The following is a 57671-nucleotide window of genomic DNA, read 5'->3' on the forward strand; positions in this document are numbered from 1 at the left end:
TTACACCATGATAATAGTAAGTAATACTAGAGGGTAGCGTCATACTTTTTTCTTTGCCACTTTCCTCATAATAAACAATATTACCAACTATGCTGTTTACAGTTACGGTCACTGGTTGTCTTACCTTACCATAAACCTTTGTAATTTCTGCATCTTCTATTTTAAGTCTATAGGTTGCTCCCACCTGAAGTAATGCTTTATTATCTCCCACAGAGAGAACCCCTTTATTTGTTAACACTTCATCTTTTGCTAGATTGTCATAGGATTCCGAATTGTCTTGTATAATGCAATCCGAATATAAATTTACTGAATCAGAAAAGATTACTCCAGAGGTAGCAGTAGCTGTAGCACTCTTTACGTTAGTGTCAAGAAGTCTATCAAACATTACCGCTGCGGCCCTTATCGTCGCCTTATCACTTTTTTTAAAGACTAATTTATCTGTGATTTTTAAATTTTGCGCCTTACCCAAATAATTTAATGGCCAAGTTCCTGTTAAATCACTGTCTGCATACCCTAATAATTTTACAAGCACAGTACAAATTTCTGAATAAGTTATGGAAGCTTCAGGGTGAAATTTTCCATCTGCCATCCCGCTGATTAGTTGTTTATTTAGCAATATATTTACATAACCGCTTAGATCACTATAAGATGCAATATCAGCAAACACAGTGGAACCCTCCATACCAGCGGCTTCATCTAGTAAATTATCCGCTATTACTACAGCTTTAGCAAATTGACCTCTTGTCATATCCTTAGTAACATTAGTTACTGAACTTTCCATTATTCCAAGTTGCTTCATCCTTGAAACTGCTGCTGCGTAGTCAATAGTATCTGCCGCAAAGGCAAAACTTGAGCTTATTGTACTTATTAATATGGTTAGTATTAAAAAAATACTCAATGTAGATTTTCTGATTTTCATTTTTACACCTTCCTTTTTATTAATATATAAATTAGATTCTGTCCTGGAGTCTGACCTCTTAACCCATATTTTTCTAACGTTCTCATATTTACCCAAGGGTCTGACCCCTAACAGGTTTTCCAGGGGTCAGGCCCCTCCTAATAAATAACCTTGTCGCCTTCGTTTAATCCACTCTTAATTTCTACATATTTAACATTATTCTCGCCCAGTTCTACTGCTTTGCGCTGTCCACCTTCTTTGTCTCCACTCACAAATACATAATTGACACCCTCAGCCTTTGTTATGGCTTCTATGGGAAGGTATAACACATTTTGTTTATTAGTTACTTGAATTTCAGCATTTGCACTCATTCCACCCTTAAGTATATTAGCTCCACCCAAAACCTTAATTGTTACTGGATATGATGTTACTCCGCTTACAGCTACGCCTTTAACCGCAATGGATTCAATCTTACCTATAACTGGAGTGACTAAAGTACTAGGAAGAAAACTCACCCTAATATTTACCTTCTGACCAGGCACTATCTTAGCTATATCAATTTCGTCCACAGGTACATCAAATTTCATTTGAGTTGTATCTAAGACCTCTGAAACTTGTATGCTAGGATTTACAATATCTCCAACTTGAAAATTAACAGTTGATAGTACTCCGCTAATAGGAGATACTATTTTAAAATATTCAAGCTGTGAACCAGTTAAACTTATTTGATTTTGAGAAGTTACAGTTCCTATATTTGCCGCTTCTTGAGCTCTTATAACTGTATTGTTTTCCATTTGAATAAGCATATTTCCGGAACTAACCTTTTGACTTTCTTTAACTGCAATACTTTGAACCGTTCCTCCTGTCTTGCTGATAACTGCTTGCTTTTTTAAATAATTTAGACTAGCAGTATTTGTGCTAGCTACGTTACCCTTAGCGGTTTTAACCTCTCCACTAGCAATCATACCCCCTAGTAGAGCACCTGGGTTATTAAATTGTATTTCTACTGTATATAACTGACCACCAGAAATTGTTGCTGAGGGTTGGTTACTTATGTAGGTTACAGTCCCATTAACGGGTTGCATTAATGAAGCTACATTTACATTAGCTACTTGTCCCACTGCTATCTGCCCTACGTCTGCAGCATTAAAGGTAAGTAATACTTTAAGTTTTGAAGTATCTGTAATTGTAAGAAGTGTCCCTCCTGGTTGAACAGTATCACCTACATTTACAGCTATATTGCTTACTTGTCCTGTAAATGGAGCACTAATTGATAAATTACCAACAGCTTCATTAGATGCATCTACAGTCACCTTATTTTGCTGAAGTCCTTGTTTCGAAACATTTAAAGCAGTCTGAGCGTCTTTATCATCGAGTTCATATATTACATCTCCAGATTTCACCTTATCCCCAGTTTTAAAGTTAACCTTTTTTATGGTAGCCGTAACTCTTGAATATAGTTTATTACTTTTAGTAAAATATATAGGCCCTGCTCCTTGAACCACAATGTCTATATTACCTTTTTTCACGGTTGCAATTTTCTTATTAACATCAATTTTTGAACCAGCTACTTTGTTACTCATCACTGTATTATTCAATATTACCCCAGTAACAACAATAATCACTATTACCACTAGACCCACTATTTTAAAAAGACTTTTTTTAGGCACCTTATTAGGTTTCTCATTTAACTCTAGTTTCAATATTAGTCACCTTCCATTCATATTTATTAAATCAGCACATGCACTATTTCTTTGTTTGTATTTTCACAATAGCATTTGTGCCTGGTAATAATTTAGTATCAACACTATCAAACTCAATTTTTACTTGTACTCTTTTTTCAACCTTTGTAAAAGTACCACTAGTTTGAGCTGGAAGAAAAGAAAAAGCATCAGCCGAGGCCTGTCCCATTGATTTTACTTTACCAGTAAACTTTTTACCCTTAAATTGATCTATAGTTATGTTAACTGGTTGACCTACCTTTATTTTATTCAATTCTGTTTCATCGATATTAGCAGTGACATAAATCTGCTGAGGATTCATTATAAGAGCAAGTGTTGGTACCTGCAAGCTAGATATGTATTCTCCAATGTGTGTATTATTTTGAACAATTGTCCCGCTAATTGGTGCTCTTATATTTGATGCTGCACCACCAGAAGGCCCCGCGTCTAAGCGTCCAATAAGCTGATCCTTAACTACAGAATCCCCTTCTTTTACATTGAACTCCAAAAGCTTTCCAGAAGCAAATGGTGTTACTTTTATAAAATCAGCGGATAGTACCGCGTTATCCGTTGACACATAATGGGTATCCTCATACCAGTAATATACCACCGTAGCCCCTCCTATCAATAGGACTAAGACTAAAATACTTGTTAACAATAATTTAAATTTACCCTTCATTTTGTACACCTACCTTTAATTTTTAATTATCTAAATTTGCACCAGTGAATTGACTGTTATAAAGATCTGCATAAAAACCTTTTTGTGAAAGGAGTTCGTAGTGACTACCCATTTCAATAATACTTCCCTTATCCATAACTAGTATTAACTCTGCATCTCTAATTGTAGAAAGTCTATGTGCAATAACAAAACTTGTTCTATTTTGCATAAGCTCGGCCATTGCCTTTTGTATATAAACTTCTGTTCTTGAGTCAACGCTACTTGTGGCTTCATCAAGTATCATTATTGCTGGATTTGCAATTATTGCACGAGCAATTGTTAAAAGTTGCTTCTGCCCCTGAGATATGTTAGATGCTTCCTCATTTAAAAGCGTGTCATAACCATCTGGAAGGGTCTTAATAAAGTGATGAGCATGAGCAGCTCTTGCCGCTTGCATAACATCTTCCTCTGATACTCCCTCTTTACCGTAAGCTATATTTTCCATTATTGTTCCATTAAATAGCCATGTATCCTGAAGTACCATACCAAACATATTTCTAAGCTCCCCACGTTTTATATCATTAATGTTTACTCCATCAATGGAAATTGTTCCAGCGTCTATTTCATAAAAACGCATCAATAGGTTAACAAGAGTAGATTTACCGGCACCAGTTGGTCCAACAATGGCTATGGTGTGACCTTGTTTAACATCAATATTCATATTACTTATAAGTGGTTCTCCTGCTTTATAGCTGAAATCTACATTCTCAAACTTTACTTCACCTCTAGGTGACTGCAACACTTTAGCATTAGGCGCGTCTGCTACTTCTTCCACCTCGTCTAAAAGTTCAAAAACACGTTCAGCAGAGGCTACCGTTGATTGAATTACATTTGCAATATTTGCAGTTTGAACTATTGGTTGAGTAAACTGACTTGAATATTGAATAAATGCTTGAATATCACCTATACTAATTTTTCCTTTAGCGGCAAGAATCCCACCTACCATGGATACTATAACGTAACCTAAATTACTTATAAACCTCATTAGTGGCATTATCATACCCGATATGAACTGAGCCTTCCAACCTGAATTATATAATCTTCTATTAATTGCATTAAACTCTTCTATGGAATCCTGCTCATGTCCAAAAGCTTTAACGATTTTATGCCCTGTATACATTTCTTCAACATGTCCATTAAGCGCTCCAATTTCTTTCTGTTGAGCTGCAAAATATCTTTGTGATTTTTTTGCAATAAAGGTTGTTACTATTACATACATTGGTAGGGTTAAGATAACTACCAGTGTTAATAATGGGCTTATTGATAACATCATAACTACAACCCCAATAATTGTAGCTATGGAAGTAATAAGTTGTGTAAGACTTTGTTGCAAGGTAGTGGCAATATTATCTACATCATTTGTAACACGACTTAGTATCTCACCATGAGTTCTTGAATCAAAAAATTTAAGTGGCAATCTAGATAATTTATCTTCCACCTCTGTACGTAAACCATAAACAGTTTTCTGAGCAACTCCAGCCATAATAAACTGTTGAATGTAACTAAAAAGCGCACTAATCAAATATAATATTATTAATAGTAAAATTATACGTTCTATGTATGGATAATCTATGTTACCGCCATTAAAATTTATTATTTGAGAGATGGCAGCCTTAACTTTGGCCAGGCTTCCTACAACTGTACCTGTTGCAGTATATGGATTTGTAGCCAAAGGAGTAAGCATGGCCTCTTGTGGTATTAATGCTCTCAGTTGCGTCTTAGCCATTATACCTTCAAACAATTTAGTTGTTGCTTTTCCTAAAATCTTCGGACCCACTATACTAAAAACCGTGCTAAGAATTGCAAATATAAATACTAAAATAAATTTAAATTTCTCTGGCCTTAAATAAGCAAGTAGTCTCATTAAGGTGCCCTTAAAATCCTTTGCTTTCTGTACAGGTTTTCCCAAATTCCCTCCAAAGCCTCCACCATCACCTCCACGTTGATTATCTTTTTTTGTATTTTCACTCATGCTAATTCCTCCTCTGAAAGCTGTGAGGATACAATCTCATGATATACTTTGCAACTGGTTAAAAGCTCTTTATGAATTCCCATTCCCGCAATTTTACCATCGTCTAAGACAATTATTCTATCTGCATCCATAACTGTTGCAACCCTTTGAGCTATAATAAGAACAGTAGCTGCAGCGGTTTCATCTTTTAGCGCCGCGCGAAGTCTTGCATCTGTCTTAAAATCAAGTGCTGAAAAGCTATCATCAAATATATATATTTCAGGTTTTCTAACTAAAGCACGAGCGATAGAAAGACGCTGTTTTTGCCCACCTGAAACATTAGTTCCCCCTTGTGCAATGAAATGATCAAATCCCATATCCATTCCATTTATAAAATCTGTGGCTTGAGCTACCTGTGCTGCATGCTTAATTTCGGCAAAAGTAGCATTATTGTTACCATATTTAATATTATCAGCAATAGTACCAGAAAAGAGAACATTCTTTTGAGGAACAAACCCTATTTTTACCCTTAAGTCTTCCTGGCTGATTTCCCGTACATCTACACCATTAACCAAAACGCAGCCAGAAGTAGCATCATAAAACCTAGGTATCAAATTTATTAAAGTTGATTTACCTGAACCAGTACCGCCTATAATGGCTGTTACTTCACCAGGCCCGGCACTAAAGGTTATATTACTAATTGCAGGTTGTTCTGCACCTGGATAGCTAAAGGTTACTTCCTTAAACTCAACATATCCGCTTTTCTTGTTTGCCAAACTAGTCTTTTCTAAATCTACTATTTCAGGTTCCATCTCCAGTACTTCATTTATCCGTTCAGCAGAAGCTTGAGCCCTGGGTATCATTATAAACATCATGGCAATCATTAAGAAAGAAAATAAAATTTGCATCCCATATTGAATAAATGCCATAAGTGATCCAACCTGCATGCTACCAGCATCTATTCGCATGCTTCCAAACCAAAAAATTGCAACGGTTGTAAGGTTCATAATTAACATCATAATTGGCATAAGCACTGCCATTATTTTATTTACTTTTATTGAGTTATTCATAAGACCTAAATTAGCTGCATCAAATCTTTCTTTTTCATTTTCTATACGGTTAAAAGCACGTATTACCCTGATGCCTGTAAGACCTTCACGTAAAACAAGATTTAGTTTATCTAATTTTACCTGCATTAATTTAAACAGTGGAATTCCCTTTTGAAGAACCATTCCAATAATAATAGTAAGTAAGGGAATTACAACTGCAAAAATCCAAGTTAGAGGCTTGTCTTCTCTTAATGCCATAATAATTCCACCTATGCCTGTAAGTGGTGCGAATAACATTATAGAAAACATCATTACAGTTACTTGCTGAATTTGAGTAACGTCATTTGTTGTTCTTGTTATTAATGTGGCCGTACCTATTTTATCAAATTCATGTAATGAGAAACCTTCAACTTTCGCAAAAATTTTACTACGGATGATCATTCCTAGCTCTACTGCAGTTCTTGAGGATAAGAATCCAGCTACCACTGAACATATAACTCCACCTGCTGAAACAAGAATCATAAGGCCACCAATTTTAAAAATGTAATTCAAATCATTATTAGCAATTCCCTTATCAATAATATCTGAACTCAAAGTAGGTAAATAAAGGTTTGCAATCACTTGAAGGAAAATAAGTATAACTATTGCTGTTATTTGCATCCTGAATTTATCTAAAAACCTGTACAATTTAATCACGAATTAATCATCTCCGATCAAAAAACTAACTTTAATCATTTATCTTGTTCTCCCAAAAGCCTTTTAAGAGTGGTCAAACTATCAACTATTCCATTAATCTCTTCTGGGGTTCCCTTTTTCATTATGTTTACAGTATTTTCTTGAATTAATTTATGAATATCTTCATGAGTTTCATTAAATTTAGGAGATATTTTTACATACACAACTCTTCTGTCCTCACAACTTCTTTCTCTTTCCACTATACCTTGCTTTTCAAGCCTGTCCACAATACCAGATACCGTACTATTAGATAATGTAAGCTTTCTGCTAAGTTCTGTCATTTTCATTCTTTTTTCTTTATGAATGATACCCATAGTCATAGCTTGAAGCCCAGTAACACCTGTATCTTCAAATATTTTAATTACTTTATGTTTAAATAGTCCAAGGACCTGGAGAAATAGTCTTGCCACTTCAACGTTATCTTTTAACTGGTTATCTTTATTTAACTCTTCCATATTTCTTTCCCACCTTAAATATATTTTTGACTAAATGCCTTTTTTATAAGTATTACGTATGAAAATATTTCGTATACGTAATATATTATATATTTGAATTTTTTACATGTCAAGGTCCTTTATGAATATAATAGAAAATGAAGAAAGATTACCCTGTCAAATACTCTCTCTTCCTTTTTTTTCTGTGTATTCTTTGACTTTCTAAGATATACATTTGCGTATAAAGGTGCTAAGATATATTAATAATCAAAGCTTCTAATAGAATTGTAATTAGTTGTAAAAATGTTGAGAGGTGTTGCTGTTAATTATGAGATGTACAAGTAGTATGCCTAATTCCTAATAAAACTGCATAGATTTATTAATGGGCTATTAGAATGTAGAATTTAGGATTGAGGTATAACAGAGTCTGTAAAAAATACATAGGTAAGGTTGTGAATGTTTATGAAGAATATTTGGAGAAATTATAAAACATATATAAAAAATGTTTTGACAAGCTCTAAAATATATATAAAAAATGTTTTTATAAGTGGTAAAACACATATAAAAAATGTTTTAAAAAGTTGCAAACTGCATATAAAAAATGTTTCGAAAAATTGCAAACTGCGTAGGAAAAGTGTTTTGAAAAGTTGTAGGCTGCGTAGGACTAATATTTTAAAAGGTTATAAAATAAGTGTTAAAAGTGTTTTTAAAATTTATAAAAGAGATATGAAAAATATATTAACAAGCCGTGCAACATTGTCCATGATATTATTACTACTTTTATTACCAGCACTTTATGCTTGGATTAATATTCAAGCTGGATGGGACCCATATTTAAATACTAAGGGACTTTCAGTTGCAGTTGTTAATCTAGATAGTGGTTCAGAATTAAGAAATGTTAAGGTAAATATTGGAAATGATGTGATGAAAACTTTAAAAACTAATCAATCTATTGGTTGGACTTTTGTAAGTGAAAGCGAGGCGCAAAAAGGTATAAAATACGGTAAATACTATGCCAGTTTAACTGTTCCTAAGGATTTTTCAAAGGATCTTCTTTCTGTTGCAACTAGCAGTAATCCAACGAAAGCAAAACTAATTTATACTGTTAATGAAAAAAGGAATGCTATATCTCCAAAAATCACTGGAAAAGGTGCAACTTCTCTGCAGGAAGAAATTACGAAAACTTTTATTGAAACAGCTAGTGGAAAAATTTTTTCTTTTCTTACCCAAGTTGGAGTTGAGCTAGAAAAAAATAAACCACAAGTACAAAGTGTTATTGATATAATGGTTAGCTTAGATGATAAAATGCCTAAAATTAAAAAGTCCTTAGATAATATTTATGGACAATCTGTAATGTTTCAAACATATATGCATAAGGTTCAGGGCGATGTTCCTACTATATCTGATGAATTAGACAATATTTTGGACATTACTAAGACAAGTAATAGCTATATAGAAAAATCAAGAGATTCCCTGAAAGCTGTATCTCCAATTGTAAAGGAAGATCTTTCCCTTATAAAGGATATAACAGATAATGCTGAATCTTCTTTAACTAAAGTTCAAGACTTACAGCCATCAAATGATGCTTTAATGAAAGATGTTTTAATTAAAGTTCGGGACCAGTATAGGGATGGAATGCAAACAATTGACAATGTTTCAAGTTTAAATAAATCAATGAACAATTTTTTAAACAGTGCTGTTATTGATACTTTAATTGGTAATCTTTCAAGCGTTAGAAATGAAATGGCAAATCAACAAAACGATATTAATTCTATGATTAGTACTCTTGATCGTGGAAATTCGGTTTTAACTAGTGATATAAGTGCTGCAATGCGCGGTGCGAATAAAACTTCAAAGTTAATGAATAATTTGACGGATAAGTTTGACACCACAATCGACCCAAAGATTGATGATGCACTGAAAAACATAACTAAGTTATCAAATAATGCAGTAGACATGTTACAGGACGTACAAGACAATATGCCCACGGTTAATAAACTACTTGGAGAAACTGTTAATAAAGTTGACTCAAAAGTAAATAGTTTAAAGAAAATAAAGGATAATTTCCCCAAAACTCAAGAAAATATGCATTTAAATGCGGAAAAATTAAAAAGCCTTACTAGTGATGAAAAACTTAATGACATTATCCTGATGTTAAAAAAGGATGGTAAAAAGGAAAGTGACTTTTTATCAAGCCCCATAAATTTAAAACAAAATAGCATCTATCCAATACCTAATTATGGTTCAGCTATGTCCGCATTTTATACTACGCTTGCTATTTGGGTAGGCGCACTTATAATGTTTTCATTCTTATCAGTTGAGGTTAAAGAATTTGAGGGTGGCATACCTATAAATACAAGGGAAAAATTTTTGGGAAGATATTTTACCCTTTTAAGTATTGGAATTGTGCAAGCTTTAGTAACTATAGGTGGTAACTTGTTTTTACTGAAGACCTATGCCGTCTCACCTATTATACTTACGCTGTTTGGGGTGTATGTAAGTATTGTATTTATCACTCTTATGTACGCAACCGTATGTATTTTTGGCAATATAGGTAAAGCTTTGATTGTTGTAGTGATGGTACTACAAATTTCTGCCTCAGGAGGAACATTTCCAGTAGAATTATTAGGCACGTTCTCCCAATATATACACCCTATGCTGCCCTTTACTTATGCTATAGGCGGAATGAGGGAAGCCATCGCAGGAATTATACCAGAAGTGTTAATGAATAATGTGGTAACACTGGGCAAATATTTTGTTGTTTCTTTACTTTTAGGGCTTTTATTACAAGAAAGAATGACTAAAATAACTTCACACTCCGCAAGGCAGTTTGATGAAAGTGGCCTCGCCGAGTAAATAGTATCTATATTTGATACTTTGCCCTGCGACGGATTCCTAGGGCTTAATTTATATACACACTATTAAACTAAATAAAATTAGTTATCGAAAATCTTAAAAAGCAGTACTGTTAATTTTAAAATATATAAGTAAGGTTGTGGAGGTTTATGAAGAATATTTTTAAAAGTTCTAAAATATGTATAAAAAATATTTTAAAAACTTATAAAATAGATATGAAAATTGTTTTCAAAATTTATAAAAGAGATATAAAAAATATATTTTCCAACTATATAACACTAATTATAATAGTTGGAGTATCTTGCTTACCAGCACTTTATGCATGGTTTAATATTCAAGCAGGTTGGGATCCATATTCAAAGACTAAAGGACTTTCAGTTGCAGTTGTTAATTTGGATAATGGTTCGCAGTTAAAAGATGTTAAAGTTAATATTGGACGTGATTTAGTAAAAAAATTAAAAACAAATGACTCTATTGGTTGGAAATTTGTAAATGAGAGCGATGCTAAGGAGGGTGTAAAATACGGTAAATATTATGCCAGTTTAACTATTCCTAAGGATTTTTCAAAAGATCTTCTTTCTATTGGAACTTATAATGCCCCAACGAAACCACAACTAATTTATAGTGTTAATGAAAAATTAAATGCTATAGCTCCAAAAATTACTGGAAAGGGTGCAACTTCTCTACAAGAGCAAATCTCAAGAAGCTTTATTGAAACAGCTAGTAGCGCAATTTTTTCTTACCTTAACCAAGTTGGAGGTAAGCTTGAGAAGAACAAACCAGAACTGGAAAGTCTTATTGATAGAATGCTTAGCGTAGATGATAAGATGCCTGAAATTGGAAAATCCATAGATAATGTTTATGAAGGCTCCTTAATGTTTCAAAAATTCATGAAAAATGTTCAAGGTGATATTCCTGTTATATCTGACGCCGTAGACCATACTTTAGACATTACTAAAAAAAGCAATGAAAACATGGGAAAGGCAAAAGATTCACTTAAAACTGTCTCTCCAATTGTAAAGGCTGACCTTGCTCTTATAAAGAATACAGCAGATCTTGCTGAATCCTCTTTAATTCAATTTCAAGACTCTCAGCCATCAAATAAGGCTTTACTTAAAGCCACTTTAATCAAGACCCGAGACAAATATAGGGATGGAATACAGAAAATCGACAATGTTTTAAGTTTTAATAAATCAATAAATAATTCCTTAAACAGTACTCTTATTGGAACTTTCAATAATAATCTTTCAAACGTTAAAACTGAAATGCTAAACCAGCAAAGCCATGTTAATTCTATGATTAGCACCCTAGAGACTGGTAATGAGGTTTTAACTAGTAATATAGACGCTGCAATAAAAGGCGCCAATAAAACTTCAGGGTTAATGAATAATACAATTGATAGTTTCAACAGAGATACTAACCCAATAATTGATAATGTAATGAACAATGCAAGTGGGCTATCAAATACTGTAGCGGATATGTTACAAAATATACAAGGTAATATGCCCTTGTTTAATAGCATACTTGATCAAGCCAATACTCAAATTGACTCAAGCGTAGACGATTTAAAGCAAATAAAGGATAAGTTTCCTAAGATTCAAGAAGATATGCATTCAAATGCTGAAAAATTAAGAAACCTTACTGATGATGAAAAACTTAATGAACTTATCAAGATGTTAAAAGAGGATGGTAAAAAGAAAAGTGACTTCTTAGCAAATCCTATAGAGCTAGTAGAAAGTAGGGTCTATCCAATACCTAATTATGGTTCAGCTATGACCCCATTTTATACCATACTTGCTATTTGGGTAGGTGCATATATACTGGTTTCATTATTGTCAGTTCATGTTAAAGACTTTGATGATGGTACACCTATGAATACAAATGAAAAATTTTTTGGAAGATATTTTATATTTTTAAGTGTTGCAATTATGCAAGCTTTAGTAACTATAGCTGGTAACTTATTTGTTCTTAAGACTTACACGGTATCCCCTATTCCACTTGTGCTAATTGGGATCTATGTAAGTGTTGTATTTATTACCATAATCTATACATTGGTATCTGTTTTTGGCAATGGTGGTAAAGCTCTCACCATGGTAGCAATGGTATTACAAGTTTCTGGATCTGGAGGAACATTTCCAGTAGAGTTATTGGGTTCCTTCTTTCAATATATAAATCCAATGATGCCATTTACTTATGCCATAGGCGGAATGAGGGAAGCAACAGCGGGAATTATACCGGGCGTGTTAATTAAAGATATGCTAATACTGGCTATATATTTTGTTGTTGCTTTATTTCTTGGTGTTTTCTTAAAAGAAAAAATAAATAAAGCAACTGAAGGCTTTGTAAAAGAGTTCCATGAAAGTGGATTAACAGGTAAATAGCATTTAAAATTAGTTCAAAAAGTTGATGCTGTAGATAATTTATCTACAGCATTTATTTTTATATTTGCTAGGTAACTAACGTTAAGGTACAAATACATACCCTATTACTACCTTATATTTAGTTTAGAGTGAATACCATTTACAGAAGTAATATTTGTTGTTTCGTAAGGATTATCATATTTAAATGTATCCCTTAACTGCAACGCATATCTTCTTCCCCATACAGTTAAATCAGTATCAGATAAATCATTGATTGTATTAAAGTGTATCATAGAATCAGAATTTTTTTCATCAAAAATATTCTGATTTACTTTATCATAGTTTAGTCTAACCCATCTGTTGCCTACATAAATTTCATTATAAGTAGGAGAAGAAAATCCCACCATTCCAGCTGTACCTTGTCTTACCTTACCACGAATATCTGCATCATTAATATTATTTAATAAAGCTTGTTGAACCGGGTCATTACAGTCAATAATAGGTACTGTTTGAATTATCCTACAAGGAATACCTATAGCTCTAAATACAGTTTCCATCAATATTGCTGATGATGTATCTGAACCATGTTGCTTATTCATGTACATCTGCTTACCATACAATTCATGATTAAATTGTTCCTGTGTAGACCATGATTGATTGCCCTTATCTCTTTGAAATGCTGATTGCAATTCTGGTGCTATTGTAGGTATTCCATTGGAGAAAGATGTATAAATATTAGTAGATTCTTTTAAGCTTTGTGTATTATTAAAAATGTAATTTGTTACTTTTTCTACAATTTGAGTGTCTGCAACTTTAACGCCATTATACATAGAATTTTCTATATCAATACCCTGATATTTTAAATCCGAAATTATAGTTGACCTTAATTGATTATCCCAATTGGCAGTTATTGTAGGTTTTAAATATTGTTGAAGTTCTGAACTTTTAGCATAGTCTTTCCAGTTATAATTTGAATCTACATTATTTGTATTATATGGATATAGCACTACATCAAATATACCATACTCTGAATTTTCTCCTTTTAATGTAACATCTTGATAATTATCATTTTTCATTACATTAATATTATAAGGTTTATTTATTCTCATTGTAGTCTTAATTACATAGGTATTTTCGGTTCTTTCATTTAGGTCACCATCTGGTATTCCATCACCATCAGTATCTCTATTATAAGGATTAGAGAAATATTTGTGAATTTCTTGATAGTCGGTTAACCCATCACCATCAGTATCAGTATCTGCATAGGTATTTTGATTATATACTGGATCAATTATATTAGACCTATCTTCAGTAGTAAAGCCAAAATTAAGATCAAGGCTCAAATGGTTACCATTATTTGAATTGTTTTCTTTTTTAATTGATATTCCCCATTTATCATTATGCTTTTGTAACTGAATGAATTTATACCCTCCTTGTTTTGATTTATTTAATTGTATGTCTATATCACCATCCACATCTTTAACAACAATTTTATTATTTAATGTAACTTTATCCGTTGTAATACTAGTATTATTATTTACATTTACTCCTTGTGCAAATACATTTATAGTCATAAATGTTGATATGATTATTATTGTGGAACATAGATAATTTCTTGATCTTTTCATACTTACGCAACTCCCCCGTTATTTTATAGTAAATAAACCAAATATATTCGGCTTATTTTATTGTATCATCGTATCCATTATTAGTCAATTTCCCTATTATAGAACACAACATAATTGCTTAATTTATTTTAAAAAAACAACCCTAGTACAATTAATGCACTAGGGTTGTCCTTTTATTCCACGTTTAACCATCGGTCTCATATTTACCCAGGGGCCTGACCCCTCTTAATGAACTAACTAATGTCCCATATTTTCCCAGGGGCCTGACCCCTCTTAAAAATGTCAACTATCTTACCATCAACACCCAAAACTAAGGTTTTAAAATCTTTAACATTAACATTGGTTATAAAGTTTCCAATACTACCATCATAATTATTAAGTTTAGCTTTATTGAAATATTTACTAAAGGTATAGTTTACGCTATTAATTGTTAATCCTGTTGGATTAATTATATCTGGTGTGAAGGCTGTAATTGTTCCAAGTACAACCTTATCATTTACATAAATGAAGGTGTTCTTATTCCAAATATCTGATACAAAATAAACTACATCATAAGCGTTTAACTGTGATTCTTGTATATTAGCGCCTCTGTAAATATAAGAATATCTTGTATTCTTAAGCTGATCTAGAAGTTTAGTATTATCAACTTTATAAACCTGTGGCATACCAAAATTAGCATCAACAATAACTACATAGTCATAGCCTGAATTATCACTCTTCTTTGTTAAAACAATTGAAGAATAAGCTCTTACAGCTTTGGCTGCAACTTCATAATCTACAGATATTCCATGATAATAATATAAATTAGCTTTTGGCAGTGTCATAGTTTTAGCTATATTATTCTCATCATTATAAGCTATTATTGAACCTGCTACACTGGTTACAGAATAATTTTCTACTGAATTTTCTTTTTTATCAATTTCAGTAATCACATTATTATTAATATACAATTGATACTTTCCACCAACTTCAAGAGGAGCAACATCAGTCTTGCAGGTTAGTATTCCTTTATTAGTAAGAATTTCATTATCTGCTAGATTGTCTGAAGTCTTAGAATTTCCTAGTATTATATATTCTGCAATACTACCAGTTTTCTCTTCTATACTTCTTATATCTACTACCTTGCCGTCATGCCCTAGTATTATAGATACTAAGTCGCCTTTAGAAAAAGATGAAAGCTTAGAAATATCCATATCATCGCTGTAGTTGTAGCTCACTGTATCTATTTGAATACCATTTGAACTATAAGCATCAGCAAGTAATGCTGTAATATTACCCTCTATATAATTTTCAACAACAAGTATATATCTATTGTTACTATTTATATCAGTAATACTGTAGAGTACATCCCTATCTTTAATATCATTTTTTGTTATTGGCTGACCGTTTTTTATAATCCTAGTATTAGAATCAAAGGCTATATCTCCTAGTTTATCTAACTTAGGATCAAAACCTAACGCAAATTGTGGCTTGCTATATATAGCATCCGTTATTACTGCATAACTAGATGCCACTTTATCGTTATAATCAAATACTATTGACATATTAGCTAATAAAAGACTACTTAAGCTTGCATAATCTTTCTTTACACCATGATAATAATAAGTAATACTAGATGGTAGTGTCATGCTCTTTTCTTTACCACTTTCATCATAATAAACAATATTACCCACCATGCTTTTTACAGTAACTGTTATTGGCTCTCTTACCTTACCATAAACCTTTGTAATCTCGCCATCTTCTATTTTAAGCCTATAAGTTGCTCCAACCTGAAGTAATGCAGTATTGTCTGCTAATGACAAAACGCCTTTATCTGTTAACACTTCGTCCGCCGCTAAATTCTCATAGGATTTTGAATTATCCTGCACTATACAATCTGAATATAAACTTACTGAATTAGAAAAAATCACTTCAGTGGCAGTAGTACCAGTTGTACTAGCACTTTTTATTTTAGTGTCAAGAAGCCTATCAAACATTACTGCTACATCCCTAAACGTAACCTTATCACTTTTCTTCAAGACTAACTTATCCGTAATTTTCAAATTTTGGGCCTTACCTAAATAATTTGCTGGCCAAGTTCCTGTTAAATCACTATCTGTATAACCTAATAACTTTACAAGCACAGTACAAATTTCTGAATAAGTTATGGAAGCTTCAGGGTGAAATTTTCCATCTGCCATACCGCTGATTAATTGCTTATCTATCAGCACACTTATATATCCACTTAGATCACTATAGGATACAACATCCGGAAATACAGTAGCCCCTTCCATTCCTGAGGCTTCATCTAGTAAATTATCCGCTATTACTACAGCTTTAACAAATTCACCTCTTGTCATAACCTTAGTAACAGTAGTTACTGAACTGTCTATTATTCCAAGTTGCTTCATTCTTGAAACTGCTCCTAAGTAATCAAGAGTATCTGCTGCAAATGCAAAACTTGAGCTTATTGTACTTATTAAAAGTGTCAGTATTAGTAAAATACTCAATGTAGATTTTCTAAATTTCATTTTTACACCATCCTTTTTATTAGAATATATTGTTATATTTACCCAGGGGCCTGACCCCCATTATACATATTTACCCAGGGGCCTGACCCCACTACTCATATGCTAATGCATCTATTGGATTTAAATTTGCTGCTTTGTTGGCTGGATACATTCCAAAAACCACTCCAATTAAAAGTGAAATACCAAAGGAAAGTAAAATCCAAGTAATCGAATATACTTCTGGAACGATTTTAAGACCACCTATAACAAATTTTATGGTACACACACCCACAATTATTCCCATAATACCGCCTAGTCCAGTAACCACTAAGGCCTCAATTAAAAATTGGGTTAATATGTTTCTTTTTTTTGCTCCAATGGCCTTTCTAACTCCTATTTCTCTGGTTCTTTCCGTTACTGAAACCAACATGATATTCATTATTCCTATTCCACCTACTACAAGGGATATACTTGCTATACCTGCAAGAACTACTGTAAGAGTTGATGTAATTGAATTAAGTGAAGATAGAACCGCTGCCATATTTGTAACCCTAAATGCACTATCGCTTTTATAAATCTTAGTTAAAAATGTAGTTAAAATTGTAACAGATTTATTTACACTATCAGCACTAGTTGCTTGCGCTGAAAAACTTTTAATAACAGCTGATTTACTAAGCTTCGTTGCAACACTTATTGGTATAATTACTCTATCATCTGTGGAGGAATCCACTCCATCTGCGGTTTGTGTAAGGACTCCAACAACCTTAAACTGCTGTCCCGATATTTTCATAATCTTCCCAATGGGGCTTTGACCTTTAAAGATATCATTAGCAACAGCAGTTCCAATAACTGCTATCTTTTGATTATAATCAATATCTAATTGAATCAAAAATCTACCCTCTTGTACTGTAGTACTATTAATGTCTGCATACTCAGGACTTGTACCTAGGAGTGAAGTATCTCTGCTTAAATTTTCTACTTTTACTGTAGATTTACTAGTAGCCTGAGGAGCAATATTCGCAATTATACCACTATTGTCACTTTGAAATTTTTTTAGCTCAGCATAAGTAACATTTCTATTACTACCCCTTCCCGTTATATTTATATTTATTAAATTTGAGCCAAGACCAGAAAGTGAATTTGTTATACTAGCGGTACTTCCCTGTGCAACACCTACAGCAATAATTACTGACCCTACACCAATAATAACTCCAAGCATTGTAAGGAAGGACCTTACCTTATTTGAGACTATACTCTTTATAGCCATTTTATAAGCTTGAATAAATTTCACTATACCATCTCCTTGTCCTCAGTGATTTCACCATCTGAAATTCTTATAATGCGCTTTGCCTCTGCAGCAAGATTATTATCATGAGTTATTAGAATGATTGTATTTCCATTAGAATTAAGCTCTTTCAAAATGCCCATTACTTCTATTCCTGTTTTGCTGTCAAGGGCCCCAGTAGGCTCGTCTGCAAGCAGTACTGGTGGTTTTGTTACTAATGCCCTAGCAATAGCTACCCTTTGCTGTTGACCTCCTGAAAGTTCACTAGGCCTATGGTGCATTCTTTCTTTTAGACTAACTGTGGCTAATGCTTCCATTGCTCTTTTTTTAGCCTCCTTATTGTGAACTCCCTGGTATATAAGTGGAAGCTCAACATTTTCTAAAGCTGAAAGCTTGGGAAGTAAATTAAATTTTTGAAATATAAAACCAATTTTAAAATTTCTTATTTCTGCTAGTCTGTCATCCTTTAACTTACTCACTTCTTCACCATCTAATTTATAACTTCCAAAGGTTGGCACATCTAAGCATCCCAGCATATTCATAAGAGTAGATTTTCCTGAACCGGAAGGTCCAACTATGGCAACAAATTCATGTAAACTTATATGCAAGTTTATTTTGTTTAATGCAGTTACTCTATTTTCTCCCATTGTATAAATCTTGGACATATCAGTTATTTGAATCATTAAAATCCACCCCCAGGTGCTCTGCCGCCACCCATGCCACCTGATGCAGTTGAAGTACTCTTAGTTGTAGATGCAGCCTTAGTTTCTGGCAAAATAATCACATCTCCCTCCTTTAACCCACTTGTAATTTCTATAGAGGTATCAGTATTAAGTCCTACTTGGACCTCAGTTTGTGCTGAACCATCGTAATAATTTTGCTTTTTACTTGCAGCAGTATTTGTCTTAGCTTTGGATTTACCACTAAAACTACCTGAGGTGCTACCTCCCGCTATTTTAGTACTTACCGTAGCCTCACTCTTACTATTTCCTTTATCAGTTGTAGTCGTTGTTGCTGCCTGCCTAGCTGCTCCACCCATAGTTGATCTTCCACCTGATTTAGACCCAGCTCCTTTAATGTATATAAAGCTTTTTCCACTAATTGTAGTTATAGCTTCTATAGGTACATACAAAATATTATCTTTATTAGATACTTCTATTTCACCATTGGCATTCATTCCACCCTTAAGCTTATCTAAGTTATCATTAACTTTAACAGTTACTATAAAAGTGGTTACTCCCCCTTCTGAAGTTCCAGTTACCGCAATTTTTGAAACCTCTCCCGTAACAGGAGTTTTTGAAGTGGCTGGCAGTGCATCTACAGTAATCTTTGTCTTCTGACCAACTTTAAGTTTAGCTATATCTAGTTCATCTACAGGTATATCAAACTCCATTTTTGTTGGATTTGAAACATCTGAAAGCTCATCTCCCGCTTTAATAGTATCGCCAACTTTATTACTAATTTTTGTTACTACTCCATTAATAGGAGCGATTATTTTATAATTATCAAGCTGTTTTGTGTTTAAATTCATCTCATTCTTAGCATTTTCTAATTGTAAATCTGAGTTTTGTTTAGCTCTAGTAATATCATCATTTTTCATAGTTATAAGAACTTGTCCTGTATCAACCTTTTGGTTTTGCTTAACTGAAATACTTTCCACCGTTCCACCAGTTAAACTTACAACAGTCTGTTTTTTTATATAATTAAGTGCTGCGGTGCCAGTGCTTGATACCATCCCCTTTGAAGTTTGAATATCAGCACTTGCAGTCATTCCTGAAATAACAGCACCTGGATTGTTAATTTGAACTTCCACTGTATATAACTGTCCCCCTACAGCGGTTGCAGTTTGTTGATTACTTATGTATGTGACACTTCCAGTTACAGACTGCATTAATGATGTTAAGTACACCTTAGCAGATTGTCCAAGGCTTATTTGACCAATAGCTGATGAATTATAGGTTAACAATACTTTAAGCTTTGTGGTATCAGCTATAGTAAAAACAGTACCACCCTTTGCAACTGTATCGCCTTGACTTACTACAATATCACTAACAAGGCCAGTAAAAGGAGCTTTAATGGATAGATTATTTACTGCATCATCACTAGAACCCGCAGATATTTGATTTTGCTTAAAACTATTGGATTTTGTATTACTTGAAGTCTGTGCATCAGTATCATCTAGTTCATATATAATATCCCCAGCTTTTACTGTATCCCCTTCTTTATAATTAACCTTTGTAACTGTGGCACCAATTTTGGAATAAATTTTGCTTGAGTTTGTAAAGTAAATAGGGCCTGATCCTGACACTAGTACCTTCAGATTTCCTTTTTTTGCAATAGTGGTATTTTGCTCTACTAGGGTCTTTGAAGTAAAAAATTTATTCTGCACAAAACTACTTTTAAATATTGCAACAAAGGCTACAACTACAACCACACCAATAACTACCCTTTTAATAGTTAATTTTGAAATACCATCCTTAAACTTTGCCTTAAAATCAAATTTCAATATTTTTCACCCTCCATTCATCTTCATTATATATTTAACATCAATTTATATGATATTTTTGCATCCTATAAATCAATGCAGATCTTGTAATCCCTAAAAGCCCAGCTGCCTTGCTCTGATTTTGTCCACTTAATTTCAGAGCTTTTAAAATCAACTCTTTTTCTACAGCTTCTAAATTTATACCTTCCTCTGGAAAATAAATGATTGGATCTTTAATATTTTTTCTTTGACCAATTATTTCCATAGGAAGACTGTTTAAACTAAGTATTTTTTCCTCACTTAAGATTACAATTCTTTCTACCACATTTTCAAGTTCGCGTATGTTGCCAGGCCAATGATAACTTTTAAGAAACTTAATGGCTTCAGGTGTTATTTTAGATATTTTTTCCACCGTATCATATTTTTTTATAAAATAATTTACTAAATCTATAATATCCTCTTTTCGGTGTCTTAAAGGTGGTAATTCAAGGGGTAACACATTTAATCTGTAATATAAATCTTTTCTAAAGGTTCCTTCTTCAATAGCCTCAGTTAAGCTCTTATTTGAAGTAGCAATAATTCTAACATTAATCTTAATATTGCTATTACTACCAACTCTTTGAAACTCTTTTTCCTCAATTAGTCTAAGTATCTTTGCTTGAACACTTAAGCTCATGTCTCCTACTTCCTCCAGAAAAATTGTTCCATTATCTGCCAACTCAAATTTTCCAAGAGTTCTTTCTATAGCTCCCATAGAATTGATTTTCTCGCTTCCAAACAATTCACTTTCAATTGATCTTTCATTCTCATTACTGCAGTTATAAACTACAAAAGCATAATTTTCTCTGCTACTTTTATGATGTATTCTTTTTGCAAGTAATTTTTTCCCAGTACCATTTTCACCAGTTATAAGCACTGTAGCTGAGGTTTCTGCCACCTGAGCAATAGAATTAAAAACTAAATTTACTCTTTCATTTTTACTTAAAAATCTGACGTCATCAATTTCCTTTATAACTTTACTTCTCAGATAAAACAGTTCTCCTCTAAGCCTGGCCATTTCCATAGCCTTTTCAGCTTGAAGCAATAGCTCATCCACATCAAAAGGTTTTGTAATATAATCAAAAGCTCCTCGTTTCATGCACTCTATGGCTGTATCTATGCTTCCGTGAGCTGTAATAATGATAACAGCTATGTGCTGTTGTATTTTTTTTAATTTTAATAGTAAGTCCATTCCATCTGTATCTGGAAGTCGTAAGTCTAAAAATATCAAATCATAACTTTGCCTTTGAATTTCTAAAAGTCCCGCTTTCCCAGAAAGACATAGTGAAACCTGGTTATTAGTGGGTTCAAAGGCTTTTTTAATGACCCAACCTACGTATTCTTCATCATCTATTACCAAAATCTTACCCAACAGTATCACCTTCCTTATTACTAATTGGCAATTCTACAACAAAATTTGACCCTTCTCCTTTTTTACTGGTAACTTTTATATATCCGCCATGCATTTCAATTATGCCGTTACTTATTGCAAGTCCGAGTCCTGTTCCCCTTGGCTTAGTGGTATAATAGGGATTAAATATGTTTTTGATTTCCACTTCATCCATACCTACTCCTGTATCTTCAAAATAGGTTCTTACCCATTTATCATCCTTTTCAGTTCTTATACTTAGAGTTTTTATACCTAGCGTCCCCACCTCTTCCATAGCCTCACAAGCATTTAAAATCATATTAACAAAAACCTGTTTGATTTTATCACAATCCATTAAAAGCTCAGGCATTTGTTCTTCTAATTCTAGATTAAGACTTACATGCTTTTCTCCAATATATTTATTAGTGAAGGACAAAACTCCTTTTATCAAAAAATTAACGTTAAGTTTCATCATTACCTGTTTTGATGGTCTTGCGTAATCTAGAAGTTCTTGGATAACGTTATTTTCTCTATCTGATTGTTCCTTAACTATTCTTACATACTCCTCTAAGCCCTCTACATTTTTAAAGTTCTTTTCCATAAGCTGAACAGTTCCTCTTATTATACTTAGTGGATTCCTTATTTCATGTGCTACTCCTGATATCATTTGTCCTAGGGACGCAAGCTTTTCTGACCTTTTTAGCTGTTCTTCTAACTCTTCTTTCTTTTCAAGGGAACTGGCCATAATATTAATGGATTTTGCAACCTTACCTATATCTCCATCCATGGGTTCAATCCTATAGGAGAGGTCACTTGTCATAAGCTCCAACCCTCTTCCAATTTTATAAATATTTTTATTTGAATTATTTACTATTATTATCATTAAAATCAATCCTACTATTAGCCCTATGGGACCAAAGATGCCCACGTATGCCAGTATTGGTCTCTCATAACGAAATTCAGGTGGAATAGCTGTAGCAGCCCAGGTTACAGCAGTAACTTCAGAATTATATTTTATGGCATGAAAACACATTAAAATTTCTCTGTTTTTATAGTTTATATATTGAACTTTATCCTTTTTCGTTCCTAGTACTTCATCTAAACTTTGAAAAAATTCACTTCCCGGTTGGTCCTCCGGTAATTTCATAGCATTGTTATGTATATTCCCAAATGTATATGTCTTTTTATATTTTGGTAGATAAATTCCTAGGCTTGTCTCTCTTACCGTTCTAGAAAAAGATTTAAGCTTTGAAGCTAATTCTTCTCCCTCTTTCGATGTATTGTCGCTATTTTGATTTAATTTATATAACTGCTCCTTATTCATACTTTCATCTATGTATAACAATAAATTGCTTTGCCTATCCTCTTGCATGGTCCTAAATACTTTTGAAGCTTTAGATGGAAACATAATACTCCAAGTTAATACCCCTGCCGGAACCATTAGCACTATTAATAATATTAGTATTATTTGAAACCTTAAGCCTTTATTTAAAATCCATTTCAGCATGCTTATCCCCACTTTTTATTAACATTGTGTTTAAAATTGTCTGTTTTTAAACTTTTTCTACCATTTTATGTTATTTTTTTTATTTTTATAATATGTAATACATTATATAACGAAAAAATGTACGAAAGCAAACAATGACTGTTTGTTTTCATACATTTTTTTAAATAGAATATATCACTAAGCAAAACATCTATCTATGGCGCAATAGGGGCTTTGCTAGCGTATTTTTACCATATTTACCCAGGGGCCTGACCCCTTTTATTTTGGTACTTCAATTTCTATAGTATATAAATTTCCTTTATAGAAACCTGTTACAGTTGTTTTTCCAGCTTTTACTGCTGTCACAAGACCAGAAGAACTTACTGTAGCTACTTCCTCATTTGCAGAAGTCCAGGTTGTATCAGCTTGTACTTCTTTTTCAATTCCGTACTGATCTTTGCCTATTAAAATAATCTGTTTTGTTGTTTCCATTTTTCCAATTACTAATTGTACTCCTGCTACACCTATATTTTCATCCACAGTGTCTTTAATTACTACTGTTGATTTATCAACTACTAGTGCATCATCAGAGAATGTTAAATATATTGAAGATGTTTTTCCATTAGCTGTAAGGATGCTTATTGTTACAACTGCATCAGTACCACCAATACCTGTTGTAGCATCATTTGCCTTAGCTTTAACAAATATTTCCGAACCAGATTTGGTTACAGTAACTAAATCAGAATCAGCAATTACGCTAATTGCACTTGCAGGAATGTCTATTAATCCACCATTTACTCTATAAGTTAATGCCACTGTTTGATCTTTCGTATCATCAGTTGAATTGTACACTTTATAACGATTTGCATCAAAGGCTATGGAGCTTATATTTGTGTTATCCCCAATAGTTACATTTACAGTTAGTTTTACATTAGCGTCAGCCACTGCTTTTAAAACTATTGTATCAGTTCCTGTTTTTTTACCAGTGTATGTTATATACATCTTTTTAGCTATTGCATCAAAGGAAACTGCCGCAGTAACTTTTGTATCATCTGTTGCCATTGCTGTTACCATTGTAGGATCAGTTATAACTTTTGAATATTGGTCAAGTAAAACTAATTCTTTTTTAACAGTAGCTCCAGGAATTACTGTAACAGCTGAATCTGCTAGAGTTATATTCTTTACTGAACTCTTAGCTTTTACAGTTACATTTAATGTATCTTTGATTACATCTGTTGCAGATATTGCCTTATTTCCAACTGTTACTGTTAATATTGTATCTGCAGTATAAGCATTTATAGGTGCTACATTTGGAGCAAATTTCACAGCTATTCCTTGCGCCTCTATTGAAGTAGCTTCTACAACTAGCCCTCTTGCATCTCGTTTGTAATAAACAAGGCTTGCAAAACTGGAAATAGCATTTGCACCATTTTTAGTTGAAATAGACCAATCTTTAATATCAGGAGTTATTTCATCACCTTTACTATCTTTTACACTAATCACTCTATAAACAGGCTCTGTAGCATTAGCTATTATACTATCCTGTGCAACGCTATTCCCAAATTCAATTGTTTTAATTGTTGTAAGTTCTGCTAAAGCTGCTATATCATAGGTTGCAGTTGTTCCATTAACGGTTACGCGTACCACATAGTTTCCACCAGCTATGGCATTAAATCTTAAGGTTTTAACTGCCTTTGTAGTTGCTAGTTGTCCATCTTTATCTAATTTTTCCACTATTACTTTGTCAGATACTATTCCATCTTTATAAACTACAGTGGTAACATTATTGGAAGTTACGTCTATAGCTTCACCATAAGTATTTCTTATCACTAAGTTTGCTGCTTGTTTTATATCAACTTTAAGTTTTTGTAATGTTATTGGCTCAATCTTTGTTGCGGTTGAATTTAATGTAGTTACCACATCAAATTTTGCTGATTTTATAGTACCTTCTGCATCAAATGTGGTTCCTACATATGGTGTAACTTCATAGGTCCCAACTTTTGTTGTTTTAGCATTGATTAGTATATCATTTTTGTCAGTACCATTACCACCTCTGAGTGCAGCTGAAACTGCTATATCACTTGCACCTGTATTTACAGTTTTTGGAGTTATGTTAAATTTAATCATATCCGCTGTTAATACAACACCATCATTTCTAGCTATTTTATTATATTTAATATTTTCATTATTAAACTGCGTAGTTGGATTTTCGGAAGTTAGCCTAAGTGCTGTAAGTTTAGCTGGTGCTACTATAACTGTATATGTAGCTTTAGCGCCATTAGCAATATTATATGCACTTATAGTTATTGTACCTGGTTTTGTAGCTGTGAATTCTACTTTATTTAACTGTGTATCATTATCACTTTGTGATTCATTTCCAAGTACCCCATTCTCATCTATTAAGTCCATGCCTGCATCTACTACCCATCTTACTAGTGTTTTACCTTTACCTGCATCTGACATTGGGTTGTTAAATTGATTTCTTATATCAGCTGTTAAAGTTACTTTTGCATCTCCTACTACTATACTATCTACTGATGGAGTTACTTTTGCAATTGACTTAGGAACAACTGCTCCATCTTTCTCCACTATGTACACAGAACTTATTGAAGCTAATAATTTAGCTGTTTTATCCCCTCCATCCTTATCAAATTTTTCCACTTTAATAACTACAGCGTCATTTTCAACTAATTCTTTTGCTATTGTGATTTTTGCCATATTATTCTCTGTTGCGAGTTTCACTTCTGTTGTTAAAGGCATTCCATTTACTGTGGCTGTTACTTTATAAGAAGAATCTGTTGCTATATTATAAGCTTTTCCATATTGATCTGATGCTGTTAAATATACAACATTAGATGTATTGTTGATTGCATTTGTTGCATTAGTAAATGTTGATAAATATGCTGCTTCTAGAGCACCTGATGCATCTTTATCTCCAGCATCAAATTTAATTTCTTTAGTAGCATTTTTATAAACTACTGCTGGTATAACACTTGCTTCTACTTTTAATCCACCTTCATTAGTAATCCACTTTCCGTCGAAATTTTTAATATAAACTGATCCACCTGCAACTATCGCGTTAGTTATTTCAACAATATTCGCTTGTGTATTAGCATAAGCTAAGTCAAAAGCTTTATTACCTATTACAACCGTACCACTGGACATTGAAGCAAAAGCTGAGAAGGATGTTGATCCTGCTATCATGAGTGTAGCAAGAGCGCACCCTGTAATTTTCTTATTCATATATTTATACCTCCATTGTTTTGTTTTATCTTTAATACTTTATATTAAGCTAATCAAATATTAATTGTGATTTTATGTACTATTAAATCATCACCTATGGTGCTAAATATGGTTAAAAATTATAGTTGTTAAAATTTTACCCCTTACCCTTAAATAACGATTAGTCCGACAATATAGTTGCACTTTTATAAATCTTATTATAATTAAACCATAAAAGGTCAATATATACATTAATTTTATAAACTTGTTTTCATTATTATTCTAAATATCAGATAAGAGTTTGTAGAAATAAAGGGGTAATTCTCCCTGTTGAATGGATGTTTTCTGTGAAAAACTTGACATTACCTCGAATCTTGACTAAAATTTTAATGAGGTGATTTTTTTGAAAAAATTTTTATACATTCCTATGGTATTAGGTATATCAATATTATTTGTTGCATGTGGTGCAAAAACTCCTGTTAATGCGAGTAAAGCTACCACTACTACACCTACTGCTACTACTAGTACTAAAATAATTTATACTCAAAAATTAACGTATCTTCCATCATATAATGGAGTACAACCAACTGAGTACACTCCTGCAAGCAAAAAATCAGCACTTGCTACTTCAACATATACTATAAAAAACACTACAGATATAAAGGTGTTTGAAGATTATCAAAATATTTTAAAAAAAGATGGATGGACCATTACAGATGCAAAAAAACACTATAGTATTTTTGCAAAAAAGGATAAGCATATGGCAAGTATTATAATTCAAAAATCCAGCAAAGATGTAATACTACAAGTTACGTCAAAATAGTATAGTAATTTTACTTAAATATAAGTAGGTTTGTGTAAATAATTTACACAAACCTACTTATATTTCCTACTATTTTGCATATTTAATTTTACCCAGTAAAAATTATATCCCATTTTTCCAAATTAATAGTACTTTCTTTCAGCTTTTCTTTACTTACTATAGTTTCAAATATTCCTATTTTTCCTGGATTCACTATTGCATCTATATCAACTTCTTCTTCTATTATTAATGATTTGTTTGCATCTGTCAATTTTAGTGATATTTGCGGTAAATTTAACCGTAATTTAGCTCCATTATGTATTACTAATGTAATCTTTATGTCTCCATCTTCTGTTTCACTAACGCTATATGGATATATCATACTCCATCCGGTTTCTTTGAGATCTTTCCCCTCTAAAAATCCTAGGATTTTATTTATCTGCGCCTCTGATAGCCCTTCTGGTATTTTTTCAAAGGTATCAATTAAATTTTCCTCTTTAGCTTCCTCTTTAGCAATAGTATTTACTATCTTAATACTATCTTCACTAGTTTTACAATTAATTATTATTTTTCCATCCTCATTAACCTTAAATGCACAAGCATTTTCTTTGTCTGCACTATATAATTCTGTTGAAGGAACTGTAATACTAACAATGGAGGTTGTATCGGAAATATCAATAACTACACTGTTATTAGAGCCTTTTTTGAAATTTATAACATCATTCATATATTTTTCTCCTCTCATTAAAATAGTATTTAAATTTTACATTGTACTCAAACAAGCTCAAAGATGAACTTGTCCTTCTATAACATATGTTTTAATTTTATCATTGTTTTAAGTATTATAAAAGCTTTTTATACTTTTCCATTCTTTTACAAGTGCCTGTCACCCGCCATTTTTTTACAAGTGCCTGACCCCTCTTTAAAAAGGCCCTGTGGAGAGCATCTCCACAGGGCCTTTGATTAAAATATTCATTTACTATTTCTATTTAGAAATAGCAGCGTCTTTAACAATGTTGCCATTGCCATCTGCTAAGTTTGTAGCTTTAAGTTCAACAGTAATTGTATCTGTTAATGAGTAATCGTTAGTAGTTTTAATAGCTAATTTACCATTAGCAATTGTAACAACTGCAGTAACCACAGTTCCATTGACTTTCACTATAACTCCACTTGGAGTTGTATTACCTACAAGTAATTCTGAGAAATCAACAGTGAAATTTTTGCTATCAACTACAATTATTTTAGAAGCTACTGGAGCAACATTTTCTTTTAATGGAACTTGAGCAGTTGCTTTGCCATCTTTCAAAGTGTTTCCAATTGCATCTATAACATTCTTAGCTTCAAGACCATAATTACCATTAGCAGTAATAGATCCTTCAGGTAATGTGAATCTTACTTTCTTAGTACCATCAACAAACTGAAGTTCAGTTCCTGCTTGCAATGCTTTTCCTCCAAGAGTATAATTAAATGCTGTTGTAGCTGAAGTAGTAACATTGGTAGCATACTCAACAGTAAATACTTTACTATTAGTAGGATCTACTACAACAGGTGTAGTGCTAGCAAATGCTAATGAAGCTGTAACTGTTCCAGGTGAAGTTTGGAAAATGCTAGATGAAGCATTAAATGCAATAACACTTGCATTTACATTTCCAGACAAGTCTGATACGGATCCAGCAGCTAATTCGAAAGTGTATGCGGAGTTACTATCTAAGTCCATATCAACTTTAATAGTATTTAGCTCAGCACCTTCAATTTTACCGTTAGCATCAACATCAAAACCAGCTCCAGTAACTTCATTTACATTTGTTACAGTTCCAGCAGTGTAAACAATGCCATTCTTAGTTTTAAGAGTTAATGCACCGTTAATTTTTACAGGCTCATTGAAAGTAAGATATAAAGCATCTTTATCTGTATTAACCGCTGTATCATCAGCTACTAACATTTTTGTTGAAGTAGATGAAAGAGTAGCAGGAGTTGAATCTTTAGTTAGAGTAGCATTGAATTCAAATGCATCTCCAGCATTCAATGCTAGGTCTTTTTGTCCTTCTATTTTAACTGTTGTATTTATAAATTTCTCTGAAGCCAATACAGATACTGCATCTACAGTGAATTTAGTTTTATCAGTAGTATCTTTAATTTGAGCATCAGTCAAGTAGAAAACACTAGTTCCTACAGTTACTTTTGCATACTCTTCAATAGAAGCGTTACCATCAAGGTTTTGCTTAGATAATTCCTCTGAGAAATCGAAAGTGATTTCTGTACCATTAACAGTAGAAGTTACAGTTGGCTTTGAACTATCAACTACTAGCCTGTCTACTGTGAAGTTAACAGCCATAGGGTTGGAGATATTACCTGCTGCGTCAGTTGCTCCAATAATATCTACTTTATAAGACTTATCAGCAGTTAACCCTGTGATTGTTAGCATATTATCAACTAAAGTATATTGAGTACCAGAAAGCTGAACACCATCTAAGCTTACTGTTCCTTCATTTTGCATAGGCTCATCAAAAGTGATAACCGCTGTAGTTCCTTTTGCTGCAACAGATTTAACTGATGCTGAAGTTGTATCTGCAAATGTTAGAAGTGTATTGAACTCAGCTGTTAAAACGGTAACATCTGATTTTGTTTTGATTGGTGAAACAGTTACTTTAGCATTTGAAACTTTTAACTCAGTTTTAGTTGTTAACGTAACAGTCTTACCATCTTCTGAAACTACTGCCTTCGTGATATCCATGCCTGCTACAGCATATTTTGTTATAATTGCAGCATCTATTGCGTCAACTGCTTTGTTAAATTTAACTTCAAGAGTTTTAGCATTAATTGCATTTACTGCTGTAACTGATGTTGTAGTCACTATATCTGTATCTTTAGCATCAAAATTAGTTTCTATTCCATCCGCATTTTTATAAACTACAACTGGTATAACACTTGCATTTACTAGGAGTCCTGTAGTATTGTCTATCCAATTTCCTTGGAAATCTTTAATGTAAACTGCTCCACCTGCAATTATTGCATTAGTGATTTCAGTAAGATTTTTCACATCATTAGCATAAGCTAAGTCAAAAGCTTTGTTTCCTATCACAACAGTACCATTTGCCATTGCAGCAAAAGCTGAGAAAGATGTTGTTCCTGCTATGATTACAGCAGCAAGAACTGAACTTGTAATTTTTTTATTCATATATTTCTACCTCCATTATTTTAGTTGATTTTTCTTATTAACTACCCTTAATCAGATATTAATTAAGGATTAAAGTTCTTTTAAAAGTTATTAGTTAGCAGCTACTAAAGCTACTTCGTTTGTTGCAATTACTGTTCCAGCTTCATTTATTAATTTAACATTAACTTTGTCTCCAGAAGCTTTTCCAGGGAAAACTGTTGTAGCTGTTCCAAGAACTTCTATAGCTGATAAAGCTTCTGTACCATTAAATACTTGGTATTTAACTGCGTCTTTTAGAGTTGATGTAACAGTTACTAATGACCCAAATGTAGCAGGTTTTACTGTTGCTTTAACTTCTACTGTACTCGGATCTACTGGTTCTACTGGTACAACTGCAATTGTTCCTGATTGTCCTAAAGCAGCTTCTATAACTTTAAGTTCCTTTGCACTTGCATCAAATAATTTAACACTTACTTTATCACCAGAAACTTTAGCTGGGAAAACTGTTGTAGCAGTTCCTAAGTTACTCATAGATGATATAGCGCTTGTACCATTAAATATTTGGTATTGCGTAGCTGTAGCAAAGTTCTTAATGCCATCTGCTGTCATAGTTACATTTACTAATGATCCAAATGTAGCTTCTTTAACAGTAGTATCAAATACTTTTACTGTATCTTCTGCTCTAACAGTTAGCATTATTGTTTTCCAAGCTTCATATGTTCCATATGTTGAACCTTGATTATGGTCTGTTCTGTCTTGTGCTAAGTATTTTCCCCAAGTTGTTGATTTTTCTGTATTTGCATGTATAACAACCATGTAAGTTCCTGGTTTTGTGAATGTGTATGATGGAGTTTCTTGATAAGTAGTTACTCTCTTTGTCCATACTCCAGTGGATGGATCCATTATATGCATTGCATATTTGTATGGTCCTTCGATTCCGCCTATTCCTTCTATTTTATTAAAAGTTAATTTCATTCCATTAACTGTATAATCTGCTTTTCCGTCAGCGTATACTCTATTTGCATCATCTTTAGCTACACAATTTAGTTCTGCTACATAGTAACTATCAAAGTCACCGTTTTTGTTTGATTTAACGCCTGTCTTTCCAGCTTTTTTTACCCAAACTGAAAGCTGTTGCTTTCCTAGTGTGAATTTTTTTGTTTCTGGTAACGCATATGGTGTTTTAGAATCTACTGCTGCACCATATCCACTTGTTAATTCATTCCACTGTTTACCGTCGAAAAGGAATGCTCTATATTGTACTAGGCCTTCATATTTTGATGAAGTTACTGTAAATTTTTCAGTGTCCCCTACCACTAGTGGTGAATGTTCTACTCCAACATAATTTACTACTGGAACAACTACTGCCTCGGCCTTTGCGGTAACGTTACCTAAAACTCCAACCATTACAAATAATGCTGCCATAAATATACTTAATGTTCTTTTGATTCTTTTCATATGTTTGTCCCTCCCATTAATAGATATTTTTTATTTTATATAAAAATAAAAACATAATTATAATTGTAGTCTTTTTAAAGAGTACAATTAGCTTTTCTTTAATTACGCGCCCCCTAGGTAGCCATTTTTTGTTACTATAAAAGGTCACGAGTAAGTTTTATAGTAAGATTGTAATTAAAGACTTCAATGTGCTTGTGATATTTTTTATTCCTACCGCATTTTCAATAAAATTCTTAAATCCGGAGAACAATTACAATGCTTATTTCAAATTTCTACAATTTTCATATTATTATTCTATTATATACCATATTTCGTCAAATTTCAACTATGGTTGTGGCATATTAAAATAGTATTTTAGTTTTTTACCTTATGATATTAAAGTTTGTCCTATTAATTCCATCAGAAAAAATCGTATCCTTCTTTTCCGTATTCTAAAATCTCTTTTAGCTTTGAATCCTTTAATAGGCTAGTCCTAGATAATATTTCTTAAAATACATTTGGATTTAAATAACAAACTAATTGTATTATACTAGAAATATGTCGAATTTCAACAGGTAAGTTAAACCATTATTTAATGTAAATTATTCATTATCAATAATTGCACTAATGTAATTAACTATTTTCTAGAATTGCTTTAAATTCCAGTCGTATATTGTCGAAATGATAATAAATAAAAAAAATTGCTAAAATCTTTAGTTTATATGAAACAACCCTATTTTTTAAACTTAATTATTAAAATTTTGGGCAGAAATTATTTAAGGATAAGTTTAGCTCCTGTCTTTGGGAATATATTCCTAACTTCCATTCGACATTTTTTGCAGTAAAATAATTATATATTTTTTTCATTAATTAATGATTTTGTCAATTTCACAGATAAATTATCCTGTGATATATAAAAAAAATAGTGCCCTAAAGGCACTATTTTCTTTGTAGTTTGATTGCTTTAAATTACACCATCTTTTATTTCAATTATTCTATCTGTTTTTTTTGCTATTCTTTCATCATGAGTTATTATTATAAAGGTAGTTCCAAAATTTTTATTTATATCTCTAAATATATTGTATATAACTTCAGAGCAGTGAGAATCCAAATTCCCCGTAGGCTCATCTGCCAGTATTATTTTAGGGTTATTCATAAGTGCCCTAGCAATTGCTACCCTTTGTTGCTCTCCCCCGGACAAATCATATACTTTGTTATGCTTAACCGCTGGAAGTCCCACTAGTTCAAGAAGCTCTTTTGCTTTTTCACGAGTTTTTCTTCCAGAAAATAAATTTCTTATAGAGTGTGGCATAAGCACATTTTCCAATGCATTAAACTCTGGCAATAAATAATGAAATTGAAATACAAAACCTATCTCTCTATTTCTAATAGAGGCTAAAGACCTTCTACTCATTTTGTCTATTCTTTTACCTTCCATTTCTACTTGTCCACTTGTAGGCTTGTCCAGCATTCCTATTATATTTAATAATGAAGTTTTACCACTACCAGATTCTCCTATAATAGCATTAAGAGATCCCTTATCAATAGATAAATTTATATTATTTAATACTTGTGTTTTAACTCTTCTGCCATAAATCTTATTGATATTTTTCAGTTGTATAATACTATCCATTTTTTATGACCTCCACAGGCGTTAATTTAAAGGATTTTATAGCTGGAAAAAATGCTGCTAGCGTTGAGGCAATTACATCAATAATGCATAATTTAATTATAAAGCTATAATTTATAATTATCTTAACTATAGGTGTTCCATCTGAGGAAACTATATATCTATTAAAGCCTCTTATATATATATAGGTTAAAGCCACACCAAGGCAAGTACCAACTATACCTAATATAAAAGCTTGAATTAAAAATATAGCACCAGCCGAACCATCTTTTATACCCATGGCCTTTAAAATACCTATTTGCTTGTATTTTTGAACCACACTTATACCCATTATACTTATTATACTTAAAACAGCTGCAATCATTACGCAAAGTTGAATTACTATACTACATACTTTTTCGCCCATTATAGCACTTACTAATAGTTTATTTTGATCTTTCCAATTTTCTATCTTTAAATTTTTGTCTTTTAGCCCTGTTTCTATTTTGGTTGCAATAGAATCTGCATTATAAGGATCGCTTGTAGATAATTGCATAGAGCTTGCAGCATCACCAACCCCCGCCAAATCTTGAGCAGTTTTTAAATCTGTAATAACTAAAATTTTATTAACCTTTATTGTATCTAAATCATAAAATCCTACCACTTTTATTCCCATATTCTTTCCATCAGGGGTTATTACATCAATATTATCATTTATTTTTAAGCCTAATTTTTCACTAAGTTCCTTTCCTAATATTGCTTCTTTAGGATTTTGGATGGTTCTTCCCTTATAAATTTTATTTTTTATATTATATAACGAATCCAAATCTTTAGAAATAAATCCTCTAATTTGAATTGCTTCAACCATATCCTTACGCTTAATAGATGCAGCATACTCCACTACGGGCGCCACCGATGTTATTTTACTATCCAGTTTTCTAATTTTGGCTTCCTTTTCATGATAATTTTCTATTATACTATTCTTAGGGTAGATTGTTATATGAGTGGAATTCCCAACCACTTTATCCAGCAATGTAGTTTCAAGTCCCATACTTAGCAGCCCAACGAATATTTGTACTGAAATCCCTATGGCAATACCTAAAATTATTACTAATGTTTGAATCTTACTGTTTATTAAAAATCTCCAGGCTATTTTTAAAGCTGTAAACATATTGTTTAGCCTCCACTATCCATTTTTTTAATCTTCATGCTTAATTGGCTTTTACTTTGAAATCATTATATTAATTCCAATTCTTCTATCATATCATATTTTTTTATAAATAAATAACTAATTCGCTAATTTTCGACCCATTAGCCCTAAAATTAAAAAAATAAAGCTATCAAAATACATGAGAAGTATTTTGATAGCTTTTATTTTAATGCTCTTATACTCCAAAAATATCTCTTAGCAATTGAAGATTGCTACCTTCAACATTAGAAGCTAATGCATACTTGACTTTGTTTTTGCTACCTGCATTTAATGCACTATACATAGACTTAACATAAGCTTGCTCTGAGCTAGAATTATAGGAAGGATCGGATGCCATCTTATCCATAGTTGACTGCATTGTTGATATTATCTGCTTCTCTTTTGAAGTCTCTACCTGAGAATAGGCACCGTTTAGATCCTCCGCAGCTTTAATTAATGCACCTCGCCTAACCTGGTTTTGCCTCTGAGATATCTTTTCCTTTTCAGCTGCAGCATTTTCAACCATTTTGGCCTCTGCTTTTATTTTTTCTAATTCTTTCTTTTTCGCGCCGTCTGTTGTTTTATTAATAGCCTCATTAAGCTCAGAAATAGTATCACTTATAGCTTTTTTCTTTTCTTCTATAGATTTCCCCTTAACCTCTTCTATGATGCCTTGAATTTCTTTTGCTTTTGCTTTTTCTGCAGCATTCATAAGTGCAGTGGCACTTTGTATTTTCTCCTTAACTGAAGCTAGTTGTTTATCTATTTCTTTCTCACTCATTTTATTAAGATCTGCAAATGAAGTTTTTTTACCCTGAGTCAAGGCTACAGCTAAAATTTTATTATCTTTAATTTTAAGACTATTTATCTTAAAAGGAATTATGCTTGGATTAATTTTTATTAAATTGTCCTCAACATAAATTCTCTCATTTTTAAGCTTTAATATTTGGGACATTACTAATTTTTTAGGTAGTGTAAGCTTGCCAATTTTGAAGTTATCAGCAGTATATGTAATTTCCCCATTAGAAAAATCTATTTTCCCCTTGGAGGACAATAACAAATCAAGCTTCTTGTAAGTGATAGGAGCCTTAATTAAAATCTCGTCATTATAAATTTGAATACTAACTCCTGTAAGGGTTACGTTTCCTTTGCTTATAGGCTTTGCAAAATATAAGCTACTTAACTCATCTATATTCTTTTGAGTTAATTCAAATTGCCCACCTTTTACCTGTACATTTTTAAGTTTATCTATAGCCTCTGTGGAAGTGGTTTTTTTAAGTACTACTCCACCATTATATAATATAAGGTATGAAAAAATTGCTAGCACTCCTACTAAAGTAATTACTGCCCATATTAATTTGTTTTTCCTTAACTTCTTAGTTGTATGCATATACTCCTCCCTTTACTTTTATAGTTATATAATACCACAATTACTATAATTTTTGAATTAAATATAGCATATCCTTCTCTTCACGACGAAAAAAAACCACTGAAATATATTTAAATATTTTAGTGGTCAGCGCCTTGCTAGTTTTTATTTAATAGATCTTATTTGACTAATAAAATTTTCATGTTCTTCAACTTCTCCAGTTAATTTTGTAACCTTACCTTGTATGTCAGAAAGTATATGCATCATTTTATCTTGTTCTGCTCTTGTTACTTTAGCATTTTCTTCTAACCCTCTTTGCATTATATACACTTCATCTTGTCTTTTGTCCATACTATCTTGCTTTTGTTGCATACTATCTTGCTTTCGTTCCATACTATCTTGCTTTCGTTCCATACTATCTTGCTTTCGTTCCATACTGTCTAACTTGGCCAATACCAATTCAAACATCTGTTTTGTTTCTTTATCCATTTTAACACCACCATTTATATTATCCTATGCTATTCTAATCAGATTATATCATTATAAGTTTTTTTTATCAATACACAAAACTTACATGTTTTATACAAAAGAAGAGAAAGGTCCGACTGCGTTCTTGCTGCTGCTACTTAAGTTAAACTGAATCTTTACATATATCAATCTTATCAACATACTATTGCAAAGTGATTCTTAAAGACAAAAAAACTACCGAAAATATATACTTCTATAAATTTCAGCAGTTCCACTCTCTGGCTACCGCCAAGTTTTTTTGTTTCTATGCTTTTCTCTACTTTTCTACCCAACTTCACATCTAGTTGTATTTACAGGCATTTTATACGTATCATAATAAACCTTAACCATTAAATCTGCACCTGTTTTACTTGAAGAATATGGGCCGCCTTGCTACTCAAGGGGTACTACTTGTTATTGCATCATTTTCTTTTTTATTTCTATTATTTTTTCTATTGAAAGCTCAGAACCTTTAGCAACTTGTTCAACTGACAATCCCATATTCAAGAAATTTTCTGCTACCTTTATTTTGCCTTTTTCAATTCCTTTTTCAATTCCTTCATCCTTAGCAGAACTAATCATATTAGCCCTCTCATGAAGTGATCTTTCTCTTGCTTTATAAAGTTCTAATGTCTTTGGATCACTACTTAGATATTCTATTTTTTCTTCTGCTTTTCTAATATCAATATCCATGTCCATCAACTCCTTTAATTCTTCTTTACTTATATCTTCTCTAAAGAAGGATAACCACCTTTGAAGCTTATCTTCTTTTAAATTCTTATTTTTTAATTTTCTAAATTTCTCCATTTCTATAAAGTGAATCTCTACAACGTCGGTTAGCATGTAGTCTTTGACTTCATCTTCCCATAGATGAAATGTTGTGCTGATTTGTTAACTGCACTTCTATTTCAAGCTGTGTGCCATCTTCTGTTTTAGCTCTAACATCTATTATGCCTGTCTTATCTCCGATTAATTCAGGTGTTAGCTCTTTATTTTCAACTATTTCTAGTGTTACTAATTTATCTCTATCTTTTTTACTTAGGATTGCATTAAGTAGTGCTATTAGATTATCTTTTGTTTCTTCCTCACCAAAGGTTTTCTTGAAGATGAAGTCATTTAAAGGCTTTAATCTTTCCATATAATCATTCCTTCCTATATTCTTATTTTATCAGAAGATTACATTTAATTCTACACTATTACACTATTAATAAACTAATGTCGTGAATTTAACAACGAAAAAACTACCAAAACGTGGATGGCACTATTTTATTTTAAAAAAACTCTTAGAGTTAAATCGCCTAAGAGTCACATTATATAAATTATTTTTCATACATATTATTATAATAATTTTGGTACTCACCTGACGTAATATTATCCATCCACTGTTTATTGTCTAAATTCCATTTTATTGTTTTGGCAATCCTACTTCAAAGGTAGTTTCAGGCTACCATCGGTATGCTTAAATAGTCTGCACTGCCGGCTGGGATTACAGTTTAAATATGCGCACCATCCATAGGATAACACCTATATAGGTTAGAAATTTACGCATATTATAGTTTCCTTTAATCTTAAACCATTCTCCAAGGTTTTATTTACATTCTTTTACAAGTGCCTGTCACCCTATATCTTTCTGTATTTCTAGCAGTTCCATATCTAAGGATTCTACTTCAAATGCTTCTAAAATGGACTTCCAAGCTGCATCAAAATCATGTTTTCTTACATTAAGTTCTCATAATCTCTAGCTCCGTATAAAATTCGCATTATTATTACCTGTTTTTCGGTTTCATTCACTAAATAAAATACAATATAATTATCTACTATGAATCTACGATAACCTCTTGTTTTTAATGCTTCATCTAAAACATGACTGCAAGAAAAAGGAAATTGTTTTAACCTCATTATCTCTGTTTCTATTTTTCCCATCAGATCATTTGCTGTATTTTCGGCAAATAATTTATTAACTATATACTCATAAATCTGATCTAAATCTTCCTGCGCAACTGGTGTGAATTTTATTTTATATTCATTTATCGGCATATTTTTTCCTCAATTTCTTAAAAACTTCCTCACCATCTAGTAAAGTTATCCCATCTGAAATCTGTGCTTCAGCTTCAGCAAGTTTTTTGTACACTCCTACTATGGCAAGTTGAGATTCATAGGTTTCTATACTCATTACAACCAAATCTCCATAACCATTTTTAGTAATGAAAATAGGTTCTCGTTTTTTATGGCACATCTCAGATATTTCATTTGTATTTCTCAAATCTGTTATCGGTCTTATTACTGGCATAGAACATCACCTCTTTCTAATATCTAATTATTTTCATTATTATAGCATAATTATGTACAAAATGCACTTCCTCTTTTTTACCTAAGATAATGTCATGAAACAATCTTTTAACAACGAAAAAAACCACCAAAATATATTCAGTAGTTTCCCTCCAAAGTCTTAGAGTTAAGTCCCTAAGAGCTTCATTATATAAATTATTTTTCATACATATTATTGTAATATTTTTGGTACTCACCTGATGTAATGTTATCCATCCACTCTTTATTGTCTAAATTCCATTTTATTGTCCTGGCAATTCCTACTTCAAAGGTAGTTTCAGGTTGCCATCCTAATTCTTCTTTTATCTTAGCTGGATCTATTCCGTATCTCATATCATGACCTTTTCTATCTTCAACATAAGTTATTAGTTTTTCTGTTATTTCACTATCTACACTTCCGTTTAAATAATTTATAACAGTTTTTACTATTTGCATATTAGTTCGCTCGTTGTGTCCGCCTATATTATAAACTTCCCCTACTCTGCCACTATTTATAACCATATCTATAGCTTTGCAATGGTCGACCACATATAACCAATCTCTTATGTTCATTCCATCGCCGTATACTGGTAGATTTTTATGATTTAAGCAATTGTTTATTAGGAGCGGTATTAATTTTTCTGGAAATTGATATGGTCCATAGTTGTTTGAACATCTAGTTGTATTTACAGGCATTTTATATGTGTCATAATAAGCCTTAACCATTAGATCTGCACCTGTTTTACTTGAAGAATATGGACTATGTGGGTCTAGTGGTGTAGTTTCAAGGAAGAATCCTGTAGCACCAAGTGATCCATATACTTCATCCGTAGATACTTGCATAAACTTCTTGCCTTCTTTAAATCCATCTCCAATTGCCCATGCATTTTTAGCTACATTTAAAAGGTTTACAGTACCTAAAACATTTGTCTTTACAAATATTTCTGGTTCTTTTATGCTTCTATCTACATGGGATTCTGCTGCAAAGTTTACAACATAATCAATATCAATTTCTGCAAATAATTTTTCTACTAACTCTTTATCACATATATCTCCTTGAACAAAAGTATAGTTTTTATTGTTTTCTATCTCTTTCAAGTTTTCTAAATTTCCTGCATAAGTTAATTTGTCTAAATTTATAATTTTTATATCTGAATATTTATTTAACATATAATGAACAAAATTCGCACCTATAAATCCAGCCCCACCTGTTACTAAATAAGTTTTCATAAACGCCTACACCCCTTTATATTCAAATGGTATTTCTAAATCTTTTAGTTTCTTTTGCAACTTATCCTTGTCTGACAATAAAATCTCTTCTATACCTTCAAGTGGCCATTCTATAGCTATATCTTCATCATTCCATAGTACTCCACTATCATATTCAGGAGCATAGTAATCTGTGCATTTATAATTAAATACAGCCATATCTGACATAACTAAAAATCCATGAGCAAATCCTTCTGGAACATAAAACTGTTTCTTATTTTCAGCTGTAAGGATTACTCCTTCCCATTTTCCAAAGGTAGGTGAACCCTTTCTTAAATCTACGGCTACATCAAAAACTTGTCCCTCTGTAACTCGAACTAATTTACCCTGAGTATGTTTAGTTTGAAAATGAAGTCCTCTTAGTACTCCTTTTTTAGACTTTGATTCATTATCTTGAACAAATTCCATAGTAAGGCCGGCTTCAAAAAAATCATTTTTGTTATAAGTCTCCATAAAATATCCTCTATTGTCACCAAAAACTTTAGGCTCAATTATGTACATACCATTTATCTTAGTTTCTATAAAATTAAAGTTTTCCATAAATACCTCCATTAATTACTCTATTGCAGCGGCTGCTTCTAAATTAGCTTTATTATACTCATCAGCAATTTGCACTAAATACTTACCATATTCAGTTTTCATTAATGGTTCTGCTATCTTTAAAAGTTCTTCTCTATTTATAAAACCATTTCTATAAGCTATCTCTTCTATACAAGCTACATATAACCCTTGCCTAGTTTGAATAGCTTCAACAAAATTAGCTGCATCCAGTAGTCCCCTATGAGTTCCTGTATCAAGCCAAGCCATGCCTCTGCCAAAAAGCTCAACTTTCAAATTACCCCGCCTTAAATATTCATTATTTACTGCTGTTATTTCTATTTCTCCTCTATCAGAAGGCTTAATATTTTTAGCAATATCTATTACAGCGTTATCATAGAAATATAAACCTGGAACTGCATAATTTGATTTTGGTTTTTGAGGTTTTTCCTCTATAGATACTACATTATTATCTTTATCAAATTCAACAACGCCAAATTCATTTGGATTACTTACATGATAACCAAAAATAGTAGCCCCCTCTCTTTCTGATGCCCTCATTAATCTTTCAGTAAAGCCATAACCATGGAAAATATTATCTCCAAGTACTAAAGCTACCTTATCATTTCCTATGAAATCTTCTCCAATAATAAATGCATCTGCAAGTCCTCTTGGCTCTTCTTGAATCGCATATTGTAGTTTAAGTCCTATATCACTTCCATCACCTAGTAATTCTTCAAATGTTACTACATCTCTTGGTGTTGAAATAATTAATATTTCTTTTATACCTGCGAGCATTAATACGGATAATGGGTAATATATCATTGGCTTATCGTATATTGGTAATATTTGTTTTGATACTGCTTTTGTTACTGGATATAGTCTTGTACCGGAACCACCGGCTAAAATAATACCTTTCATATTTTACCTCCTTCGTATAAGTTTTAGATAGTATTAATACTGTCATGATTTCGTAAAATAAGGCATTCAATATTATAAAATAGTTTACAATGGTTGCATGCCTTACTTAAATTACTCTTAAAGTTTATTTATTTTTTCTCTATTATTTATAACATGCTTTGTAGCGTTTCTAGTGTCATATAATAAACCGGCTTCTGCTACAATTTTTTCATAATCATACTCACTATGATCTGTAGTTATTATTACTATATCTGCATTTTTTATTTCATTTCCCCAATTTACAGTTACATATTCTTTGCCCTTGTGCATAAATTTTGGGATAAAGGGATCATCTATAATTATGTCAGCACCATTCTTTTCTAATTGATCAATAACCTTTAATGTTGGTGATTCTCTCATATCATCTATATCTTTCTTATAAGCTGCACCCATAAGAAGAACTTTTGCTCCATTTAAAGCTTTTTTCTGACCATTTAAAAGTTTCATAACATTCTCAAGCACAAATTCAGGCATATAATCGTTAATTATACCTGATGCTTCTATTAATTTCGTATGATAATCAAACTCTTTTGCTTTCCACTCTAGGTAGAATGGATCAAGCGGTATACAGTGTCCGCCGAGTCCTGGGCCTGGATAGAATGGCATAAACCCATAAGGTTTAGTTTTAGCTGCATCTATTACTTCCCATATATCAATATTCATCCTTTTGCACAAAATAGCCATTTCATTTGCTAAAGCAATATTTATATTTCTGAAAGTGTTTTCAAGAATTTTTTCCATTTCAGCTACTGCTGGAGAAGACACTTCCAATATACCTCCCTCTAGCACGCTTCTGTATAACATTCCAGCTACTTCAGTACAATCCTTAGTACATCCTCCAACTACCTTTGGAGTATTTTTTGTATTAAACTGTTTATTTCCTGGATCGATTCTTTCTGGAGAAAACGCCAAGAAAAAGTCTACTCCACATTTAAGTCCCGATTCTTCTAGTATTGGTCTTAGTACCTCTTCAGTTGTTCCTGGGTATGTAGTGCTTTCGAGTACTACTAACATTCCCCTATGTAAATACTTAGCTACACTTCTGGTTGATTCCACTACATATGATAAATCCGGTTGCTTATATAAATCTAGTGGTGTAGGAACAGCGATGCATACAGTATCAACATCCTTAACAAATCTAAAATCTGTAGTAGCTTTAAGTTTCCCCTCGCATACTAATCTAGTTAAATCACAATCTACAATATCACCAATGTAATTGCGTCCTTCATTTATCATTTTAACCTTCTGTTCTTGAACATCAAATCCAATTACTTCATATCCTACTTTAGCTTTCTCTACAGCTAGTGGCAATCCTACATAACCGAGCCCTACTACACCAAGTTTAGCTGTTTTATTTTTTAATTTTAGTAATAACTCGTCTTTTAAATGTACAATTTTCATTTGTCCTCCTTAAAATCTAATAAAATATTATAGTATTGACTTTTACACTTATCTTTCGATATAAACTACTGGATAATAGGTAACATAGAGAGTGAAGAACAACTGAGCTTACTTATATTTGCATATATTAATCTCTTCCAATTATAAGTCTCATTATTTAGTTATTATCTCTATTATCTCTTTACCACTTTTACCTATGCAATTGCTATTATATAAATACTTAATAGTTTCTTCATATGTTTCTTTCCACCCTTCACAAGTTGGCTCATATGGATCAAACGTTGAGTTATGATAAAGCATAGTAAAAACCCCCTTATGCTTTTTCACTACATCTATCAATTTTTTAGTTTCTTCCAGTCCTTTCACCGACGTATATGCCCTATAATTTGGATTTTGTAAACTTCCTTCCATTACAACAAGTGGTATTTCCCATATATCAAGTATTCTATTTTCTAACAGATCGTATGGTTTAAATGGGAAACAAGTTCCACATCTAAAGCCTTCAGCATCAGCAAAGCTTAAAGTTGTATCATATAATAAACCCGCTTTTTCTTGATTCCTCCAAGTATAGGGCGCTTTAAACCTTAAGAAATGCTGCCTACAGCCATATGATTTAATATTAAATATATTATCTAATTTTTCTTTTTCTTCCATTAACATTTCAAAGTTATTATAACTATTAAAACTGCAGTGGTATCCAGCCTCAAAGCCTTCATTCTCCACTTGCTCTATTAGCTTAATTACTTTTGTATCTTTTATATTATAAAAATTATCAACTTCGGAATTTCCTCCACTCATAAAGTAAAAAGAAGATTTGAAGTCATAATATTTTTCTAAATTAATAATATAATCAAAAGTGTAGAATGGATCTTTTTTATATCCTTTAAAATAATTAACAAAATTATCAATGGCTTTTAAAGGCTTCTTGTGCTTAATAATCAAACTTGCTGTAGGTCTTATTATATTTTTAAACTTTTTATATTTCTGAATACTATCCACATCATGAGTTAAGCAAGCCACAATATCTTTATCTCCCCACCAGTTTTTCCTCTTATAGCCTAAGTTAAAACTATCAATCCAGCTCCACAATAAATCTATATGTTCATTAACTATAGGTCTATCAAGAAAATCATTCTTAAAAGCTAAGGAGTCACTGGCCGGAAATCTATTAAATCTTTCATTTTCATAAGCTTTTGTATTAACTACTTCTTCATATCTTGTAAGCATAAAAAAAATATCAGATATGATATCTATATTAGTTTCAATAATTCTTCTTTCTTTTAAATCTTTATTTACATATAAATCAATGTTGCTACTAAATATTGAAATACTGTGCTCATCTCCATTAATTATTTTGATAACATTAGGTATAGAGTTAGTTTTTAAATAATTCTCTCCAAAAAGTAGTACACTTTGTTTTATATTAATAGTATTCTTGCAATTATTTATGTATTGATCAATGTCAGTATCATCTGTATACAGCAACAAAATATCTTGGGGTTTTAATTCACACTTGCATATATCTCTGATAGTTATATATGCCAAACCAAGCTGATAGAAAATAGTCATAAATGTATATTCAATTTGTTTTTGATATCTATTGTTTGAATTATAAATGTAAATCAAATTTATCTACCTCTTATTCTACTATAAGTTTTTTGTAGTCCTGGATAATAGTCATATATATCTTTTGATATAATATGGAATAAATTTTTTCTGTTATATTCTTTGCTAATATTAAAATATTGTATTTGAGAAGTTCCAAATGAGCTAAAACATTTTTCTAAAGGTTCTATCATGCTTCCTTCAAAATCAAACTTCTTAGTTACATTACTTACATACTTAATTGCTTCCCATATCAGTAAAGATGTGGCTTCGCTGTTTCTTAATTCTGGGTCTGCTCCACCCATTAGATAGTAAGCTGAGTTTTCATCCCATACTATATATATAGCAGCGTGTTTTTTCTTTTCTTGATCTTCTGCATAAAAGATTTTCCTACAATTATTTTTATAACATGCATTGTCCAACCTTTTCAAAAATTGTAAAGAATAAGGCATCTCCATATTTTGTCTTTTAAATGTCATTTCATTTAATTTATAAAACTCTTCTATACTTAAATCATCTTTTACTCTCACTATTTTTTCAGCTTTTCTTATTTGGTTTCTTGTTTTAGAATCAATATTCATGAATGCTTTCTCCAGATTGGTTAAATTATCAATTACATAGGTATATCTGGTATATTGTTTAAATCCATGCCAATAAAAAGGTAACCAATTTTGAAAGGAATAATCAAAATTCTGATTGTATGATATTAATTTTTTTTTTTCTAATTGGTCTATTACATCTCTAATTAATTTTCTCTCATATGAATATTTTGCTGTAAGTTTCTGATTTTCAGGATATTTTAGCCATATACCACTTTTTTGAGTTAGAATAGGCTGGCATATTTCTATTCCACTATCTTTTTTAATAAAATAATATGGTAGTGTTGCAACTACTTGTCCACCTTTTTCAACCAATATAACATCCCAGTTTTCTTCTTCACATACAGCATCCATCCACCAGTTTCTAGAAAATATTGGTATGGTAGTTTCTGTATTACATGTATTTATATATTTTTCCTTATTACTCATAGCTATTGTTCTCCCTTTTATCTTTTTCAATAAATGTTGCAGTTAATATTTTGAAGTATCCCTTAAATTTATATTTAAGAGTTCTCCTGTAACTTTTTTTTAATTTCTTCTCTCATTATTTTTCGTGCATATAAAATAGTTACTAAATATACTATGTCCATTGCTAAAGTATACAATCCAATAGCCCAATATGAATTTAATGACATGAATTTGGATATTCCAAATGCTATTAATACTAAAATCACTCTAAAAATATCTAGATAAAGATCTTCTTTCTGCCTTTCAAAAACAGGAAAAATTCTATTCACTGGTGTAAATATAAGTCTTCCAAATACTAAAAAAGCTAGTATTCTAGAATAAACGCCTGCTTCATACCACTTATGTCCAAAAACAATCGAAAACAAACACGGTCCAAATAAAACTAGTGTAATTAATGGAAACAATCCAATTAATATTAGTTTTTTTATTAGTTTTTCCGATATTCTTTTTATTTTTTCTGGTTCAGTTCTGCCTATGCTTGCTATTTCTGCATAGAAAACATCACCTATAGAACCACCAATTAAATCTGTAGGCAGACTTACTATTACATTTGCTAATCCATATAATCCAACAATCTTACTACTATATAAATAAGCAATAAAGAAAACTGGTAGTTGTAGCCCTAAGGTATTTAATAATGAACCAGGAGCTGCATATAATGGAAATTTAATATATCGTTTTGCGCATGAAAGCATATCTTTTGCATTTATTTTTCTTAATATATGCTTACTTTCTTTTATAAGTGGCATCGACAGTGTTGTTATTCCTGCACTCTGACCAAATAGACTCCCTAATATAAGACCTATAGATCCACATTTGAAAAATCCAAAAGAAATTTTAGTTATATTCTGTATTATTGCTTGGTTAAATTTAGTTTTAGCAATTGATTTAAACTCTTTTTTTCTAAATGACCACTGAATAAAAATATTATATGTACCAGCAAATAATATACCGATTGGAATTAAAAATCTGTATTTGAATAATATTCCCGCGCCAAATAATTTCAAGAATTGCTTGCCTGAAAAAAATGTAATTAAAGCAATTATCGCTACAAAACTTACTAAAATTACTATACTTAAAGCAACCACATTAATTGCTTTTTCATCATCATCCGCTATTGCAATGCCACCTTCATACTTTAGCGAACCTGCAATAACAAGAATTGCTAACATAGACATATACATTGTTTGAACTCCAAATTCTTCTGGAGAGTATATTCTTGTTATAATTGGGGATATCATAATGTTTAACAATTGAGCAAATGCTGTTCCCCCAGCAACCAAAAATATATTTTTTATAAACCCGCTTTTTAATGCCTTTTTAATTTTCTCCATTTTTCCTACCTTAATTCTTCCCTATTTTATTAAAATTTTAAGTTTTGCCTGATTTTTAATATTCTAGAATTTATTTTAGAGATACTAAAGAAAGGTTTTTGTATTGTACCAAACTTTCGAAAATACTCTTCTACTCCTTCCATCATACTTCCCTCGAAATCAAAGATTCTATTTGTTTGATGTGCATACTTTAATCCTTCCCATATAAGTAATGATTTAAATTCACTTTTTTTGAACTCAGGATTAGTTCCTGACATTAGCTGGTATACGCCCATATCATCGTAAACAATATAACTACCGCAGTGTAAATTCCCGTCTTCATCCTCTGCAAAATATATTGTTCTGGCATTATTCTTATCGCATGCTTCATCTATTCTTTTTAATAATTCTAACGTGTATGGTATCTTTAATCCTTGCCTTTCAAATGTTTTTTTATTAATTGAATAAAATTTTTCTACATCATTTGAGACATATATTTTTGCTGATTGTTCGGCTTTTTTTATATTTTTTCTAACTACTTTACTAAATTCGCCAAATACAGATTCTAAATCAATTACATTTTCTATTACATAAGTATACCTGGTAGTTTGCTTAAATCCTTTCCAATAAAACGGTAACCAATTAGTAATTGAATAATTAAAATTTTGACTATAATAATCTATTTTTAAAGTTTTCAGTTGCTCAATTATCTCAGTCATTAATTCTTTTTCATAAGAAAGTTTACTTCTTTGTTTCTGTTTTTCTGGATACTTTATCCACACACCATTTGTTTTAGTTAATGTAGGTTGTGTAATATATTTAAATCCTAATTTTTTCTTCATATAATAGGGCATGGATGCCACAATTTCATTATTTCTTTCAACTAATAGTACATCCCAATTGATTTCTCCGCAAACCGCATCCATCCACCAGTCTTTAGAGAATATAGGAATAGATTTTTCTGTTTTACATAATTCTATATATTTTTCTTTATCTATCAAAATACACCCCCTTTAATTCATACTCATTCACAAATTCAAACCCCCTATCTTTAGCATACTTTATTGACTCTTCATACACCAATTCCCAATATTTACATTCTCATGTATAAAAACATGTATTATTCTATAATAAAGTAAATACCACATTGCATTTTTTTATCGTATAGATTACTTTTTTTATTACTTCTCTGCTATCTGTAATTTTAAAGAGCATATATCCCCCTTAATATTGCATCAATATCTTTAATTGCAAATGTATAAAATAACTTCTTCCTATCACTCGCTTCGTAATTATAATTAAGTAATTTATGATAAAATTTTCATAAAGGGTTTGATTTAAATTTTACACATATCAAGTATTTAAATATATTCTTATTTATATTAATAATTTTTCAATTGTTACTTATCTATATTCCTACTATTAATTGCATCAATTACTGGCTTCATTACAGCATCCCATGTTAAATTCTGTTCTGCATAACTCCGCATCTCCTCAATATATTTATCATTTTTTATTGAATCATAAAATTTGATTATTTTATTAATATCTACAGGTGATTCATCCGGATTAATTCTTAATATGTATTTATAATCTCGATTAAAACCATCATCATCTGATGCAATTACAAATGGTATTCCCCTTGCACAATACTCCCTATTTTTTAATGCACTATCCTTCATTAACCCCTTTCTATGATTGGCTAAACTACCTATACCCATATTGCATTTATCAAATAATTCATCAAGGTCTTGTCCTGTTTTATCACCATAAAAAATTACATAACTATTTAAATTATAATTATCAACTAATTTCTTTAAATTGGGAATTTCAGCTCCATCTCCCGCTATATGAAAATACACTAAATCTTTTCCTTTATTACTATCGTAGTAATTTTTTAAGCCTTCAATTATACGATCATATCCATGCCAAAAATGTACTATAGCAACTCCGACTAAATTCAAACAATTTTTATTTACATTAATGTCTTCTATGTCTTTTATGTCTTTAGTTTTTATTTTATCAACCTTAATGCCATTACGTATAATTAAATATTTACTAGATTTAACTTTTATGTTTTGTCCCAAAATAACAATGATTTTATCACAAATCTTTTCAATTTTATAGTCCAAAAATTTGCTAAGTACATAAGCTAAATACTTATTATTTTTTGTGAATTCCATCTTATATGGATACGTAGGAATCTCCCATAGCAAATAACACTTTGTTTTTTTTTTGGCATATAATATCATTTTATATCCTATATTATAATAATTGTATTTTCTTATATACAATATTTGAGGCTCATTTTCTCTTATGTAATTATATATAAAAATACTAAATATATTTAAATTTCTATAGTTGTTTATTTTATTATAAACTGGGTAAAAACTATCATTTGAATAATATGTGTTTTTATATGTAAAATTTTCAATATAAATATTGTTGTTTTCCCTGCATATTAATATTGTTTCGTAGAATTTACTAAACATCTCGCATTGACAAGATACTTTTTTATAAAGTCCTACATCTTTAACCCTATCTATATAAGCAATGTAAATTAACTTTTCCATTTCTCTGCACTCCTAAAATTACATATTTCATCGTATATTTGCTGTTTTTTTTGTATAGTAATGTAAACTACAGCTCGCTGAAAGAGCTAACCATAAATATGGATAAGTATACGAACGGCTAATAATAGCCTCTAAAAAAATAAACGTACTTAAAGAAAAAACCAATTGAATGGTTATTGAATTCTTTATTTTAAAAAAAAGTTTAAAATTGTAATAAAAATAATAAGCAATCATAGATATAATACATATGAACGGTACTAATCCAAATTCTACCCAATATGATAAAACGTTATGAACATAATCCCCAACATATCCACATCTTTTTATTTCTGCAAACATATTCCCTATTAAATAATGTTTTTTAATATCTTCAATACCTTCTTTTTGCAAACTATTCCTCAGGTTATATGACTCGTCACTTGATATTCCAGTTACTACACTAAGCATTCTCCCATTTAAATTATTATTAGTTTTATTTTGCAAAGAAAATATAATGATAAATATCAAACAAATTACAGCACAGCTACTAACCATTTTTCCTAAATTAATATTCATAAATAAATTCTTTATTAATATTAATGTAATAACTATTATAAAAGAATATAATGACGCCCTTGAGCCAATTTTATAAATCCAAAATAGAGAGTTGAAAAGAACAAAAAAATTTGCTACCTTATTTCTTAATATTGAATAAATGATTAATGAATAAAGTGCAAATGCGTCTCCTATATATAAATAGATTGTATGTTGTACAGTAAATGTTAATAAGTCAAATATATTCGTTGTATTAGTTGCAAACATTGTTGCAGCTAAAAACAATGTATATACTAAATAAACTGCCACAATTATAGCTTTATTACCTTTTTTATTTAGGATATCTACAATATGTATTAAATTCAAGCCTACTAATAAATATATAGCAAAAGTGCTCAAAGTCGCTTTTAAAAATTGAATATAATATTGTTTTATATTCATTGTTTGAAAATCAATTCCATCACTAAATATTACACTTATAAAGCTATTTTCAAACAAGTATGAAATTAGATAATATACTAATATATACATCAATACTATAATTAAAAATTTCACTGAAAAACCATTTATTAGTTTCTTAGAGTGAGTACATACTATCATAATCCCAACTAATGATTGAAAATATATTAAATAATTAATATATTTTTCAACATCATAATATGTATTGTTTGTTAAATTATTCATTAATATTAAAATAGGAACTACCCCTAAAAGTAAAATTAAAATAATAAAACTATTATAGGTACTATATCTTTCAGACATTAGCTTCACTTATTTCTCCCCCTCGATTTCAAAACAATACTATAACAAGTAATCTAGTATAATTAAATAGGTAGTATTTAGTTTATAACTGTTTTCAGACTGTAAAATATAGTGATGTACTTATGTTACTTTAATTCATACCAATCTCTATGTATGACATGCTCTTAGTTCTACATGGAGTGCGTTGCTTATTATCATTACTAAAAAGAAATGTTTCAAAGTAAAAACAAGATGGTTAAAGGTTTAAAAACTCTTAAACTAGATGCTTATGCTTTCTATGTTAAATCATTTATTTATACCATACTTTTTCCTTTTATAATCACGAAACCCATTTAGCATAGCTTTTAGCTGCCCCATTTTGTTCTTTTCAAATAATATGCATTTCACTATTCTAGTTAATAGATTTATTAGAACACTAATTTTTTTATATGTGAAAAATACATCCATCCCATTTCTAAATACATAATATGTCCTTGTTTCAGATGGATACATATAATGATGCCTATATTTAAAGCACTTTATCTCACGATAATATTTATAATCTTTATCAAAAACAGCTTCATCTTTGTTATGTATCAATGCAGCACTATTACATCTCATAAAAATATATCCTTGTTTCTCGGCGCGGTAACAATATTCAAAGTCAACATAATCAATAAAATAATCATCTTTAAAAAAACCTAACTTTAAATATTTTTCTATATTAAATAGCGTGCCAGACTGTATGGTTTCTTTAACCTGTATGCTTGATTCATTAAGTTTCGGATTGTTTTGATACGTAAAATACTGTGGACACAATCCCATAATATTTGTACATGTATTGTTGTTTATATATTTTCTATAAACTGCAATAATATCATTATAAAATGTACTATCCTGATCAAGGTTTAGCGCCCAGTCACAATTCTGATTAATGCACACTTCCATTCCTTTATTTAATGCAGTTGCAATTCCAAAGTTTCCGTACAATGGAATATATACTAAACCGTCACCGATGAATTCCTCGAACAAATTTTGAGAAGAAACCGATGAATTATCAACTAGCACAATAAAGTCTACATATTTTTTTAATAATTCTAAGTTTTTCAAAAATGATTCATTGAAGTTATATAGAACAACTACCGAACCAACTTTCATACCCTGTTCACCCTCTTCCAACTAAATAGTTATTCTATAAAAAAACTACCCTTCAATATTTGCACAATTATAAACTTAACAATAATAAGTGAATCATTTCATCATTCCCCAGTTGGTATTAAAATCATTTTTAACAATTCTTTCCAATCTCTAGCGAAGGGGTGCATCACTTTTTTCTCTACAACATTTTGATAGGTGTTTCCTTGCCTAATTTGTTTTTCCATAAAACATGCTAAATCTTCAGGTTTATTGGAATTAAAAAATACTACTTTATTATAAGTACCTACTGTCTCATGCGCATAAGGTAAATTTGCTACTAACATAGGCTTACCAGTCTCTTTATATTCTGATATAGGTAGTCCCCATGTTTCCAACTTTGAAGGAAATATCATACAATCTGATGTTCCATATAAATTAAACAAGTTTCCCCTTTCTTGTAGCCCAATAAACTTTACACTTTGTAATTTTCCAAAATGTGTTTTCAAATCTTTAGAATATCTGTTTTCATTGCCATCTATAGTTAGGAGAACTTCATAATCAGTTACACCTTTTTCTTCTAGTATTCCACAGGCCGTACAAATAACCTCAAAGTTCTTGAAAAATCGTGGGAATGATGGGTATATAAACTGATATTTATTTTTTTGTTCATTGGGAGTATTACTATTAATATCCTCACTAATAATCACTGTTGGCCTTGCAACAATTACATTTTTCAACTTATACCTATTGATAAATTCTTGTCTCATCCAATCCTGTTGCACAATAACAGCTATGTTTTTCTCAATATTAATTTTATATAAATATTTATAAAACAGAGAAAACAAAAAATTCTTGTAACTATATTTTAAGTTCTTAAGCTCAGTCTTCATAAACGGTGAAGGATTATGACAATATACATACCTATTTTTTGCTTTAACATTTGGTGTTATATCATGCAATGAAAGCCACACATCAACATTTTTACCTTTTGAATAAAAGTAAAAATAAAAATACTCATACCAGAGCCTGTATAAATAACTCTTCCTTGACTTTGGTAATTCAATAAGTATTACCTTATCAGCATATTCAGCAAAAATTTCTTTTTTATGTACAAACGCAATTATTTTATTAGTTTCATTTAATCTACTTTTAATAATGTTATCTAAACAATCTTTATATACTGATAATGGTCCACCTTCAAAAAAATTAATACCTGATATTACTATCGTTTTCATACTATCTATATCTCCAATCAAACAAATGCCTCAATGTAATTTTTGTAACCTATATACATACAAAACTCAATTTAAATTTAAAATCGCGTACAACTATTCAATAATACTGTCTATTATTCATTAAATTTTCTCCATTGCCTTGCCTTATCATCATATTTTTTTATTACTCTAGCTGGTGACCCAGCAATCATGCAGTTATTAAGTACACCTCTGTTAACCACCGAGTTTGCTCCAATAATACAGCCATCACCTATAGTAACACCGGGTAAAATACAGACATTCTCGCCAATCCAAACATTATTTCCTATTGAAACAGTTCTTGTATATAACTGTCTATTATCTGGTGAAATATCAGGTGATGAATACTCAACAATACCTGAGTAATCTCCGTGATTAACATCGCTAATATATACTTTAGACGCCATAAGGCAGTTATCGCCTATAGTAACATTTTCACCTGCAGCAATGTGGACATTATCTCCAAGCTTGCAGTTTTTGCCGATAACAAGCTTCTTTACCTCACCCACTCCAGTATCGAACATTTCTAAACGGCAACCATATCCAGTAGTAAGCCCTTCACCATATTGTAGAAATTTTTTACCGCGTACATATATAGGTCTACGTATTAAGCGTGCACCTTTATAAAATATTTTCGTGTAAAAAAGTGCTATTGCATTCTTAAATATTTCACCCAAGCCGTATCCATTCTTCATTTCTATTTACAGCTCCTTAAGTATATCTTGTAATTTTTTATTAAATGCATCAAGAGAAAAGATACTGACAAACATCTTCTTTATATTTTCTTTCATAACCAGCAGTTCTTTCATATTAGCCTTAGCCACCTTAGCCACTACATCTTCTATATTCTCATCTGTAACATTAATACCTATATTATACTTGTCCACCATTTGAGTGGTATCAGCCTGTATATTATTTAGAATTGGTAATCCATGTTGAAAATAATCAATAGATTTCATAGTTAGCCCAACACAAACATTATCTTTCATTATATTTAATCCAAACTGGCACTTATCAAATATCTCTTGTTTCTTTTGTGGGTCATATAGTTTCCCATAATATTCTACAATTGCACCTGTACTTTTTATCTCATTGATTAGAATATCCTTGCTCTCTCCATCTCCAATGATGTGAAAGGTTACAGGTTTTACTTCATTTATTGATTTTACAAATCTTTTTATCTTCGAAATATCAATTATATTATTTATTGAACCCAAGTAACATAAATGAATTTCATCATTGTTGAACACAGGATGACTGTTAGTATTAACTTCTCTTTTTGCTAAATATACTGTTTCAGCTTTAATGCCTTTTAAATGTTTTTTAAGTACTTCCCGATATAAGTCACATTCTGTTATAACACACTCTGCGTACTTTAATGCACTATTTCTCATTGCACGCCAAAAACAAAAAGGTGGAAAAGCTTCAACTTTTCCAACTGGCATAGTTTCAGGCCAAAGATCGATTAAATCAAAAATTAGTTTTACATTGCTATGTCTTCTTTTATATTTAGCAGCAAATTTTGCTAAAGAGTTTGGTGGTACCATTACATATAGCAAGTCCGGTCGTAAGTCTTCTACACTTTGGAAAGCTTTCTTTGCATAATTATAATGTGATGTCATTCTTGCTACAGACATATTTTTATAATATGGTTTTGATTCAATAAATATAAAATTTTGTTTGCTCTCAGTACGTTTAACCTTCTTAAAATGTCTAAAATCTGACTGGATAACTGTAACATCATGACCCTTATCAATAAAAAAATCATGAATTAAGTCTATTCTATCTTCATATGTATCAAAGCAATTGACCATAACTACCTTCATATTTCTCTACTCTCCACTTCTGTCAATCCTATCGATTCTTTCAAATCTCTAATTCTATAATTTTTTTTATAAGTTGATATGCTCTGCTCGTACACCAAATTCCCAAATACTTTATTAACTATTCCTACTTTATGACCCATAAGTCGTAATATAGGATTAAATATCTTTGTTAACAGAAGCTTTTTACCATGTGCTTCTGAAACCAATTTCACCATCTCCGCTGTCTTCACATACTCCCTATTCTGGGGAAAGAATATCCCACTTTCATCATTCTCAGCCACAAGTCTAATAAACTCACACAAATTATCTATATGTAACATACTTCTTTCATTATCCACATCAGGAAATAAAGGTAGCTTCTGAGCCATCTTTGCAAGTTTAGGATAGTTTCCTTTTGAGCCTTTACCATAAATCATAGGTGGTCTTAATACCACAACTTTAAATTTTTCATCCATCAAAGGTATAATACCTTCTTCTGCTCGAAGTTTACTATATCCATAAAAGTTAGAAGGAGTAGGCACTGTATTTTTATCTATAACTCTTTTATGCTTAATATGGCTGCTATCACCATAAACAATGATACTACTCATAAAAATAAACTGCTTAATGCCTTCATCCTTAGCTTTTTGAGCAGTTTCTATAGTAAGATCCCGATTAACTTTATAGTATAAAGCTTCCATCTTAGGATCTGTAGATACATGCGCTATCCCCGCCACATGGAACACCACATCAAACTCTGAGAAATCTTTTTTCTTCCATGCACCATCTTTCATATCAACAGTCTCCACCGAGTAATCTTCAGCCCACTGTAATAACCATTTTTCAAGACTTGTCCCTATGTAACTATTAGCTCCTGTAATAAGTACTTTCTTCATCTATGTAATCACCACCCCCTCTAATCCCTTCTACATTCCCACTTCGATATTATCATTCTTATCCATTGCACATACTGCTCGTCCATCATCATTCACTCATAGTGTATATAACCATTGCAGTTTGGTGTTTTTCGGATATCACAGTTTGTCTATTTACATTTGCACAGCTTGTCTTATCCGATGGATATGCTCTCTTCGTTCTCACCATTCAATCACAAATATGGGACATCTCTAGCATCCTCATTAGTATGAACACTACACTTAACTTTTCCATCCACATGATTTATTTCACCATGACTTTGACATACATTCTCACCATATCCCTGCAAGAATTGTTCAAAAACATCATCGTCATCTTCTATGCCCTCTGTTTCCAAATACATCTCATACATTCTTTCTAATTGAACACAATTAACATTACAAACTTTTTCTTTAGTCTCTTTTACATATCCAATATAATTTGGTACTGCTACAGCTGCTAAAATCGCAATAATAGAAATAACAACTATAATTTCAATCAAAGTAAACCCATTAGCATAATTTTTTCTTGATAACATTACAATGACACCTCTGTGTATGTTAAATTTAGAAAAGTAATTTGGTAACTTTCTATTTTAATACTTTCCAAATTACTCTTTTTCTAAACTAACATTCCACAGCTTTACTGACACTATGAAAAAAATCAACTACCCTCGTGGCATAGCTTCGCCATTCACATAATCCACATTATGCTACCAAAGCCTTACTATGACCTCTAAATTTTTCTATGGGGCCGAAACACCCATATTCTTCTTTAGATTTTGTCCACTAGTTCAATGCCAAGTTCTACTATTCTTTCTTCCTTCATAAAGCTAAGACTTACCTTTGCTCTACCTTTTCTAGAATCTACTTTTATTATTTGACCCTCAAGTCCCATTAAAGGCCCTGCAATTATTTTTATACTATCATTTTCTTTATATAATGTAGAAATCCCTACATTATTATCATGTCTATCTAAAAGTATCTTTAATACTGTTAGTTCTCCTTCATCTACTGTTAGAATTTCATCTTCGCTTGTTAGTAATTTTATTATTCCAGGTGTTTTTTTTAATTTATAATAGATTTCTATATTTATAATCCCTTTTATTAAAAGATAGCCTGGAAATAACTTTCTTTTTACAGTATGCCACTTTCCATCTTTTCGTTCTCTAAGTTCCCTTGTTGGAACAATAAACTTACACTCATCGAAAGCTTCCTTTTCAAGGATTTTTTTCACTTTCTCTTCTTGGTTCGAGGAAACAAATAATACATACCATGCTTCTTGCTTTCCTAGGTTCAACTGCAGCCGCTCCTTTATTTGTTTAAATCACCATGCCATCCTGAAGTATAGACTTTTCTTGCAAGATAACTCCAGGTTTAACGCAAGCTCCAGCGCCAATATAAGATAATCCCCCTATCCTACACCCACTCCTAACAACCGCTCCACTACACACATGAAC

44 protein-coding genes and 2 pseudogenes (1 of these 46 running past the window's edge) are annotated in these 57671 nt (G+C 31.4%); 3 read left to right on the plus strand and 43 right to left on the minus strand.

What is annotated here, in order from left to right; genetic code table 11:
• The 6 genes from Ctaglu_RS06700 to Ctaglu_RS06725 all read right to left on the minus strand — a co-directional run.
• A partial coding sequence (locus tag Ctaglu_RS06700; protein ID WP_148097584.1) for an S-layer homology domain-containing protein occupies positions 1–919 on the minus strand: 919 nt, incomplete at its 3' end.
• Positions 920–1056: 137 nt separating this feature from the next.
• Complete coding sequence (locus Ctaglu_RS06705; RefSeq protein WP_124999357.1) at positions 1057–2601, minus strand: efflux RND transporter periplasmic adaptor subunit; 1545 nt, start codon at positions 2599–2601, stop codon at positions 1057–1059.
• Positions 2602–2644: 43 nt separating this feature from the next.
• The gene (locus tag Ctaglu_RS06710; protein ID WP_307720470.1) at positions 2645–3229 is read right to left on the minus strand and encodes an HlyD family secretion protein; all 585 of its coding nucleotides are present in this window, start codon (positions 3227–3229) and stop codon (positions 2645–2647) included.
• A gap of 91 nt (positions 3230–3320) precedes the next feature.
• Positions 3321–5309 (minus strand): ABC transporter ATP-binding protein, encoded by a 1989-nt coding sequence (locus tag Ctaglu_RS06715; RefSeq protein WP_124999362.1) that lies wholly within the window; start codon positions 5307–5309, stop codon positions 3321–3323.
• Positions 5306–7033: an ABC transporter ATP-binding protein gene (locus Ctaglu_RS06720; RefSeq protein WP_124999364.1), complete on the minus strand. Its 1728-nt coding sequence runs from the start codon at positions 7031–7033 to the stop codon at positions 5306–5308. The genes Ctaglu_RS06715 and Ctaglu_RS06720 overlap by 4 nt, the downstream gene beginning before the upstream one ends.
• A 35-nt stretch (positions 7034–7068) precedes the next feature.
• On the minus strand, positions 7069–7527 hold the full coding sequence (locus Ctaglu_RS06725) for a MarR family winged helix-turn-helix transcriptional regulator (protein ID WP_124999366.1): 459 nt from the start codon (positions 7525–7527) through the stop codon (positions 7069–7071).
• A 705-nt stretch (positions 7528–8232) separates the two neighbouring features.
• Here Ctaglu_RS06725 and Ctaglu_RS06730 point away from each other — a divergent pair.
• The gene (locus Ctaglu_RS06730; RefSeq protein WP_185732610.1) at positions 8233–10362 is read left to right on the plus strand and encodes a YhgE/Pip domain-containing protein; all 2130 of its coding nucleotides are present in this window, start codon (positions 8233–8235) and stop codon (positions 10360–10362) included.
• Between the two features lie 149 nt (positions 10363–10511).
• Positions 10512–12743, plus strand: coding sequence for a YhgE/Pip domain-containing protein (locus tag Ctaglu_RS06735; protein WP_124999370.1), 2232 nt, complete (start codon positions 10512–10514; stop codon positions 12741–12743).
• A gap of 107 nt (positions 12744–12850) precedes the next feature.
• Here the strand turns inward: Ctaglu_RS06735 and Ctaglu_RS06740 are convergent, their stop codons facing one another.
• The 8 genes from Ctaglu_RS06740 to Ctaglu_RS06775 all read right to left on the minus strand — a co-directional run bounded on the left by Ctaglu_RS06740 (position 12851) and on the right by Ctaglu_RS06775 (position 26746).
• Positions 12851–14350, minus strand: coding sequence for a hypothetical protein (locus tag Ctaglu_RS06740; RefSeq protein WP_124999372.1), 1500 nt, complete (start codon positions 14348–14350; stop codon positions 12851–12853).
• A 233-nt stretch (positions 14351–14583) separates the two neighbouring features.
• Positions 14584–16860 (minus strand): S-layer homology domain-containing protein, encoded by a 2277-nt coding sequence (locus tag Ctaglu_RS06745; protein ID WP_124999374.1) that lies wholly within the window; start codon positions 16858–16860, stop codon positions 14584–14586.
• A 91-nt stretch (positions 16861–16951) separates the two neighbouring features.
• Positions 16952–18130, minus strand: coding sequence for an ABC transporter permease (locus Ctaglu_RS06750; RefSeq protein ID WP_124999376.1), 1179 nt, complete (start codon positions 18128–18130; stop codon positions 16952–16954).
• Entirely contained in the window at positions 18130–18807 is a 678-nt protein-coding gene (locus tag Ctaglu_RS06755) for an ABC transporter ATP-binding protein (RefSeq protein ID WP_124999378.1), read from the minus strand. The genes Ctaglu_RS06750 and Ctaglu_RS06755 overlap by 1 nt, the downstream gene beginning before the upstream one ends.
• Positions 18807–20630: an efflux RND transporter periplasmic adaptor subunit gene (locus Ctaglu_RS06760; RefSeq protein ID WP_185732611.1), complete on the minus strand. Its 1824-nt coding sequence runs from the start codon at positions 20628–20630 to the stop codon at positions 18807–18809. The genes Ctaglu_RS06755 and Ctaglu_RS06760 overlap by 1 nt, the downstream gene beginning before the upstream one ends.
• Before the next feature lie 40 nt (positions 20631–20670).
• The gene (locus Ctaglu_RS06765; protein WP_233439704.1) at positions 20671–22029 is read right to left on the minus strand and encodes a sigma-54-dependent transcriptional regulator; all 1359 of its coding nucleotides are present in this window, start codon (positions 22027–22029) and stop codon (positions 20671–20673) included.
• Complete coding sequence (locus Ctaglu_RS06770) at positions 22013–23524, minus strand: sensor histidine kinase (RefSeq protein ID WP_124999382.1); 1512 nt, start codon at positions 23522–23524, stop codon at positions 22013–22015. The genes Ctaglu_RS06765 and Ctaglu_RS06770 overlap by 17 nt, the downstream gene beginning before the upstream one ends.
• A gap of 258 nt (positions 23525–23782) precedes the next feature.
• Complete coding sequence (locus Ctaglu_RS06775) at positions 23783–26746, minus strand: Ig-like domain-containing protein (protein ID WP_124999384.1); 2964 nt, start codon at positions 26744–26746, stop codon at positions 23783–23785.
• 382 nt (positions 26747–27128) lie between these two features.
• On the opposite strand from Ctaglu_RS06775, the gene Ctaglu_RS06780 reads away from it, so the two are divergent.
• Complete coding sequence (locus tag Ctaglu_RS06780) at positions 27129–27548, plus strand: hypothetical protein (RefSeq protein ID WP_124999387.1); 420 nt, start codon at positions 27129–27131, stop codon at positions 27546–27548.
• Positions 27549–27636: 88 nt separating this feature from the next.
• On the opposite strand, the gene Ctaglu_RS06785 is transcribed toward Ctaglu_RS06780, so the two are convergent.
• The 29 genes and pseudogenes from Ctaglu_RS06785 to Ctaglu_RS06930 form a co-directional block, all read right to left on the minus strand.
• Positions 27637–28254 (minus strand): SLAP domain-containing protein, encoded by a 618-nt coding sequence (locus Ctaglu_RS06785; RefSeq protein ID WP_185732612.1) that lies wholly within the window; start codon positions 28252–28254, stop codon positions 27637–27639.
• A gap of 258 nt (positions 28255–28512) precedes the next feature.
• Positions 28513–30705 carry an S-layer homology domain-containing protein gene (locus Ctaglu_RS06790; RefSeq protein WP_124999391.1) on the minus strand — a complete coding sequence of 731 codons (2193 nt, stop codon included), beginning with the start codon at positions 30703–30705 and terminating at the stop codon, positions 28513–28515.
• A 90-nt stretch (positions 30706–30795) separates the two neighbouring features.
• Positions 30796–32142, minus strand: coding sequence for a hypothetical protein (locus Ctaglu_RS06795; RefSeq protein WP_124999394.1), 1347 nt, complete (start codon positions 32140–32142; stop codon positions 30796–30798).
• Positions 32143–33085: 943 nt separating this feature from the next.
• Positions 33086–33754: an ABC transporter ATP-binding protein gene (locus Ctaglu_RS06800; RefSeq protein WP_124999396.1), complete on the minus strand. Its 669-nt coding sequence runs from the start codon at positions 33752–33754 to the stop codon at positions 33086–33088.
• Positions 33747–34901: an ABC transporter permease gene (locus Ctaglu_RS06805; protein ID WP_124999398.1), complete on the minus strand. Its 1155-nt coding sequence runs from the start codon at positions 34899–34901 to the stop codon at positions 33747–33749. Before Ctaglu_RS06805 ends, Ctaglu_RS06800 begins: the two co-directional genes overlap by 8 nt.
• A gap of 214 nt (positions 34902–35115) precedes the next feature.
• The gene (locus Ctaglu_RS06810) at positions 35116–36309 is read right to left on the minus strand and encodes a hypothetical protein (protein WP_124999400.1); all 1194 of its coding nucleotides are present in this window, start codon (positions 36307–36309) and stop codon (positions 35116–35118) included.
• 144 nt (positions 36310–36453) lie between these two features.
• Entirely contained in the window at positions 36454–36777 is a 324-nt protein-coding gene (locus Ctaglu_RS06815; protein WP_124999402.1) for a hypothetical protein, read from the minus strand.
• A 432-nt stretch (positions 36778–37209) separates the two neighbouring features.
• Positions 37210–37933, minus strand: a pseudogene (locus Ctaglu_RS06820) (Rpn family recombination-promoting nuclease/putative transposase).
• 181 nt (positions 37934–38114) lie between these two features.
• Positions 38115–38239, minus strand: a pseudogene (locus Ctaglu_RS25870) (dTDP-glucose 4,6-dehydratase); the annotation flags it as partial.
• A gap of 272 nt (positions 38240–38511) precedes the next feature.
• Complete coding sequence (locus Ctaglu_RS06830) at positions 38512–38832, minus strand: type II toxin-antitoxin system RelE/ParE family toxin (RefSeq protein WP_124999404.1); 321 nt, start codon at positions 38830–38832, stop codon at positions 38512–38514.
• On the minus strand, positions 38819–39085 hold the full coding sequence (locus Ctaglu_RS06835) for a type II toxin-antitoxin system Phd/YefM family antitoxin (protein ID WP_124999406.1): 267 nt from the start codon (positions 39083–39085) through the stop codon (positions 38819–38821). The genes Ctaglu_RS06830 and Ctaglu_RS06835 overlap by 14 nt, the downstream gene beginning before the upstream one ends.
• A gap of 194 nt (positions 39086–39279) precedes the next feature.
• Positions 39280–40332, minus strand: a complete 1053-nt coding sequence (rfbB, locus tag Ctaglu_RS06845) for a dTDP-glucose 4,6-dehydratase (RefSeq protein WP_124999410.1) — start codon at positions 40330–40332, stop codon at positions 39280–39282.
• Positions 40333–40338: 6 nt separating this feature from the next.
• Positions 40339–40911 (minus strand): dTDP-4-dehydrorhamnose 3,5-epimerase, encoded by a 573-nt coding sequence (gene rfbC, locus Ctaglu_RS06850; protein ID WP_124999412.1) that lies wholly within the window; start codon positions 40909–40911, stop codon positions 40339–40341.
• Between the two features lie 15 nt (positions 40912–40926).
• Positions 40927–41829 carry a glucose-1-phosphate thymidylyltransferase RfbA gene (rfbA, locus tag Ctaglu_RS06855; protein ID WP_124999414.1) on the minus strand — a complete coding sequence of 301 codons (903 nt, stop codon included), beginning with the start codon at positions 41827–41829 and terminating at the stop codon, positions 40927–40929.
• Positions 41830–41946: 117 nt separating this feature from the next.
• On the minus strand, positions 41947–43269 hold the full coding sequence (locus Ctaglu_RS06860; RefSeq protein WP_124999416.1) for a nucleotide sugar dehydrogenase: 1323 nt from the start codon (positions 43267–43269) through the stop codon (positions 41947–41949).
• 153 nt (positions 43270–43422) lie between these two features.
• Positions 43423–44895: a polysaccharide deacetylase family protein gene (locus Ctaglu_RS06865; RefSeq protein ID WP_124999418.1), complete on the minus strand. Its 1473-nt coding sequence runs from the start codon at positions 44893–44895 to the stop codon at positions 43423–43425.
• A gap of 2 nt (positions 44896–44897) precedes the next feature.
• Positions 44898–45902, minus strand: coding sequence for a GNAT family N-acetyltransferase (locus tag Ctaglu_RS06870; protein WP_124999420.1), 1005 nt, complete (start codon positions 45900–45902; stop codon positions 44898–44900).
• Positions 45903–45976: 74 nt separating this feature from the next.
• Positions 45977–47275, minus strand: coding sequence for a lipopolysaccharide biosynthesis protein (locus Ctaglu_RS06875; protein ID WP_124999422.1), 1299 nt, complete (start codon positions 47273–47275; stop codon positions 45977–45979).
• 29 nt (positions 47276–47304) lie between these two features.
• Complete coding sequence (locus Ctaglu_RS06880) at positions 47305–48255, minus strand: GNAT family N-acetyltransferase (protein ID WP_124999424.1); 951 nt, start codon at positions 48253–48255, stop codon at positions 47305–47307.
• A gap of 399 nt (positions 48256–48654) precedes the next feature.
• Positions 48655–49827 carry a glycosyltransferase family protein gene (locus Ctaglu_RS06885; protein WP_124999426.1) on the minus strand — a complete coding sequence of 391 codons (1173 nt, stop codon included), beginning with the start codon at positions 49825–49827 and terminating at the stop codon, positions 48655–48657.
• A gap of 27 nt (positions 49828–49854) precedes the next feature.
• Positions 49855–51132, minus strand: a complete 1278-nt coding sequence (locus Ctaglu_RS06890) for an O-antigen ligase family protein (RefSeq protein WP_124999428.1) — start codon at positions 51130–51132, stop codon at positions 49855–49857.
• Positions 51133–51408: 276 nt separating this feature from the next.
• Positions 51409–52260 (minus strand): glycosyltransferase, encoded by an 852-nt coding sequence (locus Ctaglu_RS06895; RefSeq protein ID WP_124999430.1) that lies wholly within the window; start codon positions 52258–52260, stop codon positions 51409–51411.
• Positions 52261–52361: 101 nt separating this feature from the next.
• Entirely contained in the window at positions 52362–53474 is a 1113-nt protein-coding gene (locus tag Ctaglu_RS06900; RefSeq protein WP_124999432.1) for a glycosyltransferase, read from the minus strand.
• Positions 53475–53587: 113 nt separating this feature from the next.
• Entirely contained in the window at positions 53588–54187 is a 600-nt protein-coding gene (locus tag Ctaglu_RS06905) for a DapH/DapD/GlmU-related protein (RefSeq protein ID WP_124999434.1), read from the minus strand.
• Between the two features lie 6 nt (positions 54188–54193).
• Positions 54194–55318, minus strand: a complete 1125-nt coding sequence (locus tag Ctaglu_RS06910) for a glycosyltransferase family protein (protein ID WP_124999437.1) — start codon at positions 55316–55318, stop codon at positions 54194–54196.
• Complete coding sequence (locus Ctaglu_RS06915) at positions 55315–56193, minus strand: NAD-dependent epimerase/dehydratase family protein (RefSeq protein WP_124999439.1); 879 nt, start codon at positions 56191–56193, stop codon at positions 55315–55317. The genes Ctaglu_RS06910 and Ctaglu_RS06915 overlap by 4 nt, the downstream gene beginning before the upstream one ends.
• A gap of 212 nt (positions 56194–56405) precedes the next feature.
• A complete protein-coding gene (locus Ctaglu_RS06920) occupies positions 56406–56750 on the minus strand; it encodes a prepilin-type N-terminal cleavage/methylation domain-containing protein (protein ID WP_124999441.1) in 345 nt (114 codons plus the stop codon).
• Positions 56751–56986: 236 nt separating this feature from the next.
• Positions 56987–57511: an antiterminator LoaP gene (loaP, locus tag Ctaglu_RS06925; protein WP_124999443.1), complete on the minus strand. Its 525-nt coding sequence runs from the start codon at positions 57509–57511 to the stop codon at positions 56987–56989.
• A gap of 22 nt (positions 57512–57533) precedes the next feature.
• Positions 57534–57671: the final stretch of a NeuD/PglB/VioB family sugar acetyltransferase gene (locus tag Ctaglu_RS06930; RefSeq protein WP_124999445.1), read on the minus strand. Its footprint extends 426 nt past the window's final position; the window shows 138 of its 564 coding nt (coding positions 427–564); the start codon falls outside the window, past its right edge; the stop codon is at positions 57534–57536.

Source organism: Clostridium tagluense, from assembly GCF_003865095.1.
GTDB lineage: Bacteria > Bacillota > Clostridia > Clostridiales > Clostridiaceae > Clostridium_AD > Clostridium_AD tagluense.

Coding starts and splice junctions, on each gene's coding strand:
- Ctaglu_RS06715 (WP_124999362.1), bottom strand. CDS start 5,309: ATGAGTGAAAATACAAAAAAAGATAATCAACGTGGAGGTGATGGTGGA.
- Ctaglu_RS06725 (WP_124999366.1), bottom strand. CDS start 7,527: ATGGAAGAGTTAAATAAAGATAACCAGTTAAAAGATAACGTTGAAGTG.
- Ctaglu_RS06730 (WP_185732610.1), top strand. CDS start 8,233: ATGAAAAATATATTAACAAGCCGTGCAACATTGTCCATGATATTATTA.
- Ctaglu_RS06735 (WP_124999370.1), top strand. CDS start 10,512: ATGAAGAATATTTTTAAAAGTTCTAAAATATGTATAAAAAATATTTTA.
- Ctaglu_RS06740 (WP_124999372.1), bottom strand. CDS start 14,350: ATGAAAAGATCAAGAAATTATCTATGTTCCACAATAATAATCATATCA.
- Ctaglu_RS06745 (WP_124999374.1), bottom strand. CDS start 16,860: ATGAAATTTAGAAAATCTACATTGAGTATTTTACTAATACTGACACTT.
- Ctaglu_RS06755 (WP_124999378.1), bottom strand. CDS start 18,807: ATGATTCAAATAACTGATATGTCCAAGATTTATACAATGGGAGAAAAT.
- Ctaglu_RS06770 (WP_124999382.1), bottom strand. CDS start 23,524: ATGCTGAAATGGATTTTAAATAAAGGCTTAAGGTTTCAAATAATACTA.
- Ctaglu_RS06775 (WP_124999384.1), bottom strand. CDS start 26,746: ATGAATAAGAAAATTACAGGGTGCGCTCTTGCTACACTCATGATAGCA.
- Ctaglu_RS06785 (WP_185732612.1), bottom strand. CDS start 28,254: ATGAATGATGTTATAAATTTCAAAAAAGGCTCTAATAACAGTGTAGTT.
- Ctaglu_RS06790 (WP_124999391.1), bottom strand. CDS start 30,705: ATGAATAAAAAAATTACAAGTTCAGTTCTTGCTGCTGTAATCATAGCA.
- Ctaglu_RS06795 (WP_124999394.1), bottom strand. CDS start 32,142: ATGAAAAGAATCAAAAGAACATTAAGTATATTTATGGCAGCATTATTT.
- Ctaglu_RS06800 (WP_124999396.1), bottom strand. CDS start 33,754: ATGGATAGTATTATACAACTGAAAAATATCAATAAGATTTATGGCAGA.
- Ctaglu_RS06805 (WP_124999398.1), bottom strand. CDS start 34,901: ATGTTTACAGCTTTAAAAATAGCCTGGAGATTTTTAATAAACAGTAAG.
- Ctaglu_RS06810 (WP_124999400.1), bottom strand. CDS start 36,309: ATGCATACAACTAAGAAGTTAAGGAAAAACAAATTAATATGGGCAGTA.
- Ctaglu_RS06815 (WP_124999402.1), bottom strand. CDS start 36,777: ATGGATAAAGAAACAAAACAGATGTTTGAATTGGTATTGGCCAAGTTA.
- Ctaglu_RS06830 (WP_124999404.1), bottom strand. CDS start 38,832: ATGCCGATAAATGAATATAAAATAAAATTCACACCAGTTGCGCAGGAA.
- Ctaglu_RS06835 (WP_124999406.1), bottom strand. CDS start 39,085: ATGCCAGTAATAAGACCGATAACAGATTTGAGAAATACAAATGAAATA.
- rfbB (WP_124999410.1), bottom strand. CDS start 40,332: ATGAAAACTTATTTAGTAACAGGTGGGGCTGGATTTATAGGTGCGAAT.
- rfbC (WP_124999412.1), bottom strand. CDS start 40,911: ATGGAAAACTTTAATTTTATAGAAACTAAGATAAATGGTATGTACATA.
- rfbA (WP_124999414.1), bottom strand. CDS start 41,829: ATGAAAGGTATTATTTTAGCCGGTGGTTCCGGTACAAGACTATATCCA.
- Ctaglu_RS06860 (WP_124999416.1), bottom strand. CDS start 43,269: ATGAAAATTGTACATTTAAAAGACGAGTTATTACTAAAATTAAAAAAT.
- Ctaglu_RS06870 (WP_124999420.1), bottom strand. CDS start 45,902: ATGAGTAATAAGGAAAAATATATAAATACATGTAATACAGAAACTACC.
- Ctaglu_RS06875 (WP_124999422.1), bottom strand. CDS start 47,275: ATGGAGAAAATTAAAAAGGCATTAAAAAGCGGGTTTATAAAAAATATA.
- Ctaglu_RS06885 (WP_124999426.1), bottom strand. CDS start 49,827: ATGGAAAAGTTAATTTACATTGCTTATATAGATAGGGTTAAAGATGTA.
- Ctaglu_RS06895 (WP_124999430.1), bottom strand. CDS start 52,260: ATGAAAGTTGGTTCGGTAGTTGTTCTATATAACTTCAATGAATCATTT.
- Ctaglu_RS06900 (WP_124999432.1), bottom strand. CDS start 53,474: ATGAAAACGATAGTAATATCAGGTATTAATTTTTTTGAAGGTGGACCA.
- Ctaglu_RS06905 (WP_124999434.1), bottom strand. CDS start 54,187: ATGAAGAATGGATACGGCTTGGGTGAAATATTTAAGAATGCAATAGCA.
- Ctaglu_RS06910 (WP_124999437.1), bottom strand. CDS start 55,318: ATGAAGGTAGTTATGGTCAATTGCTTTGATACATATGAAGATAGAATA.
- Ctaglu_RS06915 (WP_124999439.1), bottom strand. CDS start 56,193: ATGAAGAAAGTACTTATTACAGGAGCTAATAGTTACATAGGGACAAGT.
- Ctaglu_RS06920 (WP_124999441.1), bottom strand. CDS start 56,750: ATGTTATCAAGAAAAAATTATGCTAATGGGTTTACTTTGATTGAAATT.